Annotated in this window: 40 protein-coding genes and 2 pseudogenes; 33 read left to right on the top strand and 9 right to left on the bottom strand. The window is 59.7% G+C overall.

What is annotated here, in order from left to right; genetic code table 11:
• A partial coding sequence (locus HMPREF2724_RS04680) for a biotin/lipoyl-containing protein (RefSeq protein ID WP_305764393.1) occupies nucleotides 1-346 on the bottom strand: 346 nt, incomplete at its 3' end.
• 139 nt (nucleotides 347-485) lie between these two features.
• Here HMPREF2724_RS04680 and HMPREF2724_RS04675 point away from each other — a divergent pair.
• Complete coding sequence (locus HMPREF2724_RS04675) at nucleotides 486-878, top strand: hypothetical protein (RefSeq protein WP_061923587.1); 393 nt, start codon at nucleotides 486-488, stop codon at nucleotides 876-878.
• Between the two features lie 22 nt (nucleotides 879-900).
• Here HMPREF2724_RS04675 and HMPREF2724_RS04670 read toward each other — a convergent pair whose 3' ends face one another.
• The gene (locus HMPREF2724_RS04670; protein WP_061923584.1) at nucleotides 901-2400 is read right to left on the bottom strand and encodes a leucyl aminopeptidase; all 1500 of its coding nucleotides are present in this window, start codon (nucleotides 2398-2400) and stop codon (nucleotides 901-903) included.
• 121 nt (nucleotides 2401-2521) lie between these two features.
• On the opposite strand from HMPREF2724_RS04670, the gene HMPREF2724_RS04665 reads away from it, so the two are divergent.
• Complete coding sequence (locus HMPREF2724_RS04665) at nucleotides 2522-3628, top strand: branched-chain amino acid aminotransferase (protein WP_061923579.1); 1107 nt, start codon at nucleotides 2522-2524, stop codon at nucleotides 3626-3628.
• A 21-nt stretch (nucleotides 3629-3649) separates the two neighbouring features.
• On the opposite strand, the gene HMPREF2724_RS04660 is transcribed toward HMPREF2724_RS04665, so the two are convergent.
• Nucleotides 3650-4663 (bottom strand): nicotinate-nucleotide--dimethylbenzimidazole phosphoribosyltransferase, encoded by a 1014-nt coding sequence (locus tag HMPREF2724_RS04660; RefSeq protein ID WP_070587381.1) that lies wholly within the window; start codon nucleotides 4661-4663, stop codon nucleotides 3650-3652.
• Nucleotides 4664-4717: 54 nt separating this feature from the next.
• Entirely contained in the window at nucleotides 4718-5419 is a 702-nt protein-coding gene (locus tag HMPREF2724_RS04655) for a DUF3043 domain-containing protein (protein WP_070587377.1), read from the bottom strand.
• A 153-nt stretch (nucleotides 5420-5572) separates the two neighbouring features.
• On the opposite strand from HMPREF2724_RS04655, the gene HMPREF2724_RS04650 reads away from it, so the two are divergent.
• Nucleotides 5573-5917 carry a HesB/IscA family protein gene (locus HMPREF2724_RS04650; protein ID WP_061923570.1) on the top strand — a complete coding sequence of 115 codons (345 nt, stop codon included), beginning with the start codon at nucleotides 5573-5575 and terminating at the stop codon, nucleotides 5915-5917.
• 170 nt (nucleotides 5918-6087) lie between these two features.
• Here HMPREF2724_RS04650 and asnB read toward each other — a convergent pair whose 3' ends face one another.
• Nucleotides 6088-8010, bottom strand: coding sequence for an asparagine synthase (glutamine-hydrolyzing) (gene asnB, locus HMPREF2724_RS04645; protein WP_070587374.1), 1923 nt, complete (start codon nucleotides 8008-8010; stop codon nucleotides 6088-6090).
• A 410-nt stretch (nucleotides 8011-8420) separates the two neighbouring features.
• Between asnB and HMPREF2724_RS04640 the strand changes: the two genes are divergently transcribed.
• The 14 genes and pseudogenes from HMPREF2724_RS04640 (at nucleotide 8421) to HMPREF2724_RS04575 (ending at nucleotide 23884) form a co-directional block, all read left to right on the top strand.
• Nucleotides 8421-9497: an aa3-type cytochrome oxidase subunit II gene (locus tag HMPREF2724_RS04640; protein ID WP_070587371.1), complete on the top strand. Its 1077-nt coding sequence runs from the start codon at nucleotides 8421-8423 to the stop codon at nucleotides 9495-9497.
• 23 nt (nucleotides 9498-9520) lie between these two features.
• Nucleotides 9521-9952 (top strand): aa3-type cytochrome oxidase subunit IV, encoded by a 432-nt coding sequence (locus tag HMPREF2724_RS04635; protein WP_061923558.1) that lies wholly within the window; start codon nucleotides 9521-9523, stop codon nucleotides 9950-9952.
• A gap of 612 nt (nucleotides 9953-10564) precedes the next feature.
• On the top strand, nucleotides 10565-11149 hold the full coding sequence (locus HMPREF2724_RS04630) for an aa3-type cytochrome oxidase subunit III (RefSeq protein WP_179294365.1): 585 nt from the start codon (nucleotides 10565-10567) through the stop codon (nucleotides 11147-11149).
• A gap of 71 nt (nucleotides 11150-11220) precedes the next feature.
• Nucleotides 11221-12108, top strand: a complete 888-nt coding sequence (locus HMPREF2724_RS04625) for a cytochrome bc1 complex diheme cytochrome c subunit (protein WP_070587368.1) — start codon at nucleotides 11221-11223, stop codon at nucleotides 12106-12108.
• Nucleotides 12105-13325 (top strand): cytochrome bc1 complex Rieske iron-sulfur subunit, encoded by a 1221-nt coding sequence (locus tag HMPREF2724_RS04620; RefSeq protein WP_061923549.1) that lies wholly within the window; start codon nucleotides 12105-12107, stop codon nucleotides 13323-13325. The genes HMPREF2724_RS04625 and HMPREF2724_RS04620 overlap by 4 nt, the downstream gene beginning before the upstream one ends.
• Nucleotides 13325-14947 (top strand): cytochrome bc1 complex cytochrome b subunit, encoded by a 1623-nt coding sequence (locus HMPREF2724_RS04615; RefSeq protein ID WP_061923546.1) that lies wholly within the window; start codon nucleotides 13325-13327, stop codon nucleotides 14945-14947. The genes HMPREF2724_RS04620 and HMPREF2724_RS04615 overlap by 1 nt, the downstream gene beginning before the upstream one ends.
• An 826-nt stretch (nucleotides 14948-15773) precedes the next feature.
• The gene (locus HMPREF2724_RS04610; RefSeq protein ID WP_070433295.1) at nucleotides 15774-16397 is read left to right on the top strand and encodes a C40 family peptidase; all 624 of its coding nucleotides are present in this window, start codon (nucleotides 15774-15776) and stop codon (nucleotides 16395-16397) included.
• Between the two features lie 184 nt (nucleotides 16398-16581).
• Nucleotides 16582-17675 (top strand): annotated as a pseudogene (locus HMPREF2724_RS12985) (NlpC/P60 family protein).
• A 10-nt stretch (nucleotides 17676-17685) separates the two neighbouring features.
• Complete coding sequence (locus HMPREF2724_RS04600; protein ID WP_070587365.1) at nucleotides 17686-18807, top strand: glycosyltransferase family 4 protein; 1122 nt, start codon at nucleotides 17686-17688, stop codon at nucleotides 18805-18807.
• A gap of 83 nt (nucleotides 18808-18890) precedes the next feature.
• Nucleotides 18891-19844 carry an ROK family protein gene (locus HMPREF2724_RS04595; RefSeq protein WP_070456014.1) on the top strand — a complete coding sequence of 318 codons (954 nt, stop codon included), beginning with the start codon at nucleotides 18891-18893 and terminating at the stop codon, nucleotides 19842-19844.
• 21 nt (nucleotides 19845-19865) lie between these two features.
• On the top strand, nucleotides 19866-20612 hold the full coding sequence (locus HMPREF2724_RS04590) for a lysophospholipid acyltransferase family protein (protein WP_062043921.1): 747 nt from the start codon (nucleotides 19866-19868) through the stop codon (nucleotides 20610-20612).
• Nucleotides 20613-20615: 3 nt separating this feature from the next.
• Entirely contained in the window at nucleotides 20616-21833 is a 1218-nt protein-coding gene (locus tag HMPREF2724_RS04585; RefSeq protein ID WP_141748333.1) for an acyltransferase family protein, read from the top strand.
• A gap of 108 nt (nucleotides 21834-21941) precedes the next feature.
• On the top strand, nucleotides 21942-22451 hold the full coding sequence (locus HMPREF2724_RS04580; RefSeq protein WP_070587362.1) for a polyadenylate-specific 3'-exoribonuclease AS: 510 nt from the start codon (nucleotides 21942-21944) through the stop codon (nucleotides 22449-22451).
• Nucleotides 22452-22495: 44 nt separating this feature from the next.
• On the top strand, nucleotides 22496-23884 hold the full coding sequence (locus tag HMPREF2724_RS04575) for a class II 3-deoxy-7-phosphoheptulonate synthase (protein WP_061923528.1): 1389 nt from the start codon (nucleotides 22496-22498) through the stop codon (nucleotides 23882-23884).
• 16 nt (nucleotides 23885-23900) lie between these two features.
• Here the strand turns inward: HMPREF2724_RS04575 and HMPREF2724_RS04570 are convergent, their stop codons facing one another.
• Nucleotides 23901-25265 carry a protein kinase domain-containing protein gene (locus tag HMPREF2724_RS04570; RefSeq protein WP_070456012.1) on the bottom strand — a complete coding sequence of 455 codons (1365 nt, stop codon included), beginning with the start codon at nucleotides 25263-25265 and terminating at the stop codon, nucleotides 23901-23903.
• 71 nt (nucleotides 25266-25336) lie between these two features.
• On the opposite strand from HMPREF2724_RS04570, the gene HMPREF2724_RS04565 reads away from it, so the two are divergent.
• Nucleotides 25337-25717, top strand: a complete 381-nt coding sequence (locus HMPREF2724_RS04565) for an Rv2175c family DNA-binding protein (protein ID WP_235591065.1) — start codon at nucleotides 25337-25339, stop codon at nucleotides 25715-25717.
• On the opposite strand, the gene HMPREF2724_RS04560 is transcribed toward HMPREF2724_RS04565, so the two are convergent.
• From HMPREF2724_RS04560 to HMPREF2724_RS04550, 3 genes are read right to left on the bottom strand one after another with little or no spacing between them, the layout of a single operon-like run.
• Nucleotides 25714-27273 (bottom strand): alpha-(1->6)-mannopyranosyltransferase A, encoded by a 1560-nt coding sequence (locus HMPREF2724_RS04560; protein ID WP_070456011.1) that lies wholly within the window; start codon nucleotides 27271-27273, stop codon nucleotides 25714-25716. The genes HMPREF2724_RS04565 and HMPREF2724_RS04560 overlap by 4 nt on opposite strands.
• 5 nt (nucleotides 27274-27278) lie before the next feature.
• A complete protein-coding gene (locus tag HMPREF2724_RS04555) occupies nucleotides 27279-28400 on the bottom strand; it encodes a polyprenyl synthetase family protein (RefSeq protein WP_070456010.1) in 1122 nt (373 codons plus the stop codon).
• A 6-nt stretch (nucleotides 28401-28406) separates the two neighbouring features.
• Nucleotides 28407-28970, bottom strand: coding sequence for a GNAT family N-acetyltransferase (locus HMPREF2724_RS04550; protein WP_070587359.1), 564 nt, complete (start codon nucleotides 28968-28970; stop codon nucleotides 28407-28409).
• Between the two features lie 217 nt (nucleotides 28971-29187).
• Between HMPREF2724_RS04550 and HMPREF2724_RS04545 the strand changes: the two genes are divergently transcribed.
• From HMPREF2724_RS04545 to HMPREF2724_RS04470, 15 genes and pseudogenes are all read left to right on the top strand, one after another.
• Nucleotides 29188-29667, top strand: a complete 480-nt coding sequence (locus HMPREF2724_RS04545; RefSeq protein ID WP_070587356.1) for an SAV_6107 family HEPN domain-containing protein — start codon at nucleotides 29188-29190, stop codon at nucleotides 29665-29667.
• 177 nt (nucleotides 29668-29844) lie between these two features.
• Nucleotides 29845-30216, top strand: a complete 372-nt coding sequence (locus HMPREF2724_RS04540) for a DUF3040 domain-containing protein (RefSeq protein ID WP_062043940.1) — start codon at nucleotides 29845-29847, stop codon at nucleotides 30214-30216.
• A 736-nt stretch (nucleotides 30217-30952) separates the two neighbouring features.
• Nucleotides 30953-31387: a division/cell wall cluster transcriptional repressor MraZ gene (gene mraZ / locus HMPREF2724_RS04530; RefSeq protein ID WP_061923504.1), complete on the top strand. Its 435-nt coding sequence runs from the start codon at nucleotides 30953-30955 to the stop codon at nucleotides 31385-31387.
• A gap of 155 nt (nucleotides 31388-31542) precedes the next feature.
• Nucleotides 31543-32589, top strand: coding sequence for a 16S rRNA (cytosine(1402)-N(4))-methyltransferase RsmH (gene rsmH, locus HMPREF2724_RS04525; RefSeq protein ID WP_070456007.1), 1047 nt, complete (start codon nucleotides 31543-31545; stop codon nucleotides 32587-32589).
• On the top strand, nucleotides 32586-33395 hold the full coding sequence (locus HMPREF2724_RS12805; protein ID WP_070587349.1) for a cell division protein FtsL: 810 nt from the start codon (nucleotides 32586-32588) through the stop codon (nucleotides 33393-33395). The genes rsmH and HMPREF2724_RS12805 overlap by 4 nt, the downstream gene beginning before the upstream one ends.
• Before the next feature lie 466 nt (nucleotides 33396-33861).
• Nucleotides 33862-35694, top strand: a complete 1833-nt coding sequence (locus tag HMPREF2724_RS04515; protein ID WP_061923698.1) for a peptidoglycan D,D-transpeptidase FtsI family protein — start codon at nucleotides 33862-33864, stop codon at nucleotides 35692-35694.
• 49 nt (nucleotides 35695-35743) lie between these two features.
• Nucleotides 35744-37324, top strand: a complete 1581-nt coding sequence (locus tag HMPREF2724_RS04510) for a UDP-N-acetylmuramoyl-L-alanyl-D-glutamate--2,6-diaminopimelate ligase (protein ID WP_070587345.1) — start codon at nucleotides 35744-35746, stop codon at nucleotides 37322-37324.
• The gene (gene murF / locus HMPREF2724_RS04505; RefSeq protein ID WP_070587343.1) at nucleotides 37321-38850 is read left to right on the top strand and encodes a UDP-N-acetylmuramoyl-tripeptide--D-alanyl-D-alanine ligase; all 1530 of its coding nucleotides are present in this window, start codon (nucleotides 37321-37323) and stop codon (nucleotides 38848-38850) included. The genes HMPREF2724_RS04510 and murF overlap by 4 nt, the downstream gene beginning before the upstream one ends.
• Before the next feature lie 29 nt (nucleotides 38851-38879).
• Complete coding sequence (mraY, locus tag HMPREF2724_RS04500) at nucleotides 38880-39992, top strand: phospho-N-acetylmuramoyl-pentapeptide-transferase (RefSeq protein ID WP_061923494.1); 1113 nt, start codon at nucleotides 38880-38882, stop codon at nucleotides 39990-39992.
• 2 nt (nucleotides 39993-39994) lie between these two features.
• Nucleotides 39995-41452 carry a UDP-N-acetylmuramoyl-L-alanine--D-glutamate ligase gene (gene murD, locus HMPREF2724_RS04495; RefSeq protein WP_061923491.1) on the top strand — a complete coding sequence of 486 codons (1458 nt, stop codon included), beginning with the start codon at nucleotides 39995-39997 and terminating at the stop codon, nucleotides 41450-41452.
• A 21-nt stretch (nucleotides 41453-41473) separates the two neighbouring features.
• A complete protein-coding gene (locus tag HMPREF2724_RS04490) occupies nucleotides 41474-42895 on the top strand; it encodes an FtsW/RodA/SpoVE family cell cycle protein (protein ID WP_061923488.1) in 1422 nt (473 codons plus the stop codon).
• Nucleotides 42896-42924: 29 nt separating this feature from the next.
• Entirely contained in the window at nucleotides 42925-44007 is a 1083-nt protein-coding gene (murG, locus tag HMPREF2724_RS04485; RefSeq protein ID WP_070587341.1) for an undecaprenyldiphospho-muramoylpentapeptide beta-N-acetylglucosaminyltransferase, read from the top strand.
• A gap of 43 nt (nucleotides 44008-44050) precedes the next feature.
• Nucleotides 44051-45505, top strand: a complete 1455-nt coding sequence (gene murC, locus HMPREF2724_RS04480; protein ID WP_061923482.1) for a UDP-N-acetylmuramate--L-alanine ligase — start codon at nucleotides 44051-44053, stop codon at nucleotides 45503-45505.
• Nucleotides 45498-46148 carry a cell division protein FtsQ/DivIB gene (locus HMPREF2724_RS04475; protein WP_061923477.1) on the top strand — a complete coding sequence of 217 codons (651 nt, stop codon included), beginning with the start codon at nucleotides 45498-45500 and terminating at the stop codon, nucleotides 46146-46148. Before murC ends, HMPREF2724_RS04475 begins: the two co-directional genes overlap by 8 nt.
• Nucleotides 46149-46397: 249 nt before the next feature.
• A pseudogene (locus tag HMPREF2724_RS04470) lies at nucleotides 46398-46784 on the top strand (cell division protein FtsZ); the annotation flags it as partial.

Genomic DNA, 46784 nt, shown 5'->3' with positions numbered 1-46784 from the left:
AAGCAGCCGGTGCAGAAGCCTCTTCCTTCTCTTCAGCCTTCGGCTCTTCTTTGGCTTCTTCCTTTTCCTCGGCTGGCTTTTCAGCGGAAGAATCGGAAGCAGACTCGCCCTCGTCACCAATGATGGCGATGACGGAGCCGACCTCTACGTCGTCATCTTCGTCAGCCTTGATTTCGAGGATGGTGCCCGCAACGGGGGAAGGGATTTCGGTGTCGACCTTATCGGTGGAGACCTCGAGCAATGGTTCGTCGACCTCGACCGTGTCACCCACGGACTTCAGCCACTGGGTAATCGTGCCTTCGGTTACGGATTCGCCCAGTTCGGGCATCACAACAGAGTGTGCCATAAGTAATAAGACTCCTCGGAAGTCGGAATTGTTTAACGCTGATGCTCAATCCTACCGCGTGTGTGCGACTAGCGTGCACATCTGGGTCCACCAGTCCGTTTTAAGTGCGTAAGTACACGGGGGAGTAGACTCATGGCCTATGTTTAATCCCTTCCGTCGAAACAGATCTAGGTCCCAGCTGCGGCCCCCACGTGGGCCTGGCGAGACGATCCGGAAGGAAGACGCAGCAGCCCTTTCTGAGTGGGCGCGCGGACGCGCCTATATCGAAGCATTTGTAGAACCCGAAACGGTGGTCAACGAGATGTCCGTGGTTGTCGTGGATGAGACTGGCCAGTTCATCCGCCGCCGGATCGGCGGGCCGAAGGGTATTGATGCCGTGGCGAAACTGCTGCAATGCGATGTCTACGACGTAGAAGAAACCGGCTATCCTCAGCGCATGCGCGAGCGTATGGAGCGCGAACGCATCTTGCGCAAGCGAGAAGAACAAAGACAGCGCCGCGCCCGCTTTGAGCGCGAGCACGGCGCTGAGTAGAAGCCCAGGCTAGGGCTGCGGTTTAGGACTCTGCGATTTCGCGCAGCGCTGCAACCACGGTGCGAACTGGAACGCCGGTGGCGCGCTTCGGGGTGTAGCCGTGCGGTGCGCCGTTGTTCCAGGACGGGCCGGCGACGTCGATGTGCGCCCACTCGATGTCTTCGCCGACGAACTTCTGCAGGTAGGTACCGGCAAATTCCATGCCGCCCTCGCGCTTAGCGTTGATATTGCGGATATCGGCAGCCTGGGACTTGACCTCTTCGTCGTGCTCCTCGAGCAGCGGCATTGCCCATGCGTTCTCACCGACCTCGCGGCCAATCTCAGCAATGCGGTCGCGGAAGAGATCGGAGCCCATGACGCCAGCGGTACGGGTACCCAGCGCGACAATCTGCGCGCCGGTAAGCGTAGCGGTCTCGATGAGGTACTCCGGCTTATCCGCGCTGGCGCGAGCAATGGCATCTGCCAAAACGAGGCGGCCTTCGGCGTCGGTGTTGAGCACCTCAGAGGTGATTCCGCCGTAGTGAGTAATCACATCGCCTGGGCGGGTAGCACCTGGTCCTGGCATGTTTTCAGCAAATGGCAGGGTAGCGGTGACCTTGACCGGGATCTCCAGCTTGGCGGCCGCAATGATGGCAGCGGCCATGGCTGCGGAGCCACCCATGTCGGAGATCATGTCCCACATGCCGGCGCCCGGCTTCAAGGAGATGCCGCCGGTATCGAAGGTGATGCCCTTGCCCACCAGAGCAACGGTGCTGGTGGCATCCTTCGGCGCCCAGGTAAGTCGCACTAGGCGTGGTGGGCGCTTGGAGCCTTTGCCCACGGAGATGATGCCGCCGTAGCCTTCCTTCTTCAGCTGCTTTTCATCTAGTACCTCTACCTCCAGGCCTGCCGCGGCAGCCTCGTTGGAGATGAATTCGGCATAAGACTCGGGGTAGAGCTCGTTAGCCGGGGTATTTACCAGATCGCGGGCGAGGTTCACAGCCTCAGCGGCAACGCGCGCGGCCTCGAACTCTTCGGCTGCCTTCTTGTTTGCGATAACGCTGAAGGAAGCCGGCGACTCGGAGTCGTTGGTCTCGCCGGAACGGATGCCGCGGTAAGCGTAGCCGCCAAGGATGAGGCCCTCGACGGTGGCGGTCAGGCCAAAGTCCGCAAGGGTGGTGACCACGGTGCCAGCGCCGGTGAGCGCACGCGCGGCGGTGCCGGCGTGGCGGCGCAGCATCTCGTCGTCGAGAAGCTCAGCGTCACCCAAGCCGACAGCGACGATGAGCGGCGCGATGGAATCCTGCGGTGCAGGGATGCGGGTGATTTCGCCCGCGCGGCCAGTTGCGCCTACCGCAGCAAGCGCCTCGTAGGTAGCGCGCAGCGCAGCGGAATCCAGAGCGTCGCTTCCCGGAACCTCAAGGCCATCCTCGCCGCTGAAGGCTGCGATGAGCAATGCGTCGGCCTTCTTTGGGGCCTTCTTTGCCAGTTCAACAGATGGGAAGCTGCCGCGGGCGGGCAGGGTAAACGCGGACTTTGCCACGATTTCCTCCTTGCATTCGGGATTGAAAATGGTTTTACCTCACACACCCTACCCGTCTAGCTCACATCTTTAGGCGAATTTTGCCTGCCCTCCTATAGAAAAAGGGAGTAGCGTGTGGGGCATGTTGAATTACACCGTAACGCGTACTGAGCACCCCACTTCAACTGAAAAACTGGCCGAGATTCTCCAGGATCCTGGCTTTGGCAAAAAGTTCACCGACCACATGGTGACCATTGACTGGAACGAAGAAAAAGGCTGGCATGACGCGCAGGTGCGTCCATATGCACCGTTTAGCATGGACCCAGCCTCCAACATCTTCCACTACGGCCAGGCCATCTTCGAAGGTATTAAGGCCTACCGCCAGCTGGATGGCTCCATCGCCACTTTCCGCCCGGAAGAAAACGCGCAGCGTTTCATCGATTCTGCGGCGCGTTTGGCCATGCCGGAGCTGCCGCAGGAAGAGTTCATCGAGTCGCTGCGCCAGCTAGTCGACGTCGATCAGGCGTGGGTTCCAGCCGCGGGCGGCGAGGAGGCGCTGTACCTGCGCCCCTTTATGATTTCCACTGAGGTCTCCTTGGGCGTTCACCCGGCGAATTCTTATCGCTACGTGCTGATTGCTTCACCGGCAGGCGCATATTTTTCCGGTGGCATCAAACCGGTATCGGTTTGGCTGTGCACCGACTATGTGCGTGCGGCTCCAGGTGGCACTGGTGCGGCGAAGTTCGCTGGCAATTATGCAGGCTCCCTGCTTGCGCAGGCACAGGCTGCGGAGAAGGGATGCGACCAGGTGGTCTGGCTCGATGCCATCGAACACAAGTACATCGAAGAGATGGGCGGGATGAACCTAGCGTTTATCTACGGCGAGGAAGGAAACCAGGCCCTGGTTACCCCAGAGCTATCCGGCTCCTTGCTGCCGGGCATTACCCGTAAGTCCTTGCTGCAGGTAGCACAGGATATGGGGCTTAAAGTTGAGGAGCGCCGCATCACTGCACAACAGTGGCGCGATGATGTTGCATCGGGTGCGATGACGGAAGCCTTTGCTTGCGGCACCGCCGCCGTTATCACTCCAGTGGGCCATGTCATGGGCGACGACGTTGACTTCAAGGTCAACGGCAACGAAGCCGGCAAGACCACGATGGCGCTGCGCGAGCGGCTCACTGGCATCCAGCGTGGTTGCGTAGAAGATAACCACGGCTGGCTGCACACGCTGGTTGAGAAGGCCGACTAATCCTGCGGCGCCTGTTTGGGCCTATTCTTGAGCCGATTCTAGAGTCGGCTCTTGAGCTGCTGCGAGAACATTGAGTTCGTCCGCGGCAAGTTCGAGGGCGGACTGAATGAGCGGCAACGCGGCCAGTGCGCCCAGGCCTTGTCCGGCGCGCATCTCAAGCTCAAGCAGTGGGCGCAGCTCCAGCAGCTGCAAGGCCTTAATGTGTGCCGGCTCCGTGGTGACATTCGCCGCGAGCAGCCACTGCTTTACGCCTGGTGCGAGGGACTCGGCGAAGACTGCGGCGGCGGCGCACAGCGGGCCGTCGATAAGCATCGGCGTGCGGCGCGCAGCGGTCTGACAGATAAAGCCCACCAATGCCGCAAAGCTAGGCGAGGATGCGGCTTGAATAACCTCCGCGCCCTCCAAGTTGCGGATGCGGAACATGGCGTCGCGGATAACGGTGACCTTGGTCTTCCACATTGCATCCGTTGTGCCCGAGCCAGGACCCACGATGGCGACCGGCTCAGTGCTGGTGAAATGACCCATGAGCGCTGCGGCAACGGTGGTAGCGCCAACGCCCACCTCGGCGGGAATGAGCAGATCGGCGCCGGAATCAACCTCGGCGTCGGCAGTGGCTTGGCCTACAGAAAACGCCGCCTTGAACTCTTCGCTGGTCATCGCTGGCTCGACGTCGATAGGGGCGGAGGGCACACAATCGACGACCGTGATGCTGGCGCCTGCGCGGCGTGCCAAGCTGTGGCTCGGTCCGGTGCCTTCCTTTAATTCGGCAATCTGCTGCGCGTCGGATTCGGGTGCGAAAGCAGAAAGGCCGACACCTTCGAAAGTGCGGGTAGCGATGCCATGCGAACCAGCGAAGACAACAACGCGTGGACGGCGCAAAGCCGCCGCGGGTACGACACCCTGACAAGCAGCAAGCCAGCTCGCGACGCCGCTCAACCTGCCGAAAGAATCTCCGCGTACAGAGGAAGCCAACGCGTCAGCGACGGCGCGGCCTGCTTGCTGATCAGGCTGCGGAACCGGCGTGAGCTCAGACATCGCTACTCCTTAATAACTGCCTAGAAATAACTACCTAGATTAAGTAAGACTGCCTTAGACGGTAGCGCCGCGCTCGACGCGTGGTTTTGGGGTACGCCACTTACGCGGCTGGGAAGCGCGCGTATATGCGTAGAAACCCAAGCCGAAGCCAGCCTCGGTGGTTCCCGGGAACTTCAGGCGCACTGCGTTGTTGCACTGACGAGCCAGCCAGAAACCCTCGATGGCGATGACCGCGATAACCACCATTGCGAAGATATTGACCCAGTTGGCAACGTTGGGGCTGAAGTTGGCCAGCATCATAACCACAAGCAGAAGCAGCATCATAGGCATCATCCACTCGTTGATGAACTTGCGGGAATCCACCCAGTCACGCACGTAGCGGCGGACTTCGCCCTTATCGCGGGGCAGCAGGTAGCGCTCGTCGCCGCTCGCCATGCGCTCCTGGGCAAGGCGGTTAGCCGCGCGAGATTCCTCGCGCTCCTTGCGCTTATAGGCCTTCCATTCCTCCTTGGACATGGAAGCCTTCATCTCCTTGCGGTGCTGGTAGCGCTGGGCTTCGGACATGCCGTACGGATCGCGCATGACGCCGCGGGCGATCTCTTGCTGATCGCGCTTCGGCGTGGGACGACCCTTCGGCGGGGTGTAACCCTTGCGGTGTTCCTCCGGCTTTTTAGCAGCCGGGGTTTCGCTCATCTGAGAAGCGGGGAGGGCGGCGCTACCGTCCGCCTTTTCATCTTTTTGCCACGGAAGTTTCACGTTGATCAGACTACAAGGTTGTGGCCGTTAAATGGGAATAGGCCCGCCCTGCCCGGTGTTGTGAAAGACGTAAGCGAGGTCAACCTTTCCACCTTCGAAACATTGAGGGTAGGGTAGAGGCCAGAAAAACCCGTACTTAATAGAGGAGAAGACATGACCGCTCCAGCTTCCGCTACCGGCGTCATCCTGACTGAGGCAGCAGCCGCAAAGGCAAAGGCACTGCTCGAGCAGGAAGGCCGTGATGACCTGTCTCTGCGTATTGCCGTCCAGCCAGGTGGTTGCGCTGGCCTGCGTTACCAGCTGTACTTCGACGACCGCAGCCTCGATGGTGACAAGGTCGACAACGTTGATGGCGTAAACCTCGTCGTTGACAAGATGTCCGTTCCTTACCTCACTGGCGCAAAGATCGACTTCGCTGACACCATTGAGTCTCAGGGCTTTACCATTGACAACCCGAATGCCGGTGGCTCCTGCGCTTGTGGTGACTCCTTTAACTAAATAGCGCGCTTTTAAGCGTTTCAGCTTAAAGCGTCTTGGCTTAAAGCCCTTCGTGGCTGCAAGCACGAAAAGTGCCCGCCGTTTTCCTCTGTTCCTCCTTTTGAAAGATAAGGGAGACAGGTCAAGCGGCGGGCACTTTTTGGATAAACGTCAAAGTGACGAAACCTGGCTTATAGCTTTACCGGATAGTCGCGCTGTTCGATCTGCGGATCGATGCGATTTTCTACGAAGATGCCGTGCCAGATCATGAACGAGAGGACCGTCCACAGGCGGCGCGAGTGATCGCTCACGCCGTCGCGGTGCTCCTTGAGCATCTCCAGAACTTCCTTCTTGTTGAAGATGTCCTCGGTCTGGGACTCGTTGATCTGGTCCTGTGCCCAGCCGTAGAGCTCGTCGCCAGCCAGCCAGTGGCGCATTGGAACTGGGAAGCCGAGCTTCTTACGGTGCAGAACGTGTGGCGGAACGATCTGCTCCATTGCCTTGCGCAGAGCGTACTTGGTGGTGCCGTGGGAAATCTTCAGATCGTGCGGAATGGTTTCTGCCACCTTGAAAACTTCCTTGTCCAGGAACGGCACGCGCAGCTCCAGGGAGTTAGCCATATTCATCTTGTCGGCCTTGACCAAGATGTCGCCGCGCATCCACGTAAACAGGTCGAGGTGCTGCATGCGGGCAACTGGGTCGAAGTCACGGGACTGCGCATAAATAGGCGCCGTGACCTCACGGTGGTCCCATTCCTCCTTGGCCCACGGAATAACGCGCTGCATTTGCTCGAAGTTGAAGGAGCGGGCGTTGCCGTAGTAACGCTCTTCCATGGTCATGGAGCCACGGTTGAGAAGGGACTTACCCTTCATGCCTTCTGGGAGAACCTTCGACAGCTGGCCTAAGCCACGGCGCAGCGGGGAAGGGATTTTCTCAAATGGTGCCAGCGAAAGCGGCTCCTTATAAATGGTGTAGCCGCCGAACAGCTCGTCCGCGCCCTCGCCGGAGAGAACGACCTTGACGTGTTTGCGGGCCTCCTGGGCCACGAAGTACAGCGGAACCAGGGACGGATCGGCCACCGGGTTGTCCAGGTACCACATGATTTTCGGAACCGCGGTGGCGTATTCCTCTGGGGAGACAATCTTGACGATATGCTCAACGCCGATTGCTTCAGCAGATTCTGCGGCGACGTCGACTTCGGAGTAGCCTTCGCGCTCGAAGCCGGTGGTGAAAGTCAAAAGATCCGGATTGTGGCGCTTTGCCAGGGTTGCAATCGCGGTGGAGTCGATGCCTCCGGACAGGAAAGAGCCAACCGTGACGTCTGCACGCATGTGCTTTTCGACGGAGTCCTCCAGCGCCTTAGCAATCTTGTCGAAGAGCTGCTGTTCGCTGCCCTCTGCCACCTTCTGGACCGAGAAGCGCGGCTTGAAGTAGCGATCGTTTGTGACCTTCTGGCCCGGGCGCAGCGTGACGGTAGAGCCGGATTCGACGCGGCGAATGCTAGCGTGCAGGGATTCCGGTTCCGGAACGTACTGCAGATCGACGTAATGCTCAATTGCGCGCTTGTCTAGGCTGAGGTCTAGACCCAGCGGCTCGGCCATATCGAGGATGCACTTCATCTCGGAGGCGAAGATGGTGCCTGCCTCGGTGGTGGCGTAATACAGCGGCTTGATGCCGAACTGGTCGCGGGCGGCAAACATCGTCTTGGTTTCGGTGTCCCAGATGACAAAGCCGAACATGCCACGCAGGTGATTGACTACATCCTCGCCCCAGTGGTGGTAGCCCACGACGATGGGCTCGCCGTCGCCTTCGGTGTTGAACTTCAGGCCGGCCGCCTTAAGCTCCTCGCGCAGCTCGATGTAGTTGTAGATCTCGCCGTTGAAGGTCAGGGCATAGCGCTCTGGATTATCTTCTGGGCCCCAGCGCAGTGGCTGGTGGGAGTGCTCAAGGTCAATGATGGACAGGCGGTTGAAGCCAAAGACGACGTCGTCGTCATGCCAGGTGCCCGCTGCATCCGGGCCGCGGTGGTGCATGCACTGCAAGGACTGTTCGAGGGCATCTACGTACTTGGCCGCGTCGTGGTTAGCGGTCAGTAGTCCGCAAAGTCCGCACATAGGGTGGTTGCTCCTTATTAATCAAGGGTCTTTTTCTTCCGAATACTTTACGGGGCTTAAATCCTAAATGGAGTTACGCGCGCCGAGTTACAAGCTTCGTGGCAGTCTTTGTTCAGCAATCGGGGAGGGGTTGGCGCAGCTTACCCGTTAGGGTGCGAACTTTCGGATGATGTAGCCGCATGGCCTTTGTGAATTGGGTCATAGGCTAAACCCGCCATTCGAGGGGTTGGTTCTGCCCTTGTGCAGGTGGGCCGGTAACATGCAGTGCGTTCGCAGTTTGCAGAGTGTTTCGGAAGGCCTGTGAAGCTATCAAATGCTTAAGAAACGCAGGCTCCATCCACTATCCTGATTGGATAGGAATGCTCTGTGAGTATTCGAGAAGTTTGTGTGGACAGAAAGGCAGAACACACGTGGGACAGCGTAAGCAGCGCAACTTTGCCCGTAAGGCGGGCCTAGCTGGCGCAATCGCTCTTGGCGGCTTCGCATTGGCTGGTTGTGACGTAGAAGCTCCAACCGCCGTTGAGAACCTCTTGGGCTTTGGTTGGCCAAAGGGCATTACCCCTGAGGCGGAGTCTATGTACAACTTCTGGATTTGGGTCTGGGTTGCAGCATGGATTGTTGGTTTCATCATGTGGGGGCTCTTCCTCACCGCCATCTTCAAGTGGAACGCGAAGAAGGCTGAAAAGGATGGCAAGGGCGAGTTCCCTAAGCAGCTGCAGTACAACGTGCCGCTGGAGATGACTCTGACCATCGTGCCAATTCTTATCATCATGGGCCTGTTCTTCTTTACCGTTCAGGCGCAGCAGAAGGTCACCGCACTGGATAAGAACCCAGAGGTTACCGTCGATGTCACCGCTTACCAGTGGAACTGGAAGTTCGGTTACGCCGAGAACAAGGTAGACGGCGAGAACTACAACGGCGAGGACACCGAGCGTAAGAAGATTGCTGAAGAATCCTCCGTTGACCCGGAGGGCGTGGAGAACCCGAACCCAATTCACGGCAAGTCCATGGGGGACATCTCCTACCTGAACTTCAACAAGATCGAGACTGTTGGCTCCACCGAGGAAGTTCCGGTTCTGGTTCTTCCTTCCGAGACCCCGATTGAGTTCCGTCTCGCTTCCGGTGACGTCTCCCACGCATTCTGGGTTCCGGAATTCCTCTTCAAGCGCGACGTTTACGCGCACCCAGAGGCTAACGCTCAGGAGCGTCGCTTCCAGATTGAGAAGATTGATGAGGAAGGCGCATTCGTTGGCCGCTGTGCCGAGATGTGCGGTACCTACCACTCCATGATGAACTTCGAGATCCGTGTTGTTAACCGCGATGACTTCAATAAGTACCTGAAGTTCCGTGAGCAGAACCCGGAGGCAACCAACGCTGAGGCTCTTGAGCACATCGGCCAGGATCCTTACGCAGTGACCACCTCTCCGTTCAACTCTCAGCGCGATCCCCGCACCGGTGACAACTTCGTTGACACCCCGAAGGCATAAGTAGAAAAGGACTGAATTTCACAATGCGTGCAACATCTAAGGTCTTCTACTCGATTGCGACCTACCTGTTTGTTTCCCTGATTGTTTACGTCCTCGGCGTGAACTTCGTGAAGGATGACGGCTACCTGTACGGTCCGGAGTGGGCAGGCATCGTCGGCCTTACCCTGGCGTTCCTGCTGTGCATCATGCTCGGCGTGTACATCAGCTTCACCGATTCCCGCGTCGACGTCGCTCCTGAGGACTGGGAAGAGGCAGAGACTGAGGACGGCGCTGGCATCCTCGGCTTCTTCTCCCCGGGTTCCATCTGGCCGCTGGCTATGACCGGCTCCATCGCGCTGCTTGGTCTGGGCATCATCTTCCTGTACTTCTGGCTCATCGTTCTCGGCGCTGCTTGCTTGGTGGCTTCCGTTACCGGTCTGTCCCTGCAGTACGGTCTGCCGAAGGAAAAGCACTAATTTTCCTTGCGCGTTAGTGGCGGCCTATCCCGGCGGTCACTAACGCCCGCCTAAAACTTCTCGCGTCCCCCATCACTTTCCGTGGTGGGGGACTTTGGCGATCTCCGCGTCGGATGGAAGGTTTCAAAAGTTCCCACAAAATCTAAAAGAGTTTCTAAAGCGGATGTGGCGGGGGAGGAGACGGGGGTGAAAGCTGCTCTCAACGCGCGCTATATCACCGAGTAATGGCACGTTAGGGGCTATTTTCGCGGGGGTCAACCGAAAGTTGGAAACCTGCTATTTTCAGCAGCGACCGTTTTGTGATTTATATCATCGAGCTAATCGCTCAATTCGGTTGCAAAGCGCATCTTAAGTGTTCAATTTTTCCGGCGATTTCGCGGCCTTTTCGGCGGTCAACCGGCCAATAAGCTGTTTACCTGCACGGATGGGACGTCGTAAAGCAGTAGTAAAAGTTCCCGCTAGCTGCCGATTTTTCTCCAAAATTAACCTTTGCTGGCAAAGCGCTGTGGCATGGCGAAAAGTAGCTTCAAAAAATCGGGGGGAATTGAAGTGACTTCGCGTCTCTGACCGGCCATACTGTTATGCGTGACGAGCGTAGTTTCAAACCAAGGTATGGCAGCACCACGTGTTGCCGCGCTGAACCGACCCAACATGGTCAGCGTTGGCACCATCGTGTTCCTGTCTCAGGAATTGATGTTCTTTGCCGGACTGTTCGCGATGTGGTTCACCTCGCGTGCAAACGGCCAGGAAGGCGACTGGGCGGAGCATACCGCCCATATCAACGTGCCGATGGGATTCATCATCACGGCCGTGCTGATTTCGTCTTCCGTGACCTCCCAGTTCGGCGTATTCGCAGCAGAAAGGGGTGACGTATACAAGCTCCGACTCTGGTACTCAGTGACCTTGCTGTTGGGTGTTGTCTTCTTGGGCATCATGGCATTTGAGTGGACAGAGTTGATCACGCACGGTGTGACTGTTCAGTCCAGCGTCTTCGGTTCGGTCTTTTACATCCTGACCGGCTTCCATGCTGCACACGTGACTGCAGGCCTTATCTCCTTCGCGATCATTCTGGCGCGTATTGCTAAGTCCAAGTTCACGCCAGCACAGGCAACCGCAGCGATGGCAGTGTCCTACTACTGGCACTTCGTCGATGTTGTCTGGATTGGCGTGTTCGTAGTCATCTACCTAGTCCAGTAGGCCGTAGGAGCCCGGGAGCAGGCTCTCGGCCTACAGCCATCCATTTCCGTGTACGAGTTATCTAAAGGAAAATGATGGATAACATTCAGCAAACCGCCGCAGTGGAAGAGACCCCTGCCGCGGCTAAGAAGACCCGCCGTCGCCGCAAGGCGAAGCGCACTCTTGCCGGCGGCTTCGCTCTGAGCATCGGTCTGACTGGTGCTGGTGTCCTGGCTTCCGCCTTGACCCCAGACGCGCAGATCGCAACCGCTCAGAAGGATGACCAGGCTCTCGTTCAAGAGGGCAAGGACATCTACGACGTTGCTTGTATCACCTGCCACGGTGCCAACCTGCAGGGCATCGAGGGCCGCGGCCCGTCCCTCGTTGGCATCGGTGCTGGCTCCGTGTACTTCCAGGTACACTCCGGCCGCATGCCGATGATGTCCAACGACGCACAGGCTGAGCGCAAGACCCCGCGTTACACCGAGCAGCAGACCCAGGCGCTTGCAGCTTATGTTGCAGCAAATGGTGGCGGCGCTGACATCGTCTACAACGAAGACGGCACCATTGCTCAGGAATCTCTTCGTGGCGCTAACTACAACGGCCAGATTCAGGCCGAGGACGTAGCTAAGGGTTCCGAGCTGTTCCGCATGAACTGTGCATCCTGCCACAACTTCACCGGCCAGGGCGGCGCGCTGTCCTCCGGTAAGTACGCTCCGCCGCTGGCTCCGGCCAACGAGCAGGAGATCTACCAGGCAATGCTGACTGGTCCGCAGAACATGCCTAAGTTCTCCGACCGTCAGCTTTCCGCAGACGAGAAGAAGGACATCATCGCCTACCTCAAGTCTGCAAAGGAAACCCCGTCTCCAGCAGGCTGGGACCTTGGTGGATTGGGCCCGGTTGCTGAGGGTCTCGCAATGTGGATCATCGGCATCAGCGCTTTGTGCGTTGCCGCTATGTGGATTGGATCGCGCTCATGAGCAATGTAAAGAAGAACTACACCAACGCAGAGCTCGACAAGATGAGCAACGATGAGCTCGCCGCTCTCGGCACCGAGCTCGACGACGTAACCGTTGCGTTCCGTAAGGAGCGTTTCCCGGTCGATGGCGACCCAGCTGAAAAGCGCGCCGCCGGTAACGTCACCTTCTGGCTGGCACTGTCTGTCATCGCTGGTATCGCCTTCCTTGGCGTTTACCTCTTCTGGCCTTGGCAGTACAAGATGCTGGGAGAGGACGGCATCTGGTGGCATACTCTTTACACCCCGTTGCTGGGTGTTACCGCTGGCCTGGCTATTTTGGCCCTGGGCTTTGCCATCGTTCAGTACGTTAAGAAGATTCTGCCAGAAGAGATTTCCGTTCAGCGTCGTCACGACGGCCCTTCCGAGGAAGTCGACCGCCGCACCCTGACCGCTCTTCTGAACGATTCTTGGAAGACCTCCACTCTGGGTCGTCGCAAAACCATCATGGGTCTGCTCGGCGGCGCAGGCGTTCTGTTTGGTCTGTCCGTTATTGCTCCGCTGGGCGGCGCAATCAACAACCCATGGAAGAAGCGCCACGAGCTTAACTACGCTGGCGACGGCACTCTGTGGACCTCCGGTTGGACCATGCACGAGAAGGGCGTGAAGCTCTACCTGGCTCGCGATACCTCTACTATTGCGGAAAAGCACGAGGGTGAGTCCGGTACCCACTACACCACCCGTGGCCTCGCTCGTCTGGTTCGCGTGCGTCCTGAGGACCTCGCTGCCGGCGGCATGGAGACTGTCTTCCCGCTCGCTGCGGAAGACGTCAACGATGGTGACCTGTGGTCTGAGGAAAAGGACGTCTACGAAAACCACATGCACTCCATTCACGGCAACCGCAACGCCGTGATGCTCATCCGCCTGCGTCACTCCGATGCGCAGAAGGCAATTGAGCGTGCTGGTCAGGAAGACTTCCACTACGGCGACTACTACGCCTACTCCAAGATCTGTACCCACATTGGTTGCCCGACCTCTCTGTACGAGGCTCAGACCAACCGCATTCTGTGCCCGTGCCACCAGTCGCAGTTCGACGCTTTGCACTACGGCAAGCCGGTCTTCGGACCTGCAGCCCGTGCGCTGCCGCAGCTGCCGATCGGCGTGGACGAAGAGGGCTACCTCGTTGCCAAGGGCAACTTCATCGAGCCTGTCGGACCTGCATTCTGGGAGCGTAAGTCATAATGAGTAACAAACTTGCCAAGATGGGCAACAACATGGATTCGCGCTACTCCGCAGCCGGAGTACTGCGAACCCAGCTGAACAAGGTCTTTCCGACCCACTGGTCCTTTATGCTCGGTGAGATGGCTCTTTACAGCTTCATCATCCTGCTACTGACCGGTATCTACCTGGCACTGTTCTTCGACCCTTCCATCACGAAGGTCATCTACGACGGTGCATACACCCCGCTGAACGGCGTTGAGATGTCCCGCGCTTACGCAACTGCGCTGGATCTTTCCTTCGAGGTTCGCGGCGGCCTGTTTATCCGCCAGATGCACCACTGGGCAGCCCTGATGTTCATGATGTCCATGGTTGCTCACATGCTCCGCATCTTCTTCACCGGTGCGTTCCGTCGCCCGCGTGAGGCTAACTGGATTATCGGTTGTGCACTGATTCTCCTGGGCATGGTTGAGGGCTTCCTCGGCTACTCCCTTCCGGACGATCTGCTCTCCGGCGTTGGTCTGCGAATCATGTCTGCTATCATCCTGGGCCTGCCTATTATCGGCACCTGGCTGCACTGGGCAATCTTCGGCGGCGACTTCCCGTCCGACCTCATGCTGGACCGTTTCTACATCCTGCACGTTCTGGTTATCCCGGGCATCATCCTGGGTCTGGTTGCCGCTCACCTCATTATGGTTTGGTTCCAGAAGCACACCCAGTTCCCTGGACCAGGCCGCGCAGAAAACAACGTTGTCGGTGTCCGCATTATGCCGGTCTTCGCTACGAAGGCAATCGGCATGGGAATGATGGTTGCTGGCGTTCTGGCTTTGATGTCTGGTCTGCTGACCATCAACGCCATCTGGCTGCTTGGCCCGTACAACCCGTCTCAGGTCTCCGCTGGTTCCCAGCCGGATATCTACATGCTGTGGACTGACGGTGTTGCTCGTGTCATGCCGGCATGGGAGCTGTACCTGGGCAACTACACCATTCCTTCCGCATTCTGGGTTGCACTGCTTTGTGGTGCGATGGTCGTGCTGCTGTTTGCTTACCCGTTCCTGGAGAAGAAGTTCACTGGCGATGACGCTCACCACAACCTGCTGCAGCGTCCGCGCGATGTTCCGGTTCGTTCCGCTATCGGCGCAATGGCGATCACCTTCTTCCTGCTGGTGACCCTGTCCGGTGGTAACGACCACGTCGCACACTTCTTCCAGATCTCGCTGAACGCAATGACCTGGGTTGGTCGTATCGGCCTCATCGTCTTGCCTCCAATCGCTTACTTCGTTACCTACCGCATCTGCGTTGGTCTGCAGCGATCTGACCGCGAGGTCCTGGAGCACGGCATCGAGACCGGTGTTATCAAGCAGCTGCCGAATGGTGCCTTCATCGAGGTCCACCAGCCGCTTGGCCCGGTCGACGAGCACGGGCACCCGGTTCCGCTGGAGTACGCTGGTGCTCAGGTTCCGAAGCAGCTCAACCAGCTCGGCTTCGCTGACTCTGAGACCCAGGGTATTTTCTCCCCGGATGACTCCGCACTCATGCACCGTGTCCACGAAATTCACGAGGAGAACCACGCTGAGGAGGCAGAAATGTTCCGCCGCCTCAACGAGGCAAACCGTCGCGAAGACGAAGAGCACGGCCGCATCTAAGGCTTCTATATAAGAGCCTGAAACTCGCTCACAAGCCCTCGTCTTTCCTACTGCTAGTAGGAGAGGCGGGGGCTTTAGTGATCCCCACATCGGCCCGCTAGGCGCCTGTGTTGCTTGCCGTTCTCTACTCTTTAGATATATAGGAAGCAATCCATTCAGTCTTTAAGGAGAGAGCTCTGGGGATAAAGAGCACGCTTTAAGGGGGGAAGTAGCGCATTCTCCGAGCGCATAAACTCGCCAAAACTGAGTTCAAATGTGTGTGAAAATTGGGGCTGGTGAGCCTCCAATTCTGGCCCAAAACTGAGCTGTGAGGAAGGTCACTGTCTCAATTTTTTACGCTAAATTTGGTTCAAAAGTTGATGATAATGAGTTTCCCGCAAACGGCATTAGCGGCCATTATTTTCGCAGGTTAGGCTTTGTCTCAAAGTGATAACGGGGAGCGTTCCCCGGTTAAAGGTCTGAAACATTTCGGAAACGTCAATGGAAGATAACGGGACGATAACGGCCGTGGTTTTGGGTCGGTGATTCGACATTGGCCGTGACAGTTTCGTAACCTATTTGAGACATTGAGTTACCGACGAAGTGGTGCTCAATAACGAACTGAAGATTTAAGTGCCGCATCTGGCCCCTCCTAAACCGGGGGCCGAGTGGAGATGCTCCTACAGGAACGAAGCATCAACGAACGCTAGGCCCGCCCCGGGTCAGAGCTCCGAATGGTTTGCAGAAATGGTGAACCAGAGCGTGAATCTTTACTTCCAGTATTTCTGCGAAGTAATTACGCGTGCTCATTCGAAGTAGGCACACAGGAAGATTTGGAGTTTAATTCGTGGCTAAGCACCGTCGTCAGGGCGCAATCACTACCCGCCGTATTGCAACCACCGCAGTTGCTGCAGCGTCCGCAGCAGTTGCAGTCCCAGCAGTTGCACAGGGTGCCGAGGTAGTCATTCCTAACACCGACTACCGCTTCGAGGTTGCGGGCCTGGAGAACGTCCCGAACATCAACCAGGTTCCGAACATTCAGCAGTATGTTCCGTCCCTGCAACAGGAGAACGTAAACTACGCTGCGTCCGTACAGGCGTCGGCTCCGGCCGCTGCTCCGGCACAGTCTGCGGGCCAGAAGGCTCTCGCAGCTGCACGCTCCGTCATTGGTGCACCGTACGTTTACGGTGCAAACGGCCCGAGCGCATTCGACTGCTCCGGTCTGACCTCTTGGGCATACCGCCAGGCTGGCGTTGAGATCCCACGTACTTCCCAGGCTCAGGCTGCTGCTGGCAAGCAGGTCTCCCTGGATGCTCTGCAGCCGGGCGACATCATCGTCTACTACTCTGGTGCATCCCACGTCGGTATCTACACCGGCAACGGCACCATCATCGATGCTTTGAACTCCGGTGTCCCGGTTCAGGAGCGCCCTCTGGATTACATGCCGATCCACTCCGCAGTTCGCTTCTAAGGCTTAAGCAGCTGCCTTCGGCATTACTGGCCCTTGCCTCCATTTATTTATGGACGGCAGGGGCTATTTGTGGTTTTATGGTTTGTTGTTCGTGTACTCGCTTTCAGCGCGAGATATGCGCTAGTATTAAGCGGTCTATTATTATTTTTTAAGTTTGGGAACTACTACCGTGCTTTCTTCCACTTTGCGGGCCCGCCGCACTTTCTACGCGGCATTGGCCGCAGCGCTTACCGTATCCACTGCTTGGGGCGTGGCGGTCGTGCCTCCCGCGACGGCACAAGAGGTCGAGCAAGTCCAGGAAGCACCGGCTGCCGCAGCGCCCGCGGAGGAACCTGGTAGTCCTGAGAGCGAGGACCTGCAGAAGTTGGTTGACCGTGTCGCGGACGTCGCCCAGCGCGTGGCCGCCAAGAACGAGGAAGTCAAGGCTTCCGAGGATGCACTGGCCGCTACCGAAAAGGAAGTAGAAGAACTCCAGAAGCGCGCCGATGACGCGCGCATAAAAGCGGATGCTGCAGCTGTTGCCGTAACAGACCAACAAGATCGCATCAACGGCATCGCCCAGTCGCGTTACCGCGGTGATTCCACCAGTGCCGTCGCAGCCGCTTTGGATTCCGCAGATCCTGGCACCGCTGTTGAACGTATGGGCTACCTTGGCGCGCTTTCGCGCACCGCGCAACGCAATCTTGATGACAAGGCTGCGGCCGCCGACGTCGCTCGTGGACTGCAAGACGAGGCCGCCGCTGCCGTAAAGGCCGCACAAGATAAGGCTGTGGAGCTTGAACAGCAGCGGGATCGCCTTCTCAAGGAGCAGGAAGAGCTCGAAACACAGAAGAAGGAGATCGAGGAAAGGTCGATAGCCTAAACGAGGCGCAGCGCGCTGCCTTTGTGGGCCGCTTCGGTGCTAAGGACGTCGACGTTGCTGCCTTGTCCGACGGTTCCGGTTCCAAGGCCGTCGAAGCTGCCCTTACCCGCTTGGGTGCGCCGTATGGCTGGGGTGCTACGGGCCCTGACGTCTTTGACTGCTCAGGTCTTATGCTTTGGAGTTATCAGCAGATGGGCAAGTCCATTCCGCGTACCTCGCAGGCGCAGCTCGCAGGTGGCACCCAAGTCCCACTCGATCAGCTCGAGCCCGGTGACATCATCGGTTATTACCCAGGAGTTACCCACGTCGGTATGTACGTCGGCGATGGCAAGGTAGTACATGCTTCGACCTATGGCGTGCCGGTTCAGGTTGTTCCGGTGGACTCTATGCCGATCCAAGGAGCGGTGCGCTACTAGAGTAGGGCGCATGGCGCGCACACTACTGGTTAGCAATGACTTCCCGCCCACGATTGGCGGGATTCAGTCATATCTACGGGACTTCGTCTCCACCCTGGATCCTTCCGAGCTTGTCGTCTTTGCCTCGACGCAGGATGCTGAGGCCGCCGCGCTTTACGATGCCGCCCAGCCCTACCAGGTCATCCGTTGGCCGCGGCGCATTATGCTGCCTACTCCGGCAACCGTGCGCGAGATGCAGCGGCTTATCAAGGCCTATGACATCGACATCGTTTGGTTCGGTGCGGCAGCCCCTCTTGCATTGATGGGTAAGGCTGCCAAGGAAGCCGGCGCGACCAAGGTTGTGGCCACTACTCACGGTCATGAGGTGGGGTGGTCCATGCTTCCGGTTGCCCGTCAGGCGCTGCGGCGTATCGGAGAGCACGCTGATGTTATTACGTATATCTCCGACTACACGCTGCGTCGCTTGCAAGCGCCCTTTGGCCCTGGGCCGAAGTGGGTGCATCTTCCCTCTGCGGTGAGCCTGGAGGATTTTCAGCCGGCCGATGAGCAGAAAAAGCAGGCTGCGCGTGCGCACTTCGGTTTGTCAGATGGTCCCGTCATCACGTGTATTTCCCGCTTGGTCCCGCGCAAAGGGCAAGACCAGCTGCTGCGAGCTCTGCCGAAGGTTCGCGCGCAATTTCCCAATGCACAACTGCTCATCATTGGTCGCGGCCGCTACCGGAAAGCTTTAGAGCGGCTCGCCGAAATCTATGCCCCCGACGTCATCATCCGCGAGGCCAAAGACACTACGGAACTGCAGATGGCCCTGCACGCCGCTGATGTCTTTGCCATGCCCGCGCGTACCCGTGGGGGAGGCCTCGACGTCGAGGGCCTGGGCATCGTCTACCTTGAGGCCCAGGCCTGCGGCGTGCCCGTCATTGCCGGTGACTCCGGCGGCGCACCGGAGACCGTCACGGATGACACCGGCATCGTGGTGCGCGGTTCAAGTGTTGCCGAATTGGAGGAGGCATTGTGCGCCTTGCTAGGCGATGCTCCTCGCGCCCGCCGCATGGGCCAGGCTGGCCGCAACCATGTGGAGACGGCATGGACGTGGGAAATCATGGGTGGGCGCCTGCGTGAAATCTTGGCTTAGTGACAGAGATTAATTTCTTTATCGATTCCGCTCGAACATGCAGAATGTGACCAATACCCCGGCGGGGGTATATCCTGTTGTGCATGCTTGAACACGCTCAACCTGCCGCGGACTCCGGATTCACCATTGGATTCGACATCGGCGGCACCAACCTACGCGCGGCGACCATCAGCGCGGAGGGCGACATTGTTGATTCGGTGAGCGTGCCAACCGCGGATAGCGCCCGCCAGCTAGAAGATGACATCGTCCAGGCCGTAGACACCCTGCGTGAGAAGAATGAGATCTCCGCAGTCGGCTTGGCACTCGCCGGCTTTTTGGATCCCCAGTGCGAAACCGTGCGCTTTGCCCCGCACTTGCCGTGGCGCGATGCGCCGGTGCGCGAAATTTTGAGCAAGCGGCTCGGTCTACCCGTACGCCTCGAGCATGACGCTAACTCCGCAGCGTGGGGAGAGTGGCGCTTCGGTGCCGGTCGCGGCGCCAAGGACTGGGTGTTCTTCTCTGTCGGCACCGGCATTGGCGCAACCTTGATGACCGAGGACAAGATTTACCGCGGCGCGTTCGGCACGGCCCCAGAATTCGGCCACCTTACCGTGGTCCCGGGTGGACGCGAGTGCTCCTGCGGCAAGCGCGGCTGCCTAGAACGCTATGCCTCCGGTACCGCATTGCCCGATACCTGTGAGGAGCTGCGCCCAAGCTATTCCACCACGCTGCCAGTAGGTGCCGAGGGAGTAGAAATCACCACCGCCGCACGCGCCGGCGATCCTCTCGGCCTAGCCGTCATGGAGCACTTCGGAACCTGGCTGGGCCAGGGCCTTTCCATCGTGGCAGACGTCTTGGATCCCGAGCTGATCGTGATTGGCGGCGGCGTCGCCAATGATGCGGATCTTTACCTAGACACCGCGTGCGAGAACATGGCGCGCCAAATAGTAGGGGCGGGGCATCGCCCGCTGGCCCGCGTGGCCACCGCAGATCTGGGCTCAGCGGCGGGTATGATTGGCGTAGCTGACCTAGCCCGCAATGGGCTTGCCGTAGGTTAATTAAACGACAGGGACAACGCGATGCGAAACAAGTGGTACTGGGCATTTAAGAACATCTTTTTCGGTCCTGCCTTGCGGTTGTGGAACCGCCCGTGGACTGAAGGCATGGATAACATTCCCACTGCAGGCCCAGCGATTCTTGTCTCCACGCACCAAGCGGTGATGGACTCTTTCTTCTTCCCGCTGATGTGCCCGCGTCAGATCACTTTCTTGGCCAAGAGCGAGTATTTCACCACTCCGGGCTTGGTGGGCCGCGCGCAAGCGTGGTTCTTCAGCTCGGTCGGCCAGGTCCCCGTCGAGCGCGACAGTGACAACGCCAGCGATGCCATGCTGGAATCCGCACAGCAGATTCTGAATAGGGGAGACCTGTTTGGCATCTACCCGGAGGGCACCCGTTCTCCTGATGGCCGCATCTACAAAGGTCGTACTGGTATGGGGCGCATCGCCATGACCACTGGGAAGAAGGTCATCCCGATCGCCATGATCGGTACCCGCAAGGCCAATCCGATCGGCAGCTGGGTGCCGCGTCCGACTAAAGTCGGCATGCGCGTTGCCGAGCCGATCGATCCGCATGAGTGGGCAGCGGAACGCGGTTTGGACCCGAATGAGCATGGCACCATTCGTGCTTTCACCGATTACGTTATGCAGGAATTGGCCGAGCTTTCCGGCCAGCCATATGTCGATGTCTATGCCTCTGAGGTCAAAGCCTCCCTGCAAGCAGGCAAGGGCTATCCTGCAGGCGCGGAACCAAAATACGAGGCGCACTAGGCGGTGAGTTCCCCTAAGGCTCGATTAGCGTGGCCTGACATCGCCAAGGGTGTTTCCATCCTTGGCGTTGTTCTTTTGCACGTCACGCTCACTGTTCCCGAATCCAGCGAGACCCGACTCGCGGCACTCAACCTCTGGCTAGACCCGCTGCGTTTGCCCCTCTTCTTCCTCGTCAGCGGCTACTTTTCTACGAAGGTTTTTAACTTCACCTTCCCGCAGCTTTTCGCGCGCCGCCTGTGGTATTTCATCGTGCCCTATGTGGTGTGGATGGCCGTGGAATTGCAGGTAAAACGCCTCGAATTACACTGGGTCTTTGAAAGCGACATCTTTGATCGCAATGAGATGTTGTTCAACATGGTCTTTGGCCACACGATGGCCTGGTTTATCCATTCTCTGATCTTCTTCAACATCTTCTTGTGGTGCGTACGCAAGCTGCCCGGCTGGCTGGCCGTGCTTTTAAGCTTTACGCCGCTGTTGTTCATGGCGTGGCAGGCGCACTTTACCTTCATTGCCAAGGCAATGATGTTCCTGCCGATGTTCGTAGCCGCGGCTTTCTTCCGGGACTGGATTACCCGCTTCGCCTCCGAAATCGAGGCACCTTTCAAGGGACACTTTGGCCTTTCCACCGCCTTTTTCTACGGCGGCACCATTGTGGCTTACCTCTGCGGCTCCTTTTTCCGCCGTGCTTGGGATTCTTATCCCGAGGAGGTCTTCATTCCGTGGCCGCTGCCCGGTGCGGAGTACCTGACCTCTAACGAGGTGCACATCTTGGTCCGCTTCGTGGAACAGGCCTTGGAGGTCCCGCTGGGCATTGTGCTTGCGATTTGGGTCTCCTATGTCCCAGTCCTGTCCAAGGGATTGCGCTTTATAGGCTCGCACACGCTGCCCATCTACTTGGCGCATCCCATCGGCCTTACAGTGGGCTATGGCTTCTTCATGGCTTGGTTCCCACATGAGGTCACCCTGCACGGCGAGCACTTGCTGGATAACACCTGGTTCTGGTTGATCGCCTGCTTCGTCTTTGCCGCCATTGCCTCTCTGGCGCTATGGGCGCTGGGGCGCGTGCCGATTGTAGGCTGGCTGCTCAAACCGCCGGACATCTCGCATCTCATCGACGCGCCTGCACAGCAGGATTATCATCCGGAAAACACTCCGCGGCAAGACCCAAAGGCCCACCGCTGCGAGCGGGCCCCCTGCTGCAGCGCACGCCGCCGCGACTAGCAGGTGTATGCGTGGGAGCGGGGGTCGGGCGGCGTCGCCAAGCACCGCCTCTTGCACCCCAGACCCCAAGGCATGCTGGGGGAGGGAAGCCAAGTAAGATTAGGCCCCGTGCGCTACTTCTATGACACCGAGTTTATTGAGAATGGAAAGACCATCGAGCTGGTCTCCATTGGCATCGTCGGCGAAGATGGCAGCGAATTTTATGCGGTATCTACCGACTTCAACCCCGCGCATGCCAACGCGTGGGTGCGCGAGAACGTTCTCGGTAAGCTGCCTTCCCCGAGCGATCCCGTCTGGAAGTCGCGCGATCGCATTCGCGAGGAGCTCATAGAGTTTCTCACCAAGCATTCCACTCCGGTCGAGCTCTGGGCTTGGGTGGGTGCCTATGACCACGTGGTTTTGGCCCAGTTGTGGGGCGATATGGCGGGCTTGCCCAAGCGCATCCCGCGCTATACCCGCGAGCTCAAGCAGTACTGGGAATTCGCCGGCTGCCCAAAGTTGCCGCCGGTGCCGCAGGGCAATCACGACGCGCTTGTCGACGCCCGTCATAACCTAGCCAAGTTTCGCGCCTGCATGGAGGCACTACCGCTGACAAGAGCCAACCAAGTAACTATCTAGTCCCAAACTATCCTGCGGCAGGGGGCTAATGGTTAAATAGCCATGTGAGTTGGACAGTAGATATCCCTAAAGAAGCACTTCCGGATCTTCCGCCTTTGCCTGCCGGCATCGAGGAGCGATTCCGGGATGCCATCGCACGCAATGCCAAGCAGCAGCCGAGCTGGGATCGCGCGCAGGCAGATAACGTGCGCAAGATTCTGGAATCCGTGCCGCCCATTGTCGTGGCACCGGAGATTGAGGAGCTTAAGCGCAAGCTTGCCGACGTCGCGCTCGGCAAGGCATTCCTGCTGCAAGGCGGCGACTGCGCTGAGACCTTTGAATCCAATACCGAGCCGCACATCCGCGGCAACGTGAAAACCTTGCTGCAGATGGCAGTGGTGCTCACCTATGGCGCTTCGACCCCAGTTGTGAAGTTGGGTCGCATCGCCGGTCAGTACGCGAAGCCGCGTTCGGCGGACATGGACTCAAAAGGTTTGCTCAACTACCGCGGCGACATCGTCAACGGTGTTGAGCCCACCGAAGAGGCCCGGCGTCACGACCCAGCCCGCATGATTCGGGCCTACGCTAATTCTTCGGCTGCCATGAACCTGGTGCGTTCGTTGACTTCGTCTGGCACCGCCGACCTGTACCGCCTGCACGAGTGGAACCGCGAATTCGTGGCAAACTCCTCGGCTGGTGCGCGCTACCAGGCGCTGGCCGATGAAATCGAAAACGGCCTGGCTTTCATGAACGCCTGCGGAGTTTCTGACGAGACCCTACGTTCTGCTGAGATCTACTGCTCCCACGAGGCCCTGTTGAAGGACTACGAGCGTTCCATGCTGCGCCTTGGCGTGGACACCAACGGCGAGACCAAGCTTTATGATCTTTCCGCCCACCAACTGTGGATTGGTGAGCGTACCCGCGGCCTCGAGGACTTCCACGTCAACTTCGCCGCGCTCATCGGTAACCCCGTGGGCATCAAGCTTGGCCCTGGAGTTACCCCGGAGCAGGCGGTGGAGTACGCAGAAAAGCTCGACCCGAACCGCGAACCAGGACGCCTGACCATGATCACCCGCATGGGCCACGACAAGGTGCGTACCGTCTTGCCAGCAGTGGTCAAGGCAGTAGAAGACTCCGGCCACAAGGTGGTCTGGCAGTGCGATCCAATGCATGGCAACACCTTCACGGCGTCGAATGGTTACAAGACCCGTCACTTCGACAAGATCGTCGACGAGGTCCAGGGCTTTTTCGAGGTCCACCGCGAGCTGGGCACCCACCCAGGCGGCGTGCACCTTGAGTTCACCGGCGAGGACGTCACCGAGTGCTTGGGCGGCGCTGAGGACATCACCGACCTGGACTTGCCAGGTCGTTACGAGTCCGCAGTGGACCCGCGTCTCAACACCCAGCAGTCCCTGGAGTTGTCCTTCCTCATAGCGGAAATGCTGCGCAACTAGCGGCAAAGACCGCTACTTAGGCTAGGAACTGCGGCAAGAAGCCGTAGTTGCCTGAGCCAAACCACCAGCCGCCGATCGCCACGGCGACGGTAGCTAGTGCCACGAGCGCCAGGAAAAGCAGCAGTGAGAAGACACTGCGGTTAGTCTCCCGGCGCTCTTCTGGTTCCTCCTCCGCGATGCGGGAGAGCTGATTGCGCGGCTGCGGGGCAGGAGCCGGCGCCTGCTGCGGCATCGGAGCCGGTGGAGTTTGCGGAGTCGGGGGCACCTGCCCGGCGTAGGGATCGATGCGTGTCTGCGATGGATAAGCCGCCGGCCGCGGGGCGGCTGGCGTATCGGCGCGCGTTTCGAAGCTAAGAGGCGCGCGCTGCGGCTGCTGCGGAACGTATTCGGTTACCGGTTCTTCTTCGGCAGGCCGCGGCTGGGGCGCCGGGCTTTCCAACGCCGTGGTGGCATCGAAGACGTGGGTAGCACCTGTGCCGGAGAAATCCGTGGGCTGCTCGGCAGTGCGGGCGGCGGCAGCGTTGCGGGGGACAGGGACAGTGAAGTCGGGGAGTGCGAGCTCCCGCGTGACGTCGTCAAGCGCGTCCAAGAACTCGCCCGCGTCGGCAAAGCGCTCGGCCTTCTCTCGCGCCGTGGCGGTGGCGACGAGGGCGTCGAAAAGCTTCGGCACTCCCGCAATGCGGGACGAAGGTGCCGGCACGTCTGCCTGCAGGCGTGCCTGCGCGTGCTCCAATGGGGTAGCGCCACGGAAAGGAACGCTGCCTGTCAGAAGCTCGAAGAGGACGATGCCGGCGGAATAAACATCGGAGGCCGCCGTAATCGGCTCACCGGTGACCTGCTCTGGCGAAAGATACGACACCGTACCGATGATCTGGCTCGAGCCCCGCTCCGCTGCGGCCGACCGCACTAGACCAAAATCCCCCAACTTCACGCGGCTCTGTGCGGTAATCAGCACGTTGTCTGGCTTGATATCGCGATGGACTAAACCCGCGCGATGGACTTCATCCAAGCCCATGAGCATCGGGCGCATGACCGCCGCCGCGGCGTGTGCCGGCATGGGGCCGCGCTCGGCGAGCAGCTCGCGCAAGGTGCCGCCGGTGATAAGTTCCATGATGAGAAAAATCGGCACGCCATCGGAAGAGAAGTCATGCACTCCCACGAGGTTTGGATGCTGCAGCTGCGCCATCGCGCGGGCCTCGCGCTCGAAACGCTTCACAAAGGCCGGATCGTCTTGATAGTGCTCATGCATTACCTTCGCCGCCACCGCACGGCCTAAGCGCATGTCGACGCAGCGATAAACCGTGGACATGCCGCCCCGCGCGATCGGCCGATCGACGCGATAGCGGTCCTCGAGAATGTCGCCTACTTCCAGCCTTGTCATGTAATCCAGTATGGCTGATAGACGCAGCGATGTGGTATCCGGCTAAGGTTGTGTCTGTGACTAATCCACAGATGAATTCCGAACAGGCCAAGAACGAAGAAATCGCTGCCCTCCTGGAAGGCGAGGAGCTGTTGACGCTGCAAGAGGTGGCGGACAAGCTCGACCTGCAGATTACCCGCGTGTTTGATCTGCTGGGCGCCCGCAAGTTCATCGCGTGGCGCAACGCAGAAGGTACCCGCTTGGTGCCGGCTGCCTTCTTTAATCAGAAGGGCGTTATCTCCAAGTATGTTTCAGGCGTTATCACCGTGCTTAGCGACGGCGGTTTTAGTGACCAGGAGATCTTCATCCATCTTTTCACCGAAGATGAAACTCTCCCGGGCCGCCCGATCGACGCCTTGCACGGCCACCTGGCACGCGAAGTTATCCGCCGCGCGCAGGCTTCTGCTTTCTAGGCAGTAGCTTTTTCTGCAGACTCTGCTTTTATGGGTTCCTGGGCTGCGTTCCTACGCAGCCCATCGCCGATCTTGGGGCTGACGCCAGCGAAGATCCACTGCGTTAAAGCCCACGCGGCAACGACCATGGCGATATCCCACCACCAGTTATAGAGCTGGTGGTTGCCATCGCCGGAGAAAGCGACGCCGATAAACAGCGAAACGCCGGTGGTTATCTTCAGCAGCAACAGCGGTGGGCGGAAGGTGCCCATCAGCGTCAGCACCGAGGCGTAGTACCAAGGCAGCGTCACCGAATTGAAGAGGAACGCCACCTGGTAGGCGCCCGCAGTGCCGGCGATGGCACGGCGCACGCTGCCGCGGCCCAGCCACCACATGGCCACCAAGCCGATGAGCATCAAAACCATCGAAATGGTGCGCAGTACGTTCAGCACGCCGTTGTAGGTGGTATCCGGGCTGAAGATCTGAATCAACGGAATCATGACATCGGCGGCAAAGGTAGGGCCAGCTAGGGGATTGACCACCTTAGAGTTGCCGCTGATCTGCGAAAGCCAGCCCCAGGAGCTGCCCGAAGCCCAGGTAATCGCAGCCACTGCAAGGCCTACCTCAGCCAAAGCCACGATGCCGGAGAGCACAAAAGCACCAAGCTGGCGCCCGCGCGAGGCCGAGCCCGGCGCATAGTGCAGCACCATCATCCACACCACGAAGGGAGCTGCGAAGATAGCTGTGGCTTTAAGCGCCACCGCGACGCCAATGAGCAGCAAGCCAATGTGGAAGCGTTTCTTCACTGCAGCCAGCAGGCCGAGTGATACCAAAGCCACCATAACGGACTCGTTGTGCATGCCCGCTACCAAGTGCAAAACCACCACTGGGTTGGCCACGCCAAGCCACAGCGCTAGGGCAGGATCGCCGCCAAGGGCACGGGTGAGATGCACAATCGCCCACGCGATGACCGCAAAGCCAAGCAGGGAAATCGCCTTGTAGATGATGATACCGGCGGCCACATTGTCCCCGACTACGCGCGTGACTGCCTCGGCCATCCACAAGTGCAGCGGGCCATATGGGGTAGTGGTGTTGCGCCAGTCATGGGAGACCTCCAGCAGGAACGGGCCTGGATTGACCGCCGCGCCTTCCGTATAAGGATCGAAGCCATCGCGCACCATGGCGCCCTGCATCAGATAGGAATAGACATCGCGCGAGGCCAGGGGAGCGGCAAAGAGCAAAGGCACAATCCAGGCGCTCAGCATGATGCGGATCGAACGCAAGCCGCCGTTGGGCTGAGGGTTCTTCAGCTGCGGATTAATGACCTGGCGGCCTGCCAAAATCCAGGCCGCAACGAGGCCAAACAAGCCGACCCAGTAGAGCACCATGCCCACGTTGCGGCCGTGGCCATAAGCCAAGAAGCCGATGTTTAGCGCTTCGAGGAATCCGCCGCGATTGCGCGTGGCGCCGCCCGAAAACGAGGCAAAGGCCAAGATGATGCTGGCGATGATTCCCACCGGCAGCGCATTGGGCAGGCGCACGGTATAAGTCTTGTGACCTTTCTCAGGTGCGGTCATAGTGCCTACATTCGACGGGCAGTGGACTTAATAGCCAGTGCCTCGAGGGTCTCTGTTACTGCAGGATCAACATGGGCCTTGCGCAAGTGGCCCAAGCCGGATTCGGTTAGTGCCGAAATCTGCTCCTCCAGCATTTGCGGGGCGCCGGAGTCAGCGATGATTTGAGCCATCTGCGCGATTTCGGCTGGGTCTTCCGTGTTGCCAATGAGCGAGCGCAGCACCTTCGCGGATGCTGGGTCCTTTTCATCAGCGCGCTGCAAAGCCAGCGAGAGCAGCACGGTGCGCTTGCCTTCGCGCAGGTCATCACCGGCGGGCTTGCCGGTGATTTCTGGGTCACCAAAGACACCCAGCTGATCATCGCGGAGTTGGAAGGCGATGCCGATGTCGCGGCCGTAGCCACGGAAAGCGCTGATAAGCGCGGCGTCAGCACCTGCCACCGCGGCACCCAAATGCAGCGGGCGCTCGATGGTGTAGGCGGCCGTCTTATAACGGTTCACGGAATTGGCCAAAGCGGGGTCCTCAGAGCCCGCTGCCTCTAGCGAGATATCGAGCAGCTGGCCGCCGATGACTTCGGTGCGCATGCCCGCCCATGGACCGCGCGCACGCTGCAAAGCCGCGCTGCTTAGACCTGAACCTTGCAGCATGTCTTCGGCCCAAGCTAGTGCGAGGTCACCGACGAGGATGGCAACCGACTGACCAAAGAAGTCTGCGTCACCGTGGAAGTTTTGTGCGCGATGCTGCGCTGCGACGGCGCGATGCACCGTGGGGTTGCCGCGGCGGGTATCAGAGGAATCGATGATGTCATCATGGATAAGCGCGCAGGCCTGAATGAATTCCAGCGACGATGCGGCGGTGGCCATGGCCTGCGGATCTTCCTCGCCGTCCAAGCCGCGTGCGCCCAAGAAACCCGCCCACGCGTAGATGGGGCGGATACGCTTGCCGCCGTCGAGGACAAAGTTTTCCAGGTAAGACGTGGCGCCAACGACGGGGCCGCCGATTTCGGCGACCTCGGGGCGGCGCTGGTCTAAAAACTCTAGGAGCTTTTCGCGGGCGGTATCCGGGAACTGCTCTAGGGAAGGAATGCTGTTGTCTTTCACTCCCCACACGTTACCTGTTGAACCGGACATTCCCTGTTACGTGGTGGAAAGCGGCAGGCGTGCCGCGAGAATTGCAAAGGCACGGGAATCAGCGGGGTATTCCAACTCGCGCAGCACATCGAAGAATCCCACCTTACGGTAGAGCTGAAATGCCGCGTTGGCCTCGTCGGGGACTTCCGGTGTCGACAGCAAAAGGTAACTGGCAGGAGCGTTCCACGCCAGCTCCTTTATTAGCGCCAATCCCAGCCCATGCCCTTGCAGGTTCGGTGCGACATGAATCTCGGCGAGCTCAAAGTAGTTGTGGAGAATCTCCAGCTGCTCCTGAGTGGCCCCGCCGGCCTCGGCGAATCCCCTTCGCAGCTGCTGGTCCCACCAGGTGTCGGGCGAACCGATGAAGCCATAAGCGACGCCGCCTATTCCATACTCATCTTCCGCGATCACCGCCGTAAACCCTGGCCGCATGATGTCTGCTTTCCATGCCTTGATTCGATTTGCACGCATGGCGGGGCTATAGCCCATCGCGGCGATGTAAATATCGACCAATGGGGGCGCCAACATGGCGAACTCTTGCGGGCTCAAGCGACGAATACGAAAACTCACGTCTTTAATATCAGCAGATCTTGGCAGAGTTCGACAAGGAATTCCGGCAAAAGTTCCTGCCCTGCTTGGCGATGCCCCGAAGAGGGGAGGGCATGTTCGAAAATATTTGGCTGTAGTGGGAAAACCATTGCCTTATTCGAACATTTGAACTAATCTGGAAGTAGATGTCCAGCGCACGCTCTAGATTTATGGTTAACAACAGCAAAGGAGGAGCATCATGGCACAGGTTATTTCTGCAACAGCACAGTTCAAGGGGTCGCGCGCTGCCGCAGGCGCGTTCAAGCGCGACCGTTTTCTAACGCAAGCCGGAGACCTTCTGTCGCAGGCCCGCGCCATGGCTGCCGCTGAGCGTTGGGACCAAGCCCTCGAGTTTGCATACCAGACAGGTCTGCGCACTGCCGGTGCGCGTATTGCAGATTCCGCAGTGTCAAAGCGGCGCCGGTTGCCCTCGAGTGCGTGGGAGCAGCTGGCCATGGTGGGCGCTTCCGAAAAGGATTGGGCGGAGCGTTTCCGTGGATATTCCCGCCTTCGTTCTCGTGTAGCCTCCGGGCTGGATGATGCGCCGGATGAAGAAGTCGTTGTAAGGCTAATGGCCTTGGCTGCGGAATTTTTGGCAGAGGTTGAAGAGGGGATTGTCTTCGGTTCTCTTGCTGCCTGGCCGCGTGGTGTCGGGGTCAGTTATTTGCTCCGGGTGTGACGTTGCCCAATAGCGGTGGGGGCAGACTGTGCTTGCGGGAACTTACTGATTACTCTGGGCGTTAGATAGTTAGTAGTTCACGCATCAGGGTGTAACCCAAAACCTGCGCGGTGGCGCGTAGGTGCACCGCAGCGTGGATTTTTGGCCCGATGCCCATTGAGATCAATTGGAGGAAAAGTGTCGCTTTCCGAGCACGAGCAGCAGGCACTGCGTGAAATTGAACGATCCTTGATGCAGGATGATCCCAAGTTTGGTTCCTCCGTTACGGGTGACTCTGGCTTCGGTAGCGGCGGCGCCATTACCTTGCGCGGGGTTGCCCTCATCGTTGTTGGCCTTTTGCTGATGGTTGGCGGCGTAGCTTTGGCGCAGCAGTCACTGTGGTTTGTGGCCTTGTCTGTGCTGGGCTTCCTCGTGATGTTCGGTGCTGGCGTGTGGATGCTGCGCGGCCGTAAAGAGGCCGTTAGCTATAGCGCGCCGCGCCGCCCGGCTGGCAACCGTCAAGGCGTGAGCTCCCGCCTTGAGGAGAACTTCCGCCGCCGTTTCGAATAAGCTGCCAGCTTCTTTGGTGCTAGGGCCCGCATCCTTCTGGATGCGGGCTTTTAGTTTTCTCTGAGCTCTATCTCCCACTTCGCCCCACATCCCCCACTTCGCCCCACATTCCCCACTTTGTCCCACTGCGGGGTGAGTGTGGCCTTTTGCGTGCGTTGGGCGGCGGTGCGTATCCCGGCGGTGTGCGAGGCGGCTGGGGGGTGGTCAAGAGGGTTGCCAGCCCTGGAAAACCAGACCTCCTGTTCGTGGGTTAGCGCTCTATGGGGTGACTGAAAACCGACCATGAACTCTGGGTTTCCAGCCCTGGGTATTTGTCGAAATGGATATAAAGACGGGCCGCCAAACGTCGGTACCCGGGCAGGCGGCTGCAATTGGGGTAGTCGTAAACGCGCATCGCGAGCTGAGCGCGGATTGCACTAATCGCAACATGCGGGGTTCAAGGTGGCGGTGGGGCGTAATATGTTGTTGTGATTGGTGGGGTAGTTGAGGTGTTTGCAGGGTGTTGTCAAGGGGGTGGCTGGGGAATTCTTCCCACCGTCAAAACGGTCTTCTACCTTGGCTGATTTGTCGGAAAACTTTTAAACACACAGCCGAAGGTGACAGAAGTGGGGGAAAGTGGGGTAGAGTGGGGGACAGTGTGGAACCGAGGGCCTGTGGATGTGTGTTGAACATCTGCCGGCGCGAGGGGCTGCACAGAGGAATCCGGAGTTTCGAGTAACAGGAAGGTGGACCCGGGATGTTTCTCGGTACCTACACTCCCAAGCTCGATGACAAAGGGCGGCTAACGCTTCCAGCGAAGTTCCGTGAAGAGCTGGCGGGTGGCCTCATGGTTACCAAAGGTCAGGACCATTCCTTAGCGGTGTACCCGCGTGAGGAATTTGCGGCGCGAGCGCGAAAAGCGGCGGCGGTATCTCGTACGAACCCAGATGCGCGTGCGTTTATCCGTAACTTGGCAGCAAGTGCGGATGAGCAAAGGCCAGACGGGCACGGGCGAATCACGCTTTCAGCAGCCCACCGCGAGTACGCAAGCCTCAAGAAGGAGTGCGTGGTTGTCGGTTCGGTGGACTTCCTTGAAATCTGGGACGCAGCCGCATGGGCTGAGTACCAGGCGCAAACTGAAGATGCTTACTCGGCGGCAGACGCCGATGACGTACTCGCTGGCTTGCTTTAGACATGCAGCTAGCGATGAGTGCGTGTACGGACTCTGCCCGAGGTGGATGCTCTGGTGTACTTCCCCGATATCAGAAACCTGCCTCGGACAGGGCCCTATACGCACTCTTTTGCACTGTAAGACAATTTTTCATAAGTGGGGGGTGACTAGCAGCGATGACGGCTCAGGACAATAACTCGGCAGTAAATTACGACGTAGCGGATAATCACGGCCACGTGCCGGTTATGCGTGAGCGCATGGCACAGCTGCTAGAACCTGCAGTTGCGGGCGATAACGCAGTGCTTATCGACGGCACCTTGGGGGCCGGCGGGCACACCGAGTACTTCTTGAACAAGTTCCCCAACGTCCGCGTAATTGGTGTCGACCGCGATGCCGCCTCCTTGGCGGCAGCCACCGAACGCCTTGCGCCCTTCGGAGATCGCTTCGTCGGCGTCAATGCCCGCTTTGATGATGTGTGTGCAGAAATTGAGCGCGCAGAGGGCGCGATTTTCGACGTCGCGCGTGAGCACGGAATCGCCGGAGCGCTCTTCGATTTGGGCGTTTCCTCGATGCAGCTTGACCAGGTCGAACGCGGTTTTGCTTATAAGACCGACGCGCCTTTGGACATGCGCATGGACCCTTCGCATGGGATTACCGCTGCGGACATCCTCAATACTTATAGCCACGGCGATTTGGCGCGCATCTTGAAGACCTACGGCGATGAACGCTTCGCCGGAAAGATTGCCTCCGCCGTCCTCAAGGAGCGCGAGAAGGAGCCCTTTAGTAACTCTGAGCGCCTCGTTGAACTGCTTTATTCCACCATCCCGGCTGCCACCCGCCGCACTGGCGGGCACCCTGCAAAGCGCACTTTCCAGGCGCTGCGCGTGGAGGTTAACCGCGAGTTGGAGGCAATCGAGCAGGTTATTCCTGTCATCACTGACGCGCTCACCGTTGGCGGGCGTGCGGTGTTCATGAGCTATCAGTCGTTGGAAGATCGCATCGTCAAACAGGCTTTTGCTGAGCTGACGAAGTCGAAAACTCCCGCCGGTTTGCCAATGGACCTGCCGGGTACGGCTCCGAAGTTCAAGACCGTCACCCGCGGTGCGGAAAAGGCGAGTGCCGAAGAGATCGAGGAAAACTCCCGCGCTGCTTCGGTTCGCGTCCGCGCTATCGAGCGTCTTGAGGGCGAGCCTTCGCTGCACCCACCGGGAGGCACGTCATGAGTCTTAACGAACGTATCCCTGAACGTAACTACTCTGCACAGACTTTTCAGACCCCAGCACTAGGAAGGACCCGCACCATGGGGGCGAGCCGCGACTTTACTACCGGAACTGATACCGGAGCCGCCACGACTCTTCTCGAGCCAGGCCGCCGTGCGGTCCCACAGCGTACTCCGCGCCGCGCCCCGCATCGCACGCAAGTGCCGACGCGCCGCGGCAACCGCTTGGGCTCGAAGCAAGTCGTGTCCTTCCGTGGCCGCCGGCTTCCGCAGCAAACCACCAAGAAGAACTCGCTGTTTACCCGGCTTTCCTTCATCGCAATCGGCTTGCTGATTTTCGGCGTGGTCGTCTCCATGTGGCTGTCCGGTATCTCCACCGCGCAGACCTTCGTGGTCAAGGATCTCACTGCCCAGGAGTCTGAGCTGGATAACCAGCTTGAGACTTTGAACCGCGACCTCGAAAACGTGCGTTCGGCATCCGACGTAGCGCGCCGTGCCAACGAGGCCAAGATGGGCGTTCCGACGCAGCCGGGCATCGTTGAGGTTGACCCAGAAGGTAACCCGCAAGAGAAGCGCCCAGCGGATCCGGCAACCGAAGCAATCGTTGACGTCAACGGCGCACCGGTTCGACCGGGACAGGCTTCCAGTGACCCGGATGCAACCAAGGATGTTTCCGGTAGCTTGAACGAGGTGCCGCAAGGCCGCCAACGCACGGACCGACAGCCAGGTGAAGAGAACGCCTCATCGCCGGCACCAGGCGCGCAGGTGGAATTGCCAAACATTCCGGCGCAAGCGCCGTATGCCAACTAGCTGTGAATGTGGTTTCTTCGGATGTGCTCGCGCGTGCCTGCGCGAGCACTTCGCATTTATAGGGCAAAATCTTGATCCAAGACTGTCTGCAGCGCGATGAGCTGTAAAAAGATAATCGGCAAAAGGAAAAGGTGACTTTGTGACTCGACCCAATTCAGGTGACCGCTATGGCGGTTCCCGGAGGGACCAGGGGCGCGCCGGCAGGGGCACCCCTGCGGATCGCAATAACCAAAGCCGCCTGGGACGCAACGAAGGCTACCGTCAGGGCCGTCCCACTAACCGCACCCATCGAGGAGCCAACACTGGCTCTGCCATGCCGCGTGCCAATGCGCTGCGTCCGAGTGAGCGCGTCACTGCCGCCAGCCGTGATAAGCAAACCCGCGGTCCTGCGGCACCCGGCCGCTTCAAGTTCTTGCCGCAGAAGGAAATCCTTAGCAAGCGCGTTAAAACCGTCGTTTCTGCGCTGATGGTCGTCCTCGTTATCCTGGGCGGGCGCCTAGCCTGGGTACAGCTCGTGTGGGGCCCGGATCTTGCCGCGAAGGCGGTGGCACAGCGTTCCCGTGTCTACATCGACTCCGCCCGCCGCGGTGAGATTGTTGACCGCAACGGCCAGCGCCTTGCCTACACCATGAAGTCCCGCTCGCTGACCGTTTCCCCGACCCGCTTGCGCGAAGAGCTACGGGAGCAGGAAGAGATTGAGGCAACTGGCGAGGATTCTTTCGACAGCATGGACGAAGCCTCCCGCAACAAGTTCCTAGATGACAAGGTCGAGTCCCGCCTGAAGGAGATGGCTGAGGGCATCCCAGACAAGATCAAGGCCGCGGGCCTTAGCACTGGCGACGTCAATTCCAAGCACATTCTCGATAAGCTCCACGCTGATACGCAGTATGAGGTCTTGGTCCGCAACGTCGATCCTGACGTCGCCGTAAAGATCGCCGAGGAGTACCACGGCTTGGCTGCCGACGAGCAGCAGATCCGCCAGTACCCCAACGGCGCAATTGCCGAAAACGTCATCGGTAAGGTTTCCATGGACGGCCAAGGCCAGTTCGGTTTCGAGGCCTCCGGCGATTCCACACTGACCGGTATCGACGGCAGCTCCACCGAGGACGTTTCCACCAGTGGCCAAGCCATCCCGGGCACCCTGCGCGATCAGGTTCCAGCTACAGACGGCAAGAACGTCACCTTGACCCTCGACCTAGACCTGCAGACCTATGTCCAGCAAAAGCTCGAAAAGGCCCGCGTGAACTCCAAGGCGAAGAACGCCCAAGCAGTCGTTCTCGACGTTGCTACCGGCGAGGTTCTTGCCATGGCTAACACAGGCACCATCGACCCAAACAAGGACATCGAAAAGCAGCTCAAAGAAGACAAGGCCTTCGACAACCGGAGCGTGTCCCACCCTTATGAGCCAGGTTCCGTTGCCAAGGTGATCACCGCCGCTGCCGCATTGCAGGAAGGCGTCACCACTCCGGACGAGGTCCACCAAGTCCCGGGCTCCATCGACATGTCCGGTGTGACCGTCAACGATGCGTGGCAGCACGGCGTCGAGCCGTACACCACTACGGGTATCTTCGGTAAGTCTTCCAACGTCGGTACCCTGATGCTCGCCCAGAAGCTGGGCCAGGAACGCTACGCCAAGTATCTCGAGGCCTTCGGCCTTGGCGAGACCACCGGCATTGAACTGCCAAATGAATCCGCAGGCCTCGTACCGGCTCAGGAACAGTGGTCCGGCGGCACCTTCGCCAACCTGCCCATCGGCCAGGGCCAGTCCTGGACCACCCTGCAATTGGCCAGCGTCTACCAAGCGCTTGCCAACGGCGGCGAGCGCATCGAACCGCGCATTATTTCCTCTATCACCGGCCCAGACGGCGAGAAGGAAAAACTCGACGAGCCGCGCAAGACCCGCGTGGTTAGCGAGGAAACCGCGAAGACCACCGTCGATATGTTCCGCGCCGTGTTCCAGAAGGATCCAAATGGCGTCCAGAACGGCACCGCGGGTGGCAATAACATCGAGGGCTATCAGCTTTCCGGTAAGACGGGCACCGCCCAGAAGGTCGATGAGAAGACCGGCGCCTACTCCAACTCCGCGTACTGGATCACTTTCGCGGGCATCGCGCCTGCCGACGACCCTCGTTTCGTCGTCGCCATCATGCTCGACGAACCGCAGTCGGGCGTCAACGACAACGGTTCCGGCGGCCAGTCTGCTGCGCCGGTGTTCAAGGACATCGCTAGCTGGCTGCTCAACCGCGACAACATTCCACCGTCCAAGCCCGCGCCGGAGCTGACCCTGCGCGCTCAATAAAAACTTCAACGAATACCACACCTTCGCACTACAAAAAGGGGAGAAAGCAATGAGCGTAGACCTAGAAAGCCTCGCTACTATCGGCGGCGGGCGCGTTATCGGTGACGAGACCGTCACTGTTTCCTCCTGCAGTCTCGACTCCAAGGCGATTGCTGCGGGCGGCCTCTTTGCAGCGTTGCCCGGAACCCGCGTGCATGGCGCCCAGTTCGCCGGCGGCACCGAAGCAGCGGCGATCCTCACCGACGAAGCCGGCCTGCAGCACTTGCAGGAAGCAGGGGAGCGCCGCCCGATCATCGTGGTCGAAGACATCCGCGCCGTGCTGGGGCTCATCGCCGCAGAAATCTATGAGCACCCGACGAAGTCGCTGACCGTCATTGCGGTCACCGGCACCTCCGGCAAGACGACCACCAGCTACCTGCTTGAGGCGGGCTTGCTCCACGCTGGCTACAAGGTCGGTCTCATCGGCACCACCGGCACTCGTATCAACCGCACGCCGGTTCCCACCAAGTTGACTACCCCGGAAGCACCGACGCTGCAGGAGCTGTTCGCACGCATGCTCGCGGAGGGGGTTACCCACGTGGTCATGGAGGTTTCCTCCCACGCTCTCGAGCTGGGCCGCGTGCGGGGCACACACTTCAAGATCGGCGGTTTCAGCAACCTCAGCCAAGATCACCTTGACTTCCACCCGACGATGGAGGATTACTTCGAGGCCAAGGCCGCGCTTTTCGGCGGCCCGCAATCCGCCGCCTCCGCCGTTATCTGCGTCGACGATGAGTGGGGCAAGCGCATGCTGGAGCGCGCCGCCGGTAAGCCGCGCACCGTGGTTGCCACCACCGCAGCAGAGCAGGCACAGCAACTGGCCGACGCCGTCGATGCAACTCTGGTCACCGCGACCCAGACCGGCACCGAGGTCACTGGCGAGCAGCATGTGGATATGAACTTCGCAGGCCAGCAGCATTCCTTCGAGCTGCCGATGCCAGGAAGATTTAATATTGCCAACGCCGCCCTGGCCACGGGCATGGCGGCCGCCGTTGGCGTTGACGTCGAGCAGTTCCTGGCCGGCATCGAGCGCGTGGCCGTTCCAGGCCGCATGGAGCGTATCGACCGCGGCCAGGAATTCGTCGCCGTGGTTGACTATGCCCATAAGCCGGCCGCAGTCGCCGCCGTTCTCGATACCCTGCGTGGCCAGCTCGAGGGAACCGATGGGCGCCTCGCGGTGGTCGTCGGCGCCGGAGGCGACCGCGACTCCTCCAAGCGCCCACTGATGGGTGCTGCCGCCGCAGAGCGCGCAGACCTTGTTGTGGTCACCGACGATAATCCGCGCAGCGAGGATCCAGCCACCATCCGCGCGGCCGTCATTGAGGGCGCGCGCGAGGCATCCTCGACCACCGATATCCGCGAGGTCGGCTCCCGTGCCGCCGCCATCGACGAAGCAGTCCGCTGGGCCGCACCTGGCGACGCCGTCATCGTCGTAGGCAAGGGCCACGAGGTCGGCCAAATCATCGGCGATGAGACTGTTCACTTCGACGACCGCGAAGAGCTCGCACGCGCTCTCGACGAAAAGCTAGCCGGCAACGCGCCACAGGAAAATGCGCGGTACGGTGACACTGTGGAAAAGGAACAAGCATGATTGCATTGACCCTTCAAGAAATCGCTGACATCACTGGCGGTCGCCTCGATTGCGTGGAAGATCCTTCCGTGCAGGTGACTGGATTCGTCGAATTCGATTCCCGCAAAGTCACCCCGGGCGGGCTTTTTCTCGCACTGCCGGGTGCTCGTGTAGACGGCCACGATTTTGCAGAAAAAGCAGTCGCATCAGGGGCAGTTGCTGTGCTGGCGGCACGTCCTGTTGGCGTGTCGGCTATTGTCGTTGAGCCGAAGGGCAAGGTCGAAGGCGACGGCGCCAACGCTGACATTTATGCCAACGATGAAGACGGCTCAGCCGCCGCAGTCATCGAGGCTTTGTCCGCACTGGCACGCGCGGTCACGCAGCGCCTAGCTACCGATTCCGCCCTCAACATCGTGGGCGTGACAGGCTCGGCCGGCAAGACCTCCACCAAGGATCTCATCGCCACTATCTTCCGCGCAGCGGGGGAGACCGTCGCGCCTCCGGGCTCTTTTAACAACGAGGTCGGCCTGCCCTATACCGCTCTGCGTTGCGACGAGCACACCGAATACTTGGTGGCTGAGATGTCCGCCCGCGGTATCGGCCACATTCGCCACCTCACTAACATCACCGCACCCAAGGTCGGTGTGGTCTTGAACGTCGGCTCCGCCCATTTGGGTGAGTTCGGCTCCCGCGAGAACATTGCCCAAGCCAAAGGCGAACTCGTCGAGGCCCTACCGAGCGCGAAAGACGGCGGCGTCGCAGTGCTCAACGCGGACGATCCTTTCGTCGCCGGCATGGCGCCGCGCACGGATGCGAAGGTGGTCTACTACTCGGCCGTGGATAAGCAAGGCTCTAATGTGCAGTACTACGCTACGCAGGTCCAGCTTGACGATGTCGCTCGTGCCTCGTTCATGATGCATACCCCAGACGCGCATCCGCTGCCGGTGAAACTGCAGGTTTTCGGCGCGCATCAGGTCTCCAACGCCTTGGCTGCCGCTGCAGCTGCCATCGAGCTGGGACTAAGCGCCGAGCTGGTAGCCAACGCTCTGTCTGGCCACCGCATTGCGTCGGAGCACCGCATGGACGTGCGCAACCGGCGCGATGGTGTCACACTCATCGATGACTCCTACAACGCAAACCCAGACTCCATGCGTGCGGCCATCGCCGCGCTGGCTTATACCGCGGCGGCGCGTCCCGACGCCCGTTCCATCGCCGTGCTCGGCGAGATGGGCGAGCTCGGCGAGGACGCACTCGACTCGCACCGCCAGTTGGGCAGTGAGCTGGCGAAGTACCACGTAGACCATCTGGTGGCCGTGGGCACTAGCGTCAACACGCGGGCGATGGCGGAAGCGGCACAAGCAAAGGGTATAAATACTAGTATCTGTGCCGATGTTGATGAGGCCGCAAAAATTGTTGACGGCCTTCTGCGTACCGCGCCAGTAGGCGTGGACGATTGGCCAAATAGGGACGCCAAAGATGTCGTCCTCGTCAAAGCTTCGAATGCCCAACGCCTGTGGCTCGGTGCAGAAAAGCTCAACCAGAGCTAGCTCACGAATATTAGAAGGAACCCAAGCAAGTGACACAGATCATCATCGCTGGTGTGGTCAGCTTTCTCGTAGCGATTTTCATCACCCCGCTGCTCATCCGTTATTTCTCGGATGTTGGCAAGGGTCAGGAGATCCGTGAGGACGGCCCGAAGTCGCACCTGCGCAAGCGCGGCACCCCGACCATGGGCGGCCTGGCCATTCTGGCAGGTATCACGGTGGGCTACCTGACGGTGGGAATCTACGGGCAGGTGACCGGCCACGGTGGCTTTACCTTCTCCGGAATCTTGGTGTTGGGCTTGACTCTGGGCCTCGGCGGCTTGGGTTTTGCCGATGACTTCATCAAGCTTTTCAAGCAGCGCAACTTGGGCCTAAACAAGACCGCCAAGTTGGTGGGGCAGCTCGCCCTCGCATTGGCTTTTGGCCTGCTCTGCCTGCAGCGCCCGGATGACACTGGCCTGACACCTGGTACCACGAAGCTGTCCTTCGTTCGAGATATTGAGACTTTCGACTTCGCGGTTGGCCCGACCATCGTGGGAACCATCGTGTTCTTGATCTTCATGTACATCTTGATCGCGGCGTGGTCGAACGCCGTGAACCTTACCGATGGTCTGGATGGTCTCGCAGCCGGCACCACCGCGATTGTCATGGGTGCGTATACCATCATGACCTTCTGGCAGTTCCGCAACTCTTGTGCCACCGAGTTCACAGCCGGCTGCTACCAGGTCCGCGACCCGCTGGATCTCGCGGTTCTCACCGCCGCTGGCCTAGGCGGCTGTCTGGGCTTCCTGTGGTGGAACGCGGCACCGGCGAAGATCTTCATGGGCGATACCGGCTCCCTCGCACTCGGTGGCCTCGTCGCAGGCATTTCCGTGACCAGCCGCACCGAGCTGCTGATGATCATCATCGGTGCGCTCTTTGTCATCGAGACCGTCTCCGTTGTTATCCAGATCGTGGTCTTCCGCACCAGCGGTAAGCGTTTCTTCCGTATGGCTCCAATCCACCACCACTTCGAAAACGGTGGCTGGGCAGAGACCGCAGTGGTCGTGCGCTTCTGGTTGATTGCCGCCATGGCGGCTATGGCCGGCGTTGCTATCTTCTACGGCGACTGGCTCGCTGATTCCGGTATCGGGCTGGTGGGCTAGTCATGTCGTCCGCTGCCTTCGATTTTGCTGCCTCCAATTCCGAGGTCTCGCCCGCGGCTCTGCCTGATTCCTTGCGCGGGCGCATCTTGGTCGCCGGCGCGGGCGTGTCCGGCCGCGGCTGTGCGAGCGTACTGCTGCGCCTCGGCGCCGACGTCGTGGTGGCTGATGGCAACGCGGATTCCCGCGCACGCCTGGAGGCCGACCTTTCTGTCACCACAATCGACGCCGCCACTGCCAACCCCGCCGATTACTCCCTCGTTGTTACCTCTCCGGGCTGGGCGCCGTCCTCGCCGCTTTTGCTCGCCGCAGCTGCGGCCGGGGTAGAGGTCATCGGGGATGTCGAGCTGGCCTATCGTCTTGATGCCGCCAGCGTCTTCGGCGCACCGCGCACCTGGCTTGCCGTCACGGGCACCAATGGCAAGACCACAACCACCGGCATGCTGGCCGCAATCATGGCCGCCGATGAGCAGCGCTCCGGAAAGCGCTCCCAAGCCGTCGGAAACATCGGCACCTCGCCATTCGACGCCCTAGCCGCCAGCCCACGCGTGGACGTCCTCGTCGCTGAGCTTTCCTCCTTCCAGCTGCATTGGTCCTCCCAGCTGCGCGCGGAGGTCGGAGTACTTCTCAACCTTGCCGACGACCACCTCGATTGGCACGGTTCCTTCGGTGCCTACGCTGAGGCCAAGGCAAAGGTGCTTGCCGGCGCCCACGCGGTCATCGGCCGCGACGACTCCCAGGTCCGCGAATACGCCGATGCCGCCGCAGAACGCGGCGCGCTTTCTCCAGACACCCACGCTTTTACCCACACCATTCCGAATGATGGGGAAGTAGGCGTCATCGACGGTCAGCTCGTTATTAACAACGTGGCAGGCGTTAGCGCCACCGTCATCGACGATGTCACCGCCCTTCAGCCCTCTGGTATGGCGGGCATTCTCGACGCCGCAGCAGCCGCCTGCGCTGCTTTGCTCGCCGGTGCCGAGCCGGCCTCAATCACCGAAGGCCTCGAAAGCTACACCGTCGCCGGTCACCGCGGCGAGCTAGTGCACCGCCATAACGGCATCGCTTTCATCGACAACTCCAAAGCCACCAATCCCCACGCAGCCGAAGCCGCGATGCGCGGGTTGGACAATGTGGTGTGGGTCGCTGGCGGCCAGCTCAAAGGCGCCGACGTCAGCGATCTTCTCGACGCCCACGCGGAAAGGCTAAAAGCAGCGGTTGTAATGGGCGTCGACAAGCAAGTGCTCTACGACGCCCTCCAGCAGCGTGGAGTTGCCACCACCGTCATCGAATCCACCGATCCCCTAAGGGCAATGGAGGAGGCGGTTACCGTCGCCGTGCAACACGCCGAACCCGGCGATACCGTCCTTTTGGCGCCGGCTGGGGCATCGTTGGATATGTACCAAGGCATGGCACAGCGCGGTGACTTCTTCGCCGCAGCCGCCCAGCGCATCGCACGTTAACCACGCAATTCAGGAGACTCCATGACCGCAACTAGGCCGCAACAACCAGCGTCGAAGACGCTCGGCCAACGCGTGGGCGAAATCCGCCAACACTACCGCGCGCAACCGGGGCTGGATTACCAGCTGCTGCGGATTATCATCTTTTCGCTGATTGGCATTGGCGTGCTCATGGCGTTCTCCGCATCCATGGCGATCTCCTTCACAGAAAACTCCAACGTGTGGACAGATGCCATCCGCCAGTGCCTGCTCGTGGCAGGCGGCCTGATTTTGTTCTGGATTGCGCTGCGGGTTTCTCCTTATACGCTGCGTAAGTTCGTGCCGTGGCTGCTGCTTTTGTCCATCATCTTGCTCATCGCAGTGTTGATTCCTGGCGTGGGTACCGGTCGTGAGACGGTGGGTTCGCAGTCCTGGATTCCGCTGGGCCCTGTGGCTTTCCAGCCTTCTGAGTTCGCACGTGTCACCGTAGCGATGTACGGCGCTTCGGCGCTGGCGGGCAAGCCGCACCGTTCGATGCGTCTTTCTGACCCATTCATGATGTACTCGCTCATCGCGTCTGTGATGTTCGTGCTCATCGTGTTGCAGGGCGATATCGGCATGGCGGCGTCGTTTGCCTTGGTGGTTATCTTCACCTTGCTTTTTGCGGGCGTGAATTGGCGCGTCGCTGCCACCATCATTGGCCTCGGCGCGTTGGGCTTAACCGCAGTCTTTCTGGGCGGCGGCTTCCGTACGCACCGTTTCCACACCTACTTTGATGCTTTCCGCGGCAACATCGAGGACACGCAGGGCACCGGTTTCCAGGCTTACCAGGGCTTCCTTTCGCTTGCCGACGGCGGGTTCTGGGGCGTTGGCCTCGGCCAATCCCGTGCGAAGTGGTTCTACCTGCCGGAGGCGAAGAATGACTTCGTCTTCGCCATCATCGGCGAGGAACTCGGGCTGTGGGGCGGCTTGCTGGTTATCGGCTTGTTTGCCGCACTGGGTTACATCGGGCTGCGTACGGCAAAGAATGCGCAGGATTCTTTCCAGGCGCTGCTGGCCGCCACATTGACGGTCGGCGTTGTTATCCAGGCGTTCATTAACATCGGCTATGTGGTGGGTCTTCTTCCTGTGACGGGCATTCAGCTGCCGATGATTTCCGCAGGCGGCTCCGCAGCGCTTATCACCATCGGTTCGATGGGCGTGCTGTGTAACGTCGCGCGCCATGAGCCGCTGCAGATTTCTGCGATGCAGAACTTCGGCCGTCCGCTGTTCGACCGTCTGTTTTTCATCCCCGAGCCGCAGCTTTTCGACGCCGCCCCGAAGCGTAAGGGAGGCCGCCATGCCTCGCAGCCGCAGAAGAATCGGGGCGGGCGTCGGCCAGCGGAGCGCGAGGAGCGCTTTGGCCGAACGGTGACGAGCCGTGGGCCTAGTGATTACCGCCTGCCGCGGCGCGGCGAGAAGCGGTAGGCCTGGGTGGCGCTGGTAGCCTGTAGGTCATGAATTCCACCCCCATTTCTGTCGTCCTTGCAGGTGGCGGCACCGCAGGCCATATCGAACCAGCGCTCGCAGTGGGTGAAGCGCTCCGGCAGCGTCACGGCGCGAAGTTAACCGCGTTGGGCACCGAGAAGGGACTGGAGCGCGATATCGTTCCCGCCCGCGGGGTGGATCTGCGCATGGTGACCCCTGTTCCGGTTCCGCGCAAGGTGAATGTCGATCTGTTTAAGCTTCCTTTGAACGTTGCAAAGTCGGTAATGCAAACCCGCAAGGTTTTAAAAGACGTTGAGGCTGACGTGGTCTTTGGTACGGGCGGATACGTTTCCGCTTCGGCCTACCTTGCTGCAAAGACTCTAGGCATGCCTTTTTATGTGCTAGAAACCAACGCGCTTTCGGGCATTGCAAATAAGCTTGGAGTGCGTTTGGGCGGAATCGGCTTCAACGCGCACCCGAACTCCGGCATGCCTGGCGAGGTCGTGGGTATCCCAGTGCGCCCAGGAATGGGTCAAGACCCTGACGGTTCTGTGGCTGCGGAGGCCCGTAAGCGCTGGGGGCTGCGCGAGGATATGCCCACCATCGTCATTACCGGTGGCTCGCAGGGCGCAGCCAGCATCAATAAGGCAGTGGCGGGCGCGTTGCCGGAGCTGACCAAGAAGTACCAGGTCCTGCATGCCTACGGCAAGAAGAATGAGGCGCCGGCGCCTGCTCCGAATTACACGCCTCTGCCGTACATCGACGATATGGCCGGCGCCCTTGCCGTAGCTGACTTGATGATTTGCCGCTCAGGCGCGATGACGGTCGCTGAGGTAACCGCTGTCGGCGTTCCTGCCATTTACGTGCCACTGCCAATCGGCAATGGTGAGCAGGCACTGAACTCCCGCGAGCTAGTAGAAGCCGGTGCTGCCGTGCAGATCGCCGACGCCGAACTCAACCCCCAGCGCTTGGTCTCCGAGGTCCGCGGCATTATGGAAGATGACGCTCGCTTAAAGGAAATGCGCGCGGCCGCGGCGACGAACTCTGCTGGCGACGTTGCCAACACCATTGCTGACCGAATCGCAACCACCATCGAGCAAGCGCGCGCCTAAAACCCTCGCGCAAGATCTTTGAAGCTGAAGGAATTTAAAGAAGATGACTGACTCTTATGACCTCACTCGCGTCCACATGGTGGGCATCGGCGGCTCTGGCATGTCTGGCCTGGCGCGCATCCTCGCTTCGCGCGGTGGCGTCGTTACCGGTTCCGACGTTAAGGAGTCCACGCCGGTGGAAATCCTGCGCACGATGGGCGTAAAGATTGCGGTAGGCCACGCGGCAGAAAATGTCGAGCTGGCGGGGGAGAAGCCGACTGTCGTGGTCACTTCCTTCGCAGCCATCCCGCAGGATAACCCGGAGTTGGTCGGCGCCCGCGAGGCCGGTATTCCGGTGATTCGCCGCTCTGACCTTCTCGCCGAGCTGATGGAGGGCCACCAGCAGGTGCTCCTCGCCGGTACGCATGGCAAGACTTCCACCACCTCGATGACTGTTTCTGCAATGCAGCAGGCAGGTCTTGATCCTTCCTTTGCCATTGGCGGCCAGCTCAACCGCGCGGGCACCAACGCCCATGGCGGAACTGGCAACGCCTTTGTTGCCGAGGCCGATGAATCCGATGCTTCCTTGCTGCGCTATAGCCCTGAAGTCGCGGTGATTACCAACATCGAGCCGGACCACCTGGATTTCTTCCACAATGCTGAGGCCTATTACCAAGTCTTCGACGACTTCGCCGATCGTATCGTGCCCGGCGGACATCTCGTCGTCTGCTTGGAGGATGAGCATGCAGCGCAGGCCGGTAAACGCGCCCTTGACCGCGGAATCAACGTTCTTGGCTACGGCAGCGCTCAAGCAGCCGCACAGTATCCGGAGATTCCCTTGGCCGCTGAGGTAGTAGAAGAGCAGGTCTCTGTCATTGGCATGCAAGTCCGTGCACGCGTCACGCTGCCCGGCGGAAAGTCGAAAGAGCTCTCCTATGAGCTGCAGATTCCGGGGCATCACATGGTGCTTAACTCTTTGGCCTCGCTTATCGCGGGCGGCTTGGCCGGCGGCGACCTGGACGATCTCGCGGTGGGCCTTAGTGATTTCACCGGTGTGCGCCGTCGCTTTGAGTATCGCGGCACCGAGCACGAGGTGCGCGTCTTCGATGACTATGCCCACCACCCAACCGAGGTCACCGCAGTCCTCGGTGCTGCCCGCCAAAAGGTAGAGGCAGAAGGCAAGGGGGCGCGCGTTATCGCATGCTTCCAGCCGCACCTGTACTCCCGCACGATGGAATTCGACAAGGAGTTCGCTGCAGCACTCGCGCTTGCCGACGCCGCCGTTGTCCTTGACATCTACGGCGCTCGGGAGCAACCGGTGGAGGGCATTACCTCCCGCATCATCACCGACAAAATGCCGGAAGAGATGAAGGTCATTTTCGAACCGGATTTCTCGGAGGCGGCTCAAGATGTTGTGTCCCTGGTGCGCCCTGGCGATGTCGTACTCACCATCGGCGCGGGTTCAGTCACGATGCTGGCCGCGGAGATCCTCGATGAGCTGAAGGCGCTTAATGACTAAGAAGACAATTGCGGTTTCTGTCACGGGGCTCGTGGCGGTCGTTGTGCTGGCGGCAGTTGCCGTGTGGATGTTTCCTGTGTTCAAGGTTTCTTCCTTCGAGGTACAAGGCATAAGCCACGTCGATGCAGCGCAGGTGGAAGAAGCCAGTGGCGTCGCTAAAGGCGAGAACCTAGTGCGGGTGGATGCCCGTGCAGCGGCGTCGGGAGTCGCACGCTTGCCGTGGGTAAAGTCCGCAACCGTATCGCGCGCATTTCCGTCCACCTTGAGCGTGGAGGTTACAGAACACGAGGCGGTGGCTTTCCGTGATAAGAACAAGCTTATCGACGCCGAGGGTGAAGAATTCGCCGAGGACACCCCTCCGGAGGGCGCAGTGGAAATTACCGGCAGCGCCGAGCCCGGCTCGGAGGAGATGAGTGATGCCGTGGAGGTAGTCGCCGCTTTGCCACAGCCGTTGCGTGCACAGGTGAAGTCTCTCGAGGCTAAAAACGCTTATTCGATGATCTTCCACCTGAAGGATGACCGCAGCGTCTTCTGGGGCGCCTCGGAGGATAACGCCAATAAGGCTTTGGCTTTCGAGACGGTTTTGAAGATGGAAGGCGGGCAGTGGAATATTTCAAACCCCGAATTGGTAACCACGAAATAGCCGTCTGAATTTAACGCCCTGCGCAGAGCCCATCTTGGTCATACAGGTGGGGTGCGTGGGGCGTTTGTGATTTGAAAACCCGCACGTCAGCAACCCTAAACTACAACTTGAGGGTACCGACACGCGGCAAAATGTACGTGAAAAACTACGGCACTTCCATAAAGATGGAAATAACCGCGCGTGAGAAAAAGTCGCGTGCAATAAAAATCCTCGTTTACGCACCAACAGTGAAAGGTGAGCACCCCTCACATGATCTCAACTAGCAATAACCTCGCGGAAATCAAGGTCGTCGGTGTCGGCGGCGGCGGCGTTAACGCCGTGAACCGCATGATCGAAGAAGGTCTGAAGGGCGTTCAGTTCGTCGCGATTAACACTGACTCCCAGGCGCTGATTTTCTCGGATGCTGACACCAAGCTCGATATCGGCCGCGAAGCCACCCGCGGTCTCGGCGCGGGCGCTAACCCGGAGGTTGGCAAGACCTCCGCAGAAGACCACAAGACTGAGATTGAGGATGCCCTGGAAGGCTCGGACATGGTCTTCGTCACCGCCGGCGAGGGTGGCGGCACTGGTACCGGCGCCGCTCCGGTCGTTGCTTCCATCGCGAAAAAGATGGGGGCGCTGACCGTCGGCGTTGTT

The sequence above is a fragment of the Corynebacterium sp. HMSC071F07 genome, from assembly GCF_001810285.1.
GTDB lineage: Bacteria > Actinomycetota > Actinomycetes > Mycobacteriales > Mycobacteriaceae > Corynebacterium > Corynebacterium simulans.
Note: the sequence above shows the minus strand (reverse complement) of the source record. Positions and strands in the feature narration are given on the sequence as shown.

What these genes read in the sequence shown, in the direction of transcription:
- asnB (WP_070587374.1), bottom strand. Translation starts at nt 8,010, where the DNA reads ATGTGCGGACTTTGCGGACTACTGACCGCTAACCACGACGCGGCCAAG.
- HMPREF2724_RS04560 (WP_070456011.1), bottom strand. Translation starts at nt 27,273, where the DNA reads ATGACCGCACCTGAGAAAGGTCACAAGACTTATACCGTGCGCCTGCCC.
- HMPREF2724_RS04675 (WP_061923587.1), top strand. Translation starts at nt 486, where the DNA reads ATGTTTAATCCCTTCCGTCGAAACAGATCTAGGTCCCAGCTGCGGCCC.
- murC (WP_061923482.1), top strand. Translation starts at nt 44,051, where the DNA reads ATGACTGACTCTTATGACCTCACTCGCGTCCACATGGTGGGCATCGGC.
- mraZ (WP_061923504.1), top strand. Translation starts at nt 30,953, where the DNA reads ATGTTTCTCGGTACCTACACTCCCAAGCTCGATGACAAAGGGCGGCTA.
- HMPREF2724_RS04600 (WP_070587365.1), top strand. Translation starts at nt 17,686, where the DNA reads ATGGCGCGCACACTACTGGTTAGCAATGACTTCCCGCCCACGATTGGC.
- HMPREF2724_RS04615 (WP_061923546.1), top strand. Translation starts at nt 13,325, where the DNA reads ATGAGTAACAAACTTGCCAAGATGGGCAACAACATGGATTCGCGCTAC.
- HMPREF2724_RS04595 (WP_070456014.1), top strand. Translation starts at nt 18,891, where the DNA reads ATGCTTGAACACGCTCAACCTGCCGCGGACTCCGGATTCACCATTGGA.
- HMPREF2724_RS04475 (WP_061923477.1), top strand. Translation starts at nt 45,498, where the DNA reads ATGACTAAGAAGACAATTGCGGTTTCTGTCACGGGGCTCGTGGCGGTC.
- HMPREF2724_RS04630 (WP_179294365.1), top strand. Translation starts at nt 10,565, where the DNA reads ATGGCAGCACCACGTGTTGCCGCGCTGAACCGACCCAACATGGTCAGC.
- HMPREF2724_RS04620 (WP_061923549.1), top strand. Translation starts at nt 12,105, where the DNA reads ATGAGCAATGTAAAGAAGAACTACACCAACGCAGAGCTCGACAAGATG.
- HMPREF2724_RS04590 (WP_062043921.1), top strand. Translation starts at nt 19,866, where the DNA reads ATGCGAAACAAGTGGTACTGGGCATTTAAGAACATCTTTTTCGGTCCT.
- HMPREF2724_RS04510 (WP_070587345.1), top strand. Translation starts at nt 35,744, where the DNA reads ATGAGCGTAGACCTAGAAAGCCTCGCTACTATCGGCGGCGGGCGCGTT.
- murD (WP_061923491.1), top strand. Translation starts at nt 39,995, where the DNA reads ATGTCGTCCGCTGCCTTCGATTTTGCTGCCTCCAATTCCGAGGTCTCG.
- HMPREF2724_RS04665 (WP_061923579.1), top strand. Translation starts at nt 2,522, where the DNA reads ATGTTGAATTACACCGTAACGCGTACTGAGCACCCCACTTCAACTGAA.
- HMPREF2724_RS04625 (WP_070587368.1), top strand. Translation starts at nt 11,221, where the DNA reads ATGATGGATAACATTCAGCAAACCGCCGCAGTGGAAGAGACCCCTGCC.
- HMPREF2724_RS04555 (WP_070456010.1), bottom strand. Translation starts at nt 28,400, where the DNA reads ATGTCCGGTTCAACAGGTAACGTGTGGGGAGTGAAAGACAACAGCATT.
- murG (WP_070587341.1), top strand. Translation starts at nt 42,925, where the DNA reads ATGAATTCCACCCCCATTTCTGTCGTCCTTGCAGGTGGCGGCACCGCA.
- HMPREF2724_RS04490 (WP_061923488.1), top strand. Translation starts at nt 41,474, where the DNA reads ATGACCGCAACTAGGCCGCAACAACCAGCGTCGAAGACGCTCGGCCAA.
- HMPREF2724_RS04545 (WP_070587356.1), top strand. Translation starts at nt 29,188, where the DNA reads ATGGCACAGGTTATTTCTGCAACAGCACAGTTCAAGGGGTCGCGCGCT.
- murF (WP_070587343.1), top strand. Translation starts at nt 37,321, where the DNA reads ATGATTGCATTGACCCTTCAAGAAATCGCTGACATCACTGGCGGTCGC.
- HMPREF2724_RS04565 (WP_235591065.1), top strand. Translation starts at nt 25,337, where the DNA reads ATGAATTCCGAACAGGCCAAGAACGAAGAAATCGCTGCCCTCCTGGAA.
- HMPREF2724_RS04570 (WP_070456012.1), bottom strand. Translation starts at nt 25,265, where the DNA reads ATGACAAGGCTGGAAGTAGGCGACATTCTCGAGGACCGCTATCGCGTC.
- HMPREF2724_RS04515 (WP_061923698.1), top strand. Translation starts at nt 33,862, where the DNA reads ATGGTCGTCCTCGTTATCCTGGGCGGGCGCCTAGCCTGGGTACAGCTC.
- HMPREF2724_RS12805 (WP_070587349.1), top strand. Translation starts at nt 32,586, where the DNA reads ATGAGTCTTAACGAACGTATCCCTGAACGTAACTACTCTGCACAGACT.
- rsmH (WP_070456007.1), top strand. Translation starts at nt 31,543, where the DNA reads ATGACGGCTCAGGACAATAACTCGGCAGTAAATTACGACGTAGCGGAT.
- HMPREF2724_RS04650 (WP_061923570.1), top strand. Translation starts at nt 5,573, where the DNA reads ATGACCGCTCCAGCTTCCGCTACCGGCGTCATCCTGACTGAGGCAGCA.
- HMPREF2724_RS04660 (WP_070587381.1), bottom strand. Translation starts at nt 4,663, where the DNA reads ATGTCTGAGCTCACGCCGGTTCCGCAGCCTGATCAGCAAGCAGGCCGC.
- HMPREF2724_RS04635 (WP_061923558.1), top strand. Translation starts at nt 9,521, where the DNA reads ATGCGTGCAACATCTAAGGTCTTCTACTCGATTGCGACCTACCTGTTT.